This is a genomic window from Paraburkholderia atlantica (assembly GCF_009362785.1).
GTDB classification, from domain to species: Bacteria; Pseudomonadota; Gammaproteobacteria; order Burkholderiales; family Burkholderiaceae; genus Paraburkholderia; species Paraburkholderia atlantica.
Genome location: NZ_WHNQ01000039.1, coordinates 1 through 54,496 on the forward strand (window position 1 = coordinate 1; position 54,496 = coordinate 54,496).

At 65.7% G+C, this 54,496-nt stretch carries 52 protein-coding genes and 1 pseudogene; 32 read left to right on the plus strand and 21 right to left on the minus strand.

Annotated elements, in window-relative coordinates:
* Together GCT19_RS34080 and GCT19_RS34085 are read left to right on the plus strand one after the other, a co-directional pair.
* A pseudogene (locus GCT19_RS34080) lies at positions 1-449 on the plus strand (threonine ammonia-lyase, biosynthetic); the annotation flags it as partial.
* Between the two features lie 254 nt (positions 450-703).
* Complete coding sequence (locus GCT19_RS34085) at positions 704-1,894, plus strand: 4-hydroxybenzoate 3-monooxygenase (RefSeq protein WP_152854396.1); 1,191 nt, start codon at positions 704-706, stop codon at positions 1,892-1,894.
* A 35-nt stretch (positions 1,895-1,929) separates the two neighbouring features.
* On the opposite strand, the gene GCT19_RS34090 is transcribed toward GCT19_RS34085, so the two are convergent.
* On the minus strand, positions 1,930-2,820 hold the full coding sequence (locus GCT19_RS34090) for a helix-turn-helix domain-containing protein (RefSeq protein ID WP_013089583.1): 891 nt from the start codon (positions 2,818-2,820) through the stop codon (positions 1,930-1,932).
* 264 nt (positions 2,821-3,084) lie between these two features.
* Here GCT19_RS34090 and GCT19_RS34095 point away from each other — a divergent pair, with 264 nt between their 5' ends.
* Both GCT19_RS34095 and GCT19_RS34100 read left to right on the plus strand, forming a co-directional pair.
* Positions 3,085-3,654 carry an SDR family NAD(P)-dependent oxidoreductase gene (locus tag GCT19_RS34095; RefSeq protein WP_265334640.1) on the plus strand — a complete coding sequence of 190 codons (570 nt, stop codon included), beginning with the start codon at positions 3,085-3,087 and terminating at the stop codon, positions 3,652-3,654.
* 28 nt (positions 3,655-3,682) lie between these two features.
* Positions 3,683-5,065 (plus strand): MFS transporter, encoded by a 1,383-nt coding sequence (locus tag GCT19_RS34100; RefSeq protein WP_018434636.1) that lies wholly within the window; start codon positions 3,683-3,685, stop codon positions 5,063-5,065.
* A gap of 44 nt (positions 5,066-5,109) precedes the next feature.
* Here GCT19_RS34100 and GCT19_RS34105 read toward each other — a convergent pair whose 3' ends face one another.
* The 6 genes from GCT19_RS34105 to kduI all read right to left on the minus strand — a co-directional run bounded on the left by GCT19_RS34105 (position 5,110) and on the right by kduI (position 9,131).
* Positions 5,110-5,358 (minus strand): hypothetical protein, encoded by a 249-nt coding sequence (locus tag GCT19_RS34105; RefSeq protein WP_026228520.1) that lies wholly within the window; start codon positions 5,356-5,358, stop codon positions 5,110-5,112.
* Between the two features lie 75 nt (positions 5,359-5,433).
* The gene (locus GCT19_RS34110; RefSeq protein ID WP_152854398.1) at positions 5,434-5,802 is read right to left on the minus strand and encodes a hypothetical protein; all 369 of its coding nucleotides are present in this window, start codon (positions 5,800-5,802) and stop codon (positions 5,434-5,436) included.
* Positions 5,803-6,216: 414 nt separating this feature from the next.
* Positions 6,217-6,444 carry a hypothetical protein gene (locus GCT19_RS34115; protein ID WP_152854399.1) on the minus strand — a complete coding sequence of 76 codons (228 nt, stop codon included), beginning with the start codon at positions 6,442-6,444 and terminating at the stop codon, positions 6,217-6,219.
* A 74-nt stretch (positions 6,445-6,518) separates the two neighbouring features.
* Complete coding sequence (gene kdgR / locus GCT19_RS34120; protein WP_375791973.1) at positions 6,519-7,409, minus strand: DNA-binding transcriptional regulator KdgR; 891 nt, start codon at positions 7,407-7,409, stop codon at positions 6,519-6,521.
* Between the two features lie 108 nt (positions 7,410-7,517).
* A complete protein-coding gene (kduD, locus tag GCT19_RS34125) occupies positions 7,518-8,288 on the minus strand; it encodes a 2-dehydro-3-deoxy-D-gluconate 5-dehydrogenase KduD (RefSeq protein ID WP_152854400.1) in 771 nt (256 codons plus the stop codon).
* Positions 8,289-8,294: 6 nt separating this feature from the next.
* Positions 8,295-9,131 carry a 5-dehydro-4-deoxy-D-glucuronate isomerase gene (gene kduI, locus GCT19_RS34130; RefSeq protein WP_152854401.1) on the minus strand — a complete coding sequence of 279 codons (837 nt, stop codon included), beginning with the start codon at positions 9,129-9,131 and terminating at the stop codon, positions 8,295-8,297.
* Positions 9,132-9,420: 289 nt separating this feature from the next.
* Here kduI and kdgT point away from each other — a divergent pair, with 289 nt between their 5' ends.
* Positions 9,421-10,443 (plus strand): 2-keto-3-deoxygluconate transporter, encoded by a 1,023-nt coding sequence (kdgT, locus tag GCT19_RS34135; protein WP_013089575.1) that lies wholly within the window; start codon positions 9,421-9,423, stop codon positions 10,441-10,443.
* 31 nt (positions 10,444-10,474) lie between these two features.
* Here the strand turns inward: kdgT and GCT19_RS34140 are convergent, their stop codons facing one another.
* A complete protein-coding gene (locus GCT19_RS34140) occupies positions 10,475-11,095 on the minus strand; it encodes a GNAT family N-acetyltransferase (RefSeq protein ID WP_152854402.1) in 621 nt (206 codons plus the stop codon).
* 122 nt (positions 11,096-11,217) lie between these two features.
* Positions 11,218-12,663, minus strand: a complete 1,446-nt coding sequence (locus GCT19_RS34145) for an NAD-dependent succinate-semialdehyde dehydrogenase (protein ID WP_018434628.1) — start codon at positions 12,661-12,663, stop codon at positions 11,218-11,220.
* A 270-nt stretch (positions 12,664-12,933) separates the two neighbouring features.
* On the opposite strand from GCT19_RS34145, the gene GCT19_RS34150 reads away from it, so the two are divergent.
* The 6 genes from GCT19_RS34150 to GCT19_RS34170 all read left to right on the plus strand — a co-directional run bounded on the left by GCT19_RS34150 (position 12,934) and on the right by GCT19_RS34170 (position 17,783).
* Positions 12,934-13,137 carry a cold-shock protein gene (locus GCT19_RS34150; protein ID WP_008922053.1) on the plus strand — a complete coding sequence of 68 codons (204 nt, stop codon included), beginning with the start codon at positions 12,934-12,936 and terminating at the stop codon, positions 13,135-13,137.
* A 36-nt stretch (positions 13,138-13,173) separates the two neighbouring features.
* Complete coding sequence (locus GCT19_RS34155) at positions 13,174-13,584, plus strand: hypothetical protein (protein WP_013089572.1); 411 nt, start codon at positions 13,174-13,176, stop codon at positions 13,582-13,584.
* Between the two features lie 380 nt (positions 13,585-13,964).
* Positions 13,965-15,386 (plus strand): hopanoid biosynthesis associated radical SAM protein HpnJ, encoded by a 1,422-nt coding sequence (hpnJ, locus tag GCT19_RS34160; RefSeq protein ID WP_013089571.1) that lies wholly within the window; start codon positions 13,965-13,967, stop codon positions 15,384-15,386.
* Positions 15,383-16,543: a bacteriohopanetetrol glucosamine biosynthesis glycosyltransferase HpnI gene (gene hpnI, locus GCT19_RS34165; protein ID WP_184247513.1), complete on the plus strand. Its 1,161-nt coding sequence runs from the start codon at positions 15,383-15,385 to the stop codon at positions 16,541-16,543. The genes hpnJ and hpnI (GCT19_RS34165) overlap by 4 nt, the downstream gene beginning before the upstream one ends.
* A gap of 26 nt (positions 16,544-16,569) precedes the next feature.
* Entirely contained in the window at positions 16,570-16,725 is a 156-nt protein-coding gene (locus GCT19_RS42970) for a hypothetical protein (protein ID WP_193727478.1), read from the plus strand.
* The gene (locus tag GCT19_RS34170; RefSeq protein WP_152854403.1) at positions 16,722-17,783 is read left to right on the plus strand and encodes a lysylphosphatidylglycerol synthase domain-containing protein; all 1,062 of its coding nucleotides are present in this window, start codon (positions 16,722-16,724) and stop codon (positions 17,781-17,783) included. Before GCT19_RS42970 ends, GCT19_RS34170 begins: the two co-directional genes overlap by 4 nt.
* Positions 17,784-17,839: 56 nt before the next feature.
* Here GCT19_RS34170 and GCT19_RS34175 read toward each other — a convergent pair whose 3' ends face one another.
* Together GCT19_RS34175 and GCT19_RS34180 are read right to left on the minus strand one after the other, a co-directional pair.
* Positions 17,840-19,246 carry an ATP-binding protein gene (locus tag GCT19_RS34175; protein WP_018434623.1) on the minus strand — a complete coding sequence of 469 codons (1,407 nt, stop codon included), beginning with the start codon at positions 19,244-19,246 and terminating at the stop codon, positions 17,840-17,842.
* Positions 19,243-19,902 (minus strand): response regulator, encoded by a 660-nt coding sequence (locus tag GCT19_RS34180; protein WP_013089566.1) that lies wholly within the window; start codon positions 19,900-19,902, stop codon positions 19,243-19,245. The genes GCT19_RS34175 and GCT19_RS34180 overlap by 4 nt, the downstream gene beginning before the upstream one ends.
* Before the next feature lie 383 nt (positions 19,903-20,285).
* Here GCT19_RS34180 and GCT19_RS34185 point away from each other — a divergent pair, with 383 nt between their 5' ends.
* From GCT19_RS34185 to GCT19_RS34210, 6 genes are all read left to right on the plus strand, one after another.
* A complete protein-coding gene (locus GCT19_RS34185) occupies positions 20,286-20,636 on the plus strand; it encodes a hypothetical protein (protein ID WP_018434622.1) in 351 nt (116 codons plus the stop codon).
* A gap of 19 nt (positions 20,637-20,655) precedes the next feature.
* Positions 20,656-21,921, plus strand: coding sequence for a bacteriohopanetetrol glucosamine biosynthesis glycosyltransferase HpnI (hpnI, locus tag GCT19_RS34190; protein ID WP_018434621.1), 1,266 nt, complete (start codon positions 20,656-20,658; stop codon positions 21,919-21,921).
* Positions 21,918-22,751 (plus strand): hopanoid biosynthesis-associated protein HpnK, encoded by an 834-nt coding sequence (hpnK, locus tag GCT19_RS34195; protein ID WP_321576918.1) that lies wholly within the window; start codon positions 21,918-21,920, stop codon positions 22,749-22,751. The genes hpnI (GCT19_RS34190) and hpnK overlap by 4 nt, the downstream gene beginning before the upstream one ends.
* A 128-nt stretch (positions 22,752-22,879) precedes the next feature.
* The gene (locus GCT19_RS34200) at positions 22,880-23,542 is read left to right on the plus strand and encodes a response regulator (protein ID WP_018434619.1); all 663 of its coding nucleotides are present in this window, start codon (positions 22,880-22,882) and stop codon (positions 23,540-23,542) included.
* Positions 23,539-24,903, plus strand: a complete 1,365-nt coding sequence (locus tag GCT19_RS34205) for an ATP-binding protein (protein ID WP_152854404.1) — start codon at positions 23,539-23,541, stop codon at positions 24,901-24,903. Before GCT19_RS34200 ends, GCT19_RS34205 begins: the two co-directional genes overlap by 4 nt.
* Positions 24,904-24,994: 91 nt before the next feature.
* The gene (locus GCT19_RS34210; protein ID WP_152854405.1) at positions 24,995-25,894 is read left to right on the plus strand and encodes a ProQ/FinO family protein; all 900 of its coding nucleotides are present in this window, start codon (positions 24,995-24,997) and stop codon (positions 25,892-25,894) included.
* A 27-nt stretch (positions 25,895-25,921) separates the two neighbouring features.
* Here the strand turns inward: GCT19_RS34210 and GCT19_RS34215 are convergent, their stop codons facing one another.
* Positions 25,922-27,271 (minus strand): TAXI family TRAP transporter solute-binding subunit, encoded by a 1,350-nt coding sequence (locus GCT19_RS34215; protein ID WP_152854406.1) that lies wholly within the window; start codon positions 27,269-27,271, stop codon positions 25,922-25,924.
* A gap of 208 nt (positions 27,272-27,479) precedes the next feature.
* Here GCT19_RS34215 and GCT19_RS34220 point away from each other — a divergent pair, with 208 nt between their 5' ends.
* The 3 genes from GCT19_RS34220 to GCT19_RS34230 all read left to right on the plus strand — a co-directional run bounded on the left by GCT19_RS34220 (position 27,480) and on the right by GCT19_RS34230 (position 29,379).
* Positions 27,480-27,947, plus strand: a complete 468-nt coding sequence (locus GCT19_RS34220) for a DUF2946 domain-containing protein (RefSeq protein ID WP_152854407.1) — start codon at positions 27,480-27,482, stop codon at positions 27,945-27,947.
* A gap of 108 nt (positions 27,948-28,055) precedes the next feature.
* Entirely contained in the window at positions 28,056-28,988 is a 933-nt protein-coding gene (locus tag GCT19_RS34225; protein ID WP_152854408.1) for a hypothetical protein, read from the plus strand.
* Positions 28,989-29,007: 19 nt separating this feature from the next.
* Positions 29,008-29,379 (plus strand): copper resistance CopC family protein, encoded by a 372-nt coding sequence (locus tag GCT19_RS34230; protein WP_018434614.1) that lies wholly within the window; start codon positions 29,008-29,010, stop codon positions 29,377-29,379.
* A gap of 35 nt (positions 29,380-29,414) precedes the next feature.
* On the opposite strand, the gene GCT19_RS34235 is transcribed toward GCT19_RS34230, so the two are convergent.
* Both GCT19_RS34235 and GCT19_RS34240 read right to left on the minus strand, forming a co-directional pair.
* Complete coding sequence (locus GCT19_RS34235; protein WP_013089555.1) at positions 29,415-30,302, minus strand: LysR family transcriptional regulator; 888 nt, start codon at positions 30,300-30,302, stop codon at positions 29,415-29,417.
* Positions 30,303-30,432: 130 nt separating this feature from the next.
* Positions 30,433-31,317: a LysR family transcriptional regulator gene (locus GCT19_RS34240; protein ID WP_152854409.1), complete on the minus strand. Its 885-nt coding sequence runs from the start codon at positions 31,315-31,317 to the stop codon at positions 30,433-30,435.
* A gap of 720 nt (positions 31,318-32,037) precedes the next feature.
* On the opposite strand from GCT19_RS34240, the gene GCT19_RS34245 reads away from it, so the two are divergent.
* Entirely contained in the window at positions 32,038-32,784 is a 747-nt protein-coding gene (locus GCT19_RS34245) for a glucose 1-dehydrogenase (RefSeq protein WP_152854410.1), read from the plus strand.
* A 114-nt stretch (positions 32,785-32,898) separates the two neighbouring features.
* On the opposite strand, the gene GCT19_RS34250 is transcribed toward GCT19_RS34245, so the two are convergent.
* A complete protein-coding gene (locus tag GCT19_RS34250) occupies positions 32,899-33,798 on the minus strand; it encodes a LysR substrate-binding domain-containing protein (protein ID WP_026228515.1) in 900 nt (299 codons plus the stop codon).
* 116 nt (positions 33,799-33,914) lie between these two features.
* Between GCT19_RS34250 and GCT19_RS34255 the strand changes: the two genes are divergently transcribed.
* Together GCT19_RS34255 and phnX are read left to right on the plus strand one after the other, a co-directional pair.
* Positions 33,915-35,168: a 2-aminoethylphosphonate--pyruvate transaminase gene (locus GCT19_RS34255; RefSeq protein ID WP_152854411.1), complete on the plus strand. Its 1,254-nt coding sequence runs from the start codon at positions 33,915-33,917 to the stop codon at positions 35,166-35,168.
* A 48-nt stretch (positions 35,169-35,216) separates the two neighbouring features.
* Positions 35,217-36,020 (plus strand): phosphonoacetaldehyde hydrolase, encoded by an 804-nt coding sequence (phnX, locus tag GCT19_RS34260; RefSeq protein WP_013089551.1) that lies wholly within the window; start codon positions 35,217-35,219, stop codon positions 36,018-36,020.
* Positions 36,021-36,038: 18 nt separating this feature from the next.
* Here the strand turns inward: phnX and GCT19_RS34265 are convergent, their stop codons facing one another.
* Together GCT19_RS34265 and GCT19_RS34270 are read right to left on the minus strand one after the other, a co-directional pair.
* Complete coding sequence (locus GCT19_RS34265) at positions 36,039-36,968, minus strand: LysR family transcriptional regulator (RefSeq protein WP_152854412.1); 930 nt, start codon at positions 36,966-36,968, stop codon at positions 36,039-36,041.
* Positions 36,969-37,030: 62 nt separating this feature from the next.
* Positions 37,031-38,248, minus strand: a complete 1,218-nt coding sequence (locus GCT19_RS34270; RefSeq protein ID WP_152854413.1) for an amidohydrolase family protein — start codon at positions 38,246-38,248, stop codon at positions 37,031-37,033.
* A 319-nt stretch (positions 38,249-38,567) separates the two neighbouring features.
* Here GCT19_RS34270 and argG point away from each other — a divergent pair, with 319 nt between their 5' ends.
* The 6 genes from argG (at position 38,568) to GCT19_RS34300 (ending at position 46,521) form a co-directional block, all read left to right on the plus strand.
* Positions 38,568-39,902: an argininosuccinate synthase gene (argG, locus tag GCT19_RS34275; protein WP_018434607.1), complete on the plus strand. Its 1,335-nt coding sequence runs from the start codon at positions 38,568-38,570 to the stop codon at positions 39,900-39,902.
* A 179-nt stretch (positions 39,903-40,081) separates the two neighbouring features.
* Positions 40,082-41,113: a diguanylate cyclase gene (locus tag GCT19_RS34280; protein ID WP_321576919.1), complete on the plus strand. Its 1,032-nt coding sequence runs from the start codon at positions 40,082-40,084 to the stop codon at positions 41,111-41,113.
* Positions 41,114-41,272: 159 nt separating this feature from the next.
* Entirely contained in the window at positions 41,273-42,814 is a 1,542-nt protein-coding gene (locus GCT19_RS34285) for an MltF family protein (protein ID WP_152854414.1), read from the plus strand.
* Positions 42,815-42,916: 102 nt separating this feature from the next.
* Positions 42,917-43,411 carry a RidA family protein gene (locus tag GCT19_RS34290; protein WP_018434604.1) on the plus strand — a complete coding sequence of 165 codons (495 nt, stop codon included), beginning with the start codon at positions 42,917-42,919 and terminating at the stop codon, positions 43,409-43,411.
* A 251-nt stretch (positions 43,412-43,662) separates the two neighbouring features.
* The gene (locus GCT19_RS44655; RefSeq protein ID WP_321576920.1) at positions 43,663-44,190 is read left to right on the plus strand and encodes a BBE domain-containing protein; all 528 of its coding nucleotides are present in this window, start codon (positions 43,663-43,665) and stop codon (positions 44,188-44,190) included.
* A gap of 201 nt (positions 44,191-44,391) precedes the next feature.
* Positions 44,392-46,521 (plus strand): D-(-)-3-hydroxybutyrate oligomer hydrolase, encoded by a 2,130-nt coding sequence (locus GCT19_RS34300; protein WP_375791972.1) that lies wholly within the window; start codon positions 44,392-44,394, stop codon positions 46,519-46,521.
* A 78-nt stretch (positions 46,522-46,599) separates the two neighbouring features.
* Here the strand turns inward: GCT19_RS34300 and gcvA are convergent, their stop codons facing one another.
* Positions 46,600-47,490: a transcriptional regulator GcvA gene (gene gcvA / locus GCT19_RS34305; protein ID WP_152854415.1), complete on the minus strand. Its 891-nt coding sequence runs from the start codon at positions 47,488-47,490 to the stop codon at positions 46,600-46,602.
* A gap of 120 nt (positions 47,491-47,610) precedes the next feature.
* On the opposite strand from gcvA, the gene GCT19_RS34310 reads away from it, so the two are divergent.
* Together GCT19_RS34310 and GCT19_RS34315 are read left to right on the plus strand one after the other, a co-directional pair.
* Positions 47,611-48,453 carry a DMT family transporter gene (locus GCT19_RS34310; protein WP_152854416.1) on the plus strand — a complete coding sequence of 281 codons (843 nt, stop codon included), beginning with the start codon at positions 47,611-47,613 and terminating at the stop codon, positions 48,451-48,453.
* A 144-nt stretch (positions 48,454-48,597) separates the two neighbouring features.
* Positions 48,598-48,876 carry a hypothetical protein gene (locus GCT19_RS34315; RefSeq protein ID WP_018434599.1) on the plus strand — a complete coding sequence of 93 codons (279 nt, stop codon included), beginning with the start codon at positions 48,598-48,600 and terminating at the stop codon, positions 48,874-48,876.
* Here the strand turns inward: GCT19_RS34315 and GCT19_RS34320 are convergent.
* Genes GCT19_RS34320 through GCT19_RS34330 form a run of 3 tightly spaced genes read right to left on the minus strand, consistent with a single transcriptional unit; the run spans position 48,873 to position 54,204 of the window.
* Complete coding sequence (locus GCT19_RS34320) at positions 48,873-51,743, minus strand: Hsp70 family protein (RefSeq protein WP_152854417.1); 2,871 nt, start codon at positions 51,741-51,743, stop codon at positions 48,873-48,875. The genes GCT19_RS34315 and GCT19_RS34320 overlap by 4 nt on opposite strands.
* A 5-nt stretch (positions 51,744-51,748) precedes the next feature.
* On the minus strand, positions 51,749-53,608 hold the full coding sequence (locus GCT19_RS34325; RefSeq protein ID WP_018434597.1) for an Hsp70 family protein: 1,860 nt from the start codon (positions 53,606-53,608) through the stop codon (positions 51,749-51,751).
* Complete coding sequence (locus GCT19_RS34330) at positions 53,605-54,204, minus strand: DUF2760 domain-containing protein (RefSeq protein WP_018434596.1); 600 nt, start codon at positions 54,202-54,204, stop codon at positions 53,605-53,607. Before GCT19_RS34330 ends, GCT19_RS34325 begins: the two co-directional genes overlap by 4 nt.
* A 91-nt stretch (positions 54,205-54,295) precedes the next feature.
* On the opposite strand from GCT19_RS34330, the gene GCT19_RS43700 reads away from it, so the two are divergent.
* A partial coding sequence (locus tag GCT19_RS43700; RefSeq protein ID WP_227749396.1) for a hypothetical protein occupies positions 54,296-54,496 on the plus strand: 201 nt, incomplete at its 3' end.

The window sequence follows — 54,496 nt, forward strand, 5'->3', positions numbered from 1 at the left end:
CCGAATTCAACTACCGGATCGCCGACGCGAACTCGGCGCATATCTTCGTCGGCGTGCAGATCCGCAACCGCAGCGAACCGGCGCAGATCGCCGACGCATTCGAAGCGCACGGCTTCGCGACCGTCGATCTGACCTTCGACGAACTGTCGAAGCAGCACATCCGCTACATGGTCGGCGGCCGCTCGCCGCTCGCGCGCGACGAAAGACTGTTCCGTTTCGAGTTTCCCGAGCGTCCGGGCGCGCTGATGAAATTCCTGTCGTCGATGGCGCCGAACTGGAACATCAGCCTGTTCCACTACCGCAACCAGGGCGCGGACTACAGCTCGATTCTGGTCGGCATTCAGGTGCCCGAGAGCGACCATGCAGCGTTCGAGCGCTTCATCGAAACGCTCGGCTATCCGTGCTGGGAAGAAACGAAAAACCCGGTCTACCGACTGTTTCTCGGCTAGTCGAAGCTCGTTTTGCGGGTCGGGGTTTACCTGAGGGGGCGCCGCGCCGGCAAAACGAGCCGGGTGTCGCCCAAATCGCCGGAATACCCCGCCAGTCTTGCGTTTGCGGCCGATTCGGCCGCGCTGCACCCGCTCCCGCCTTACACCTTCTATCGCGCAGCGCGATACGGCCTATCCGCCATATCGCATTGCGGGATAGGTGTCACGATCGTCACACTGAGCGCAAATTTCATCACCGCATTCAGGAGACATCTATGCGCACCCAAGTTGGCATCATCGGTGCCGGGCCTGCTGGCCTGTTTCTTTCCCATCTGCTTCATCTGCGCGGTATCGACTCGGTCGTGCTCGAAACGCGCACCCGCGATCAGATCGAATCGACAATTCGCGCCGGCGTGCTCGAGCAGGGCACGATGGACCTGCTGACACAAACCGGTGTCGGCGAACGCATGAAGGCCGAAGGCGCGCTCCATCACGGCTTCGAACTCGCGTTCGAAGGCAAGCGCCGCCGCATCGATCTGACCGACCTCACCGGTCAGGCGATCACGGTTTATGCCCAGCACGAAGTGATCAAGGATCTCGTCGCGGCGCGCGTCGCCGCGGGCGCCGAACTGCGTTTCGGCGTGTCGGACACGTCGGTGCACGGCATCGATACCGATAAGCCGTCGATCCGCTATCGCCACGATGGCGCGGAGCACGAACTGCAATGTGATTTCGTGATCGGCTGCGATGGTTCGCAAGGCGTATCGCGTCAGGCGATTCCGCAAGCGCTGCGCAAGGATTTCGAGCGGGTCTATCCGTTTGGCTGGTTCGGCATTCTGTGCGAAGGCCCGCCGTCGTCGGACGAACTGATCTACGCGCGCCACGAGCGCGGCTTCGCGCTGATCAGCACGCGCTCGCCGAACGTGCAGCGTATGTACTTCCAGTGCGATCCGAAGGACTCGGTCGACAATTGGTCCGACGATCGCATCTGGGCCGAGTTGCATGCGCGCGCCGATTCGGACGAAGGTCACAAGATCATCGACGGCAAGATCTTCCAGAAGAATATCGTCGGTATGCGTAGCTTCGTGTCGACGACGATGCAGTACGGCCGCCTGTTCCTCGCTGGCGACGCCGCGCATATCGTGCCGCCGACCGGCGCGAAGGGCCTGAACCTCGCGGTCGCCGACGTGAACGTGCTCAGCAAGGCGCTCGACGCGTTCTACAAGGAAAACCGCACCGATCTGCTCGACCGTTATAGCGAAACCGCGCTCAAGCGCATCTGGCGCGCCGAGCACTTCTCGTACTGGATGACCAGCATGCTGCATCGTATCGAAGGCGCATCGCCTTTCGAGCAGCAGTTGCAGGTTGCCGAGCTCGAATACGTCACAACGTCGCGCACGGCCGCGACGGTACTGGCGGAGAACTACGTCGGCGCGGCCGGCGCGCAGATGCAGGTGAATCTGTAAACGCCACCGCAAGCACCGCGTGGTCATCGGGATCGCTAATTGATCGACAGATCCCGATGCGCGGCCGCCTGAAACTCCTTGGGCGTGACTCCGGTCTGCTTGCGGAAATAGCGGCTGAAATAGGCCGCATCTTCGAAACCGAGCGCATGCGCGATCTGTTTGATGCTCGAACCCGAGTACACCAGGTCGCGCTGCGCCTCGCGTATCAACTGGTCGTTGACGAGCGACAACGGCGAATGGCCAAGCTCCTCACGACAGATGCGGCCCAGTTGCGCCGCGGTCACCCCCAATTTTTCCGCGTAAAAATCGATTGGCAGATGCTCGCGCACGTGCGCGGCGATCAGTTCGCGTAGCCGTTTGATCTGCGCGGCGCGCCGGTCATTGACGGTCGCACCCGTGCTCGACACGGCATCGGTCAGACGGGCGACCTGCACAAAAAGTGCAATCATCAGCGACATGCCCGCGGCGATATGGCCGCGCGCGCTGCCGCGAAACTCCTGCTCAAGCAAACCGAACAACGGCATCAACGTGCGCTCGCCGATAGCGGACCGCACGGGAATCAGCGCGGGCCGTTGCAGCACTGGCACGAGGCCCGGCGACACCGCTTTCGAAATCGACTCCAACGCGCGCTGCGCGGCGGTGATCACGAGCCCGTCGATTTCCGGCGAAAACACGAAACCATGCACCGTTTGCGCCGGAAGCAGGATCAGGCATGGCGCTTCGATCGCGAGTTTTTCGCTTTCGATCAGCACGTGGCCCGAACCGCTGCGGATATAGAGAATCTGCAGCAACGCATCGTGCCGGTGCGCGGCGATATGCCAGGCGTTCGGACGACTGCGCTCGACGATCCATTCGAAATTGAAGGCGTCGTACCACGGCGGCCGCGCGGACTCTCCGTACAGATCGTAGTTAGGGATATTCCTCATGCGGTTTTGTCTCCTATGTTCGAATTGTCCTGCGATGCGCCGCCTTTGTCCAATTTCGTCCCGAAGCGCGTGGCTATACTTTTTTCCATCGAAGACGCAGCCGAATGATCCAGTTTGGGGAAGTCAATGCGCGTTCGCGGCGACCGTGAACCTGGAGATCTGGAGGGCTAAGCAAATGGATCAGCGGGAAGACTGGCGCGACGCACACGTTAACGCGCGACACTGGATCGCGATGAGCAGAGGTGCCGTGACGTCGCGCAAGCGTTGAACCCGAGCGGCGTCGAAGCGCTGACGCTGGCCTGCGATATCGGCGGCATCGAAAGCGTGCGCGGCGCGGTATCGAATGTCGAAGCGCGCCTTGGCATCGCCGATGTGCTCGTGAACGACGCGGGTCTGCTGCGGCGTGGCGGCATCGAAGAGATCGGACTCGATGCATGGAACGCGATGCTGCGCGTGAATCTGACCGGCTACATGCTGTGCTCGCAGCAATTCGGTCAACGCATGTTGAAGCGCGGCACTGGCGCGCTCGTGCATGTCGCGTCGGTGCGCCGTCAACCTCGGCTCGATTGGGGGCTTGCCGGCACTCCGCCGCGCAACGCATACGGCGCGGCCAAGACCGGGATCGTCGCGATGACGGGTTCGCTCGCCTGTGAATGCGCGCGCGACCGCATTCGTCCAAGCGCTGGAACGTCCCGAAGAAATCGCCAACGCGACCGGCTTTCTCGTTCGGACGCAGCCAGCTATATCACGGGCACGGTGCTGAGCGTCGAGGGCCCAGGCGACCAGGCAATTCGAACAACAAGAAAAACACCTCTTCATCTCAAGGAGACATAGCAATGACCAGGCAAAAAGGAGCACGCACATGAGCCGCTCCGAACGCAGTGTAGATGTGCAGGCCTTTATCGATGGACAGCGTTTCTCGCCGTTTCAATGGACGATTCTGGTGCTGTGCTTTCTGGTCGTCGCGGCCGATGGTTTCGATACCGCCGCGGTCGGCTTTATCGCGCCGTCGCTCGTGCAGCAGTGGGGCATCGCGCGCAGTGCGCTCGGCCCGGTGATGAGCGCGGCGCTGGTGGGACTCGGCATCGGCGCACTCGCGGCCGGCCCGTTCGCGGACCGGATCGGACGCAAGACGGTGCTGGTGCTGTCGGTGTTCTTCTTCGGCGTGTGGAGTTTCGCGGCGGCCCGCGCGACGTCGATCGAATCGTTGACCGTGCTGCGCTTTTTCACCGGCCTCGGTCTCGGCGCGGCGATGCCCAACGCGGTCACGCTGATGTCCGAGTACGCACCCGCGCGGATTCGCGCGGTCGCGGTCAATGCGATGTTCTGCGGTTTTTCAGGCGGGCTTGCGCTCGGTGGCTTCGCGTCCGCATGGCTGATTCCGCATTTCGGCTGGCCGAGCGTGCTGGTCGCGGGCGGCGTCGGCCCGATCGTGCTGAGCGTGCTGCTGATCCTGATGCTGCCCGAATCGGCGCAATTCCTCGCGGTGCGCAAGCGGGCAGATCAACGGATCGCGCGAATCCTGCAACGCATCGCGCCCCACGAGCGCTTCGACGGATGCCGCTTTTTCGCGGTCGACGTGCGCCGCAATGGCGGCGACGCGCGCTCGCAGTGGGCGCTCGCGATCATCCTGTCGAAGCGCTACCGCTTCGGCACGCTGATGCTGTGGCTCGCCTACTTCATGGGGCTGCTGATTTATTACCTGCTGACCAACTGGCTGCCGACGCTGTTCAAGGACACCGGCTTCTCCGGTGAAAAGGCCGCGTTGATGACGTCGCTGTTTCCGCTCGGCGGCATCCTCGGCAATCTCTGCGTCGGCTGGGTGATGGATCGCTTCGCCGGCCATCGCGTGATCGCGTTCACCTATGTCCTCGTTGGCGCGCTCGTGTTGCTGGTCGGGCGGGGCGTCGGTCATCAGGTCTGGCTCGGCACGCTGATCTTCCTGACCGGCACGGTCGCGACCAGCGCGGTCACGTCGATGTCGGCGCTCGCGGCGAGCTTCTACCCGACCCGGGCGCGCGCGACGGGCGTGGCATGGATGCTGGGAATCGGCCGGGTCGGCGGCGTGGCGGGGGCGCTCGTCGGCGCGGCGTTGATGGGGCTCGGCTGGCAGTTCGGCGCGGTGTTCAGCCTGCTCGCGGTGCCGGCCGTGATCGCGGCGGGTGGGGTGGTGCTGATGATGCGGTGCGAGCCGCTCGACCACGCATCGGTCGATGACAACGTCGGCGCCATCGCGATCGAGTGAAGTGTGGCCTCGGGCGTGCCGCAACGCTCGAACAACGCGCGACCTCAGGTCGCGCGCAGCAACGCCATTTCGTTGTGCAGCAGCGCGAGCAATTCGTCGTCGGTCGGCCGCGTGCCCCAGTGGCGCGCGCCGGCCACCGACGCGATCGCTATCCACGAATGCGGTGGGAACCATTCGCGCACCAGCGTGCCGTCCTGGCGCAGGCACAGCTGGCCGGTCAGCTCGCTGTATTCGGCGCAGATGTGCGCACCGTCGACCTGTGCGCTTACTCGTCTCGGATCATTGCGTAGCACGTCGTCGCTCCTGTCGAAGGGGTGGCGCGAATGCAAGCGCGGCATGGTGGCGCGATGGACGCCACCGGCCTTCTATCAATGGTCATGCCCGTGACCGTGCCAGCCGTTGTCGTGCCAGTCGCGATGCGGGCCGCGTGCATCGCGCCATTCGTCGTGACGACGTTCCCACTCGCGACGCTCCCAATAGCGACGACCATCGTAGTAGCGATCGCCGTACCAGCCCGGCGCGATCACGACCGCCGGCGGCGGAGGCGCATACACGGGCGCGGGCTGCACATACACCGGCGGGGGCGGCGGAGCCTCGACGATGGCGGGCGCGACGGCGATGCCCGGCACACCGATATTCACGCCGACATCGACGTGCGCGAAAGCGGCCGTTGATGCGCCGATCGCGAGACCCGCGACGACGCTCAACGATACCCAGCGGTTGCGTGAAAGACTCATGATTGTTCTCTGTTGTGTGGATGTCTGTGATGGAGTGGCGAGCCGGACGCGCACCTACTGCGCGTGATGGCCCGATCAATAGCGTCCGTAGTAGTGGTCGTGATGCGGATGATCGCCGCCAGGGACGACGATGCAGCCGCTCAACGCGCCGCCGAGCGTGGCGGCAAGAATGACCAATGCGAGGATTTTTTTCATGACGTTGCTCTCTGAAATCTGTGATGCGCGTGCCTGTCGTGTGAAGCGTTTCATCTGAACCGCTTCCGTTTGAACCGAACTCTACTGAGCGGCGCGATTACCGATGTGTTTGTGTGTAACAGGACGTGTCGACTGGAGGTCGCATCGATATGGTCATGCGAGTGCGATGAACGAGGAGGGGCCGTGCCGGGGGTTAGCTGTCGAAATGCCGGGCAATGCTCAGGCGTGCGGGCAAACCCTTGAAGGGGTTATGAAAAAAACTGCATTCGATGGCAGACGATGCATCGATGTGGAGCGAAGATTCGGCGCATCGATTGCTGAAAAAAGAAGCGAATCGAATTTCGCCTGATCCATGCCGCGCAGATACATTCGGTTGCAGACTGGGTTATCGGGCTCGCCGTGCGCTCGTGCGAGCACGATGAAAAGACGCCACACCTGTAGCGTCATCAGGCTGTCTCGAGTTGCGGTGGAGTGGGTAGAAACGCATCGCGCGCGGCGCGCGTGCGCAACTTACTGCGCGGCTACTGCGCGGCCGCGGGCTCCTGGGCGGTCGCCTCGCGATAGCCGAGCCGCGTCGAAATCGCGAGGCCGGCTTCTTTGAGCAGCGCGACGTAATGCTGCTTCGTATCGGCGCCGCAGCGCATCGTCGGAAACGAAATCGACAGACCGGCGATCACGCGGCCGAAGCGGTCGAATACCGGCACCGCGATACATTGCAGGCCTTCTTCCTGCTCCTCGTTGTCCTCGCCGTAGCCCTGCTCACGTACGTGCGGCAGGATGCTCAACACCGCTTCCGCGCAGGTCAAGGTTTTTTGCGTCGACTTGCGGAATTCGATGTGCGAGAGCACCTCCCGCGCGTCGGCCGGGTCCATCCATGCGAGCAGCACCTTGCCGATCGCCGTGCTATGCAGCGGATTGCGCCGGCCGATCCGCGACTGCATGCGCAGCCCGTAGTCGGCATCGATCTTGTGGATGTAGATGATCGCGTCGTCGTCGAATGCGCCGAGGTGCACCGCTTCGCGCGTCATCTGGCCGATGCGGCGCATGTCGACGTCGGCCTCGCGCACCAGATCGACACTCTCGAGCGCTTTCGCGCCGAGCTCGAATAGACGGATCGTCAGCCGATAGCGCTCGGTTTCGACTTCCTGGGTCACGTAGCCGAGCGCCTTCAGCGTTTGAATCACTCGATGCACGGTGGTCTTGGACATGCCGAGCCGTTGCGATAGCTCGCTGATGCCGATCTGCCCGGTCTCGCCGATCGCGCCGAGGATCGCGAACACGCGCCCGATCGACGACGCGGATTCGCCTCGCTCACCGCTGTCCGCGTCGAGCGACGCTGCGTCGGCGGGTTCCTTGCGGGCTTTGCCGCGCGTATTCCTCGCCGTGTTCCTGTCTGTTCCGGTTGCCGCCATGTCCGTCATCCCTGTCTGTGCCAAGCCGCCGCTGCCGCATCGAGCCGATGCTTACCCGGCGCGAGAGCATAGCGCGTCGCGCGCGCTCATGGCGAACTCGTGCTGTCGCTAGCGCGCGAGCCAGCCGCCATCCACCGCCAGTGTATGCCCATGCACGTAGTCCGACGCCGACGAGGCGAGGAAAACCACCGGCCCCGCGAGATCGTCGGGCACGCCCCAGCGGCCGGCCGGAATGCGCCCGAGAATTTCTTCGTTGCGCTGTGCGTCGTCACGCAACGCGGCGGTGTTCGCGGTCGCCATATAGCCGGGCGCGATCGCGTTCACGTTGATGCGCCGCGCGGCCCATTCGTTGGCGAGCAGTCGCGTGAGACCGAGCACGCCGCTTTTCGACGCGGTGTACGACGCGACGCGAATACCGCCCTGGAACGACAGCATCGACGCGACGTTGATGATCTTGCCGCCGCCTTGCTGCCGCACGAACTGACGCGCGGCGGACTGCGACAGGAAGAACAGGCTCTTCAGGTTCACGTCCATGACCGCGTCCCAGTCGTCTGCGCCGAACTCGAGCGCATCTTCGCGGCGGATGATGCCCGCGTTGTTGACGAGCACGTCGATGCGGCCGAACGCTTCCACCGCGGCTCGCACGATGTCGTCGACCGATGAGGTCGACGCGAGATCGGCGCGCACGTCGGCGAAGCGGCGTCCGAGCGCCTCGACGCGCGCGGCGGTCGTGCCCGCGTTAGCGCGACTGACGCCGACGATGTCGCAGCCGGCCGCGGCGAGCGCGACGGCCATGCCGGCGCCGAGGCCGGTGTTGCTGCCGGTCACGATAGCGACCTTGCCGGTCAGATCGAAAGTGTTCATTGTGGTCGGGCTCATGTTCGCTCAGCGCAGTTCGCGAACCGCGAGATGGTCCATGTCGCCGAACACCTGGTTCTCGCCGACCATGCCCCAGATGAACGTGTACGCGCGCGTGCCGACACCCGAATGAATCGACCAGCTCGGCGAGATCACCGCCTGCTCGTTGCGCACGACGATATGCCGTGTTTCGTGCGGCTCGCCCATCATGTGGAAGACGGCGGCGTCGTCGGCGACGTTGAAGTAGAAATACACCTCCATGCGGCGCTCGTGCGTGTGGCAGGGCATTGTGTTCCACAGGCTGCCCGGTTCGAGCTTGGTCATGCCCATCGACAGCTGGCAGGTCGGCAGCACGTCGGGGACGATGAACTTGTAGATGGTGCGGCGGTTGCTCGTGGCCGGATCGCCGAGGGTTTCGGGCGAGGCCTGGTCGAGCGAGATCGTGCGGGTTGGATAGCTGGTGTGCGCGGGCGCGCAGTTCAGATAGAACTTCGCCGGCTGGTTGGCGTCGGCGCTGCCGAACGCGACCGCTTGCGCGCCCTTGCCGATATAGATCGCCTCTTCGCGGCGCACCGTGTAACGCGTGCCGTCGACATCGACCCAGCCGTCGCCGCCGATGTTGATTGCGCCGAGTTCACGCCGCTCGAGCAGATAGTTGACGCCGATCGCCTTGCCGAGCGAGCCCGGTACTTCGACCGCCCGCTCGACCGGCCACACGCCACCGACGATGATCCGGTCGATATGGCTATACGTGAGTCTCAACGCATCGCGCTCGAAGATCTGCTCGACCAGAAACTCGCGACGCAGCCCGGTGGTGTCGAGCGTCTTCGCGTATTCGCTGTTGATGGCCTGTCTCACGTCCATTGATCGTTCTCCTGTCGGTATGCGGGGCGCGGCGCCGCCTTGTGCCCGAGACTGTAACGCAGAATCGTGATTTCGGAACACTGGTCCGAAAATTTTTCGGCGAACGATTGCTGCTGGCAACGCGTCGTGCGAACGACCGGGTAAACGATAGTCAGGTTTAAGAAATAAAACGGAACGGCGTTCCTTTCATGATGCTATATTGCGCCGGACAGGGAGAGCCCGGCGTAGACCGGGACACCAACGCGGGTCATTAACCCGATAACGGGACGTCACCGTCCATGGAGGAGGCATGAAGATCAAGAAGGCCATCGACCGCATTCCAGGCGGCCTGATGCTGGTGCCGCTGCTGCTCGGCGCCTGTGTGCACACGTTCGCGCCCGGCGCGGGCAAATATCTGGGCTCGTTTACCAACGGCCTGATAACCGGCACCGTGCCGATTCTCGCGGTATGGTTCTTCTGCATGGGCGCGACGATCGACCTGCGCGCAACCGGCACCGTGCTGCGCAAGTCGGGCACGCTGCTCGCCACCAAGATGCTGGTCGCGTGGATCGTCACGCTGATCGCCGCGCGCTTCATTCCGATCGACGGCATCAAGACCGGCCTGTTCGCGGGGCTGTCGTTGCTCGCGATCACCACCTCGATGGACATGACCAACGGCGGTCTGTACGCGGCCGTGATGCAACAGTACGGCACGAAGGAAGAGGCGGGCGCGTTCGTGCTGATGTCGGTCGAATCGGGGCCGCTGATCAGCATGATCATTCTGGGTGCCACGGGTGTCGCGTTCTTCGAGCCGCGGCTGTTCGTCGGCGCGGTGCTGCCGTTTCTGATCGGCTTTGCGCTCGGCAACTTCGATAGCGAACTGCGCGAGCTGTTCGGCCGCTGCGTGCATCCGCTGATTCCGTTTTTCGGCTTTGCGCTCGGCAACGGCATCGATCTGAACGTGATCGTCACGAGCGGCTTGCCTGGCATCGTGCTGGGGCTCGGCGTGATCGTCGTGACCGGCGTGCCGCTGATTCTGGCCGATCGCTGGATCGCCGGCGGCAATGGCGCGGCGGGGCTCGCGGCGTCGTCGACGGCGGGGGCCGCGGTCGCGAATCCGGCGATCATCGCCGACATGATTCCGAGCTTCAAACCGCTGGTGCCGGCCGCGACCGCGATGGTCGCCACCGCTTGCCTCGTGACCGCGATTCTGGTGCCGATCCTCACGGCGCTGTGGGTGCGCCGGCATCAGGCGCGCGGCACACTGCGCGAGGAGTTCGCCACCGCGACCCAGGCGGCGCCGCTCAATGAGCAGCGCGATGCGCATGTTTGAATGAGTCGGTAGCAAGAAGCCGGCGCGCCGATCAGCGCGCCAGCTTCGCTTCGAGCATCGTCTTCACGGCGGGCCATTCGTCGTCGATGATGCTAAAGCGCACCGAGTTGCGCTTGCGTCCATCGGGCATGATCCGCTCGTGCCGCACGATACCTTCCTGTTTCGCACCGATGCGCAGGATCGCCGCGCGCGATCTGTCGTTGAGCTCGTCGGTCGTGAACTGCACGCGCACGCAGTGCATCACGTCGAACGCGTGGCACAGCAGCAGATACTTCGCCTCGGTGTTCACGACCGAGCGCTGCGCCGATGCGGCAAGCCAGGTATGGCCGATTTCGAGCTTGCGGTTCGCGCGATCGATCTTCCAGAACCGCGTGCTGCCGACGATGCGGCCGGCGCCGTCATTCCTGTCATCCTCGTCACGCCGCACGATCACGAACGGCATCATCTTGCCATCCGCGCGGCCGGCGAGCGCCCTGGCAATATACGCATCGATCGTCGCCGGGCCCGGCACGACGGTCAGCTTCGTGTTCCACAGTTGCCCGTCAGCGGCGGCGTCGACGAGCGCCTGCGCGTGGTCCTCGCGCAGCGGCCGCAGCTCGACGAACGAGCCGCTCAGCGTGGGCTGCATCGATTCGGTGGAGATATCGTTCATGGCAATAAAAAAGGTCCGCGAGCGGAAAACTCGTGGACCTGGCAGATCGGTTGATCCGTGCTGTGAAACGACGCGGCCGGCAAACTCGCGGCGCCGTTCCCCGAAGCGCGTGATCAGCGCGATTAAACCGACATCACCGTGACAGCCTTGGTGACGAGGTAGGCTTCCATCGCCTCCGGGCCGCCTTCCGAGCCGTAGCCGGAATCCTTGACACCGCCGAACGGCATTTCCGGCGTCGGCGTGGCAGGCTGGTTGATCCACAGCATGCCGACTTCCATGCGCTGCGACAGCAGATGCACGTTGGCGAACGACTTCGTATACGCGTAGCCGGCGAGGCCGTACGGCAGACGGTTCGCTTCGGCGATCGCTTCTTCGAGCTTGTCGAAGCCGCGGATCGCGGCGACCGGCCCGAACGGCTCGTTGTTGAACACGTCGGCTTCGAGCGGCACGTCGGTCAGCACGGTGGCCGCGAAGAAGTTGCCTTCGGTGCCGACGCGCTCGCCGCCCGTCGCGACCTTCGCGCCGGTCTTGCGGGCATCGTCGACGACCTTGGCCATCGCGCTCAGACGGCGCGCGTTGGCGAGCGGCCCGAGCGTCGTGCCTTCGGCGAGACCGTCGCCGAGCTTCAGGCTTTCAGCATGCTTGACGAGCGCCGCGGCGAACTCTTCGCGGATGCTGTTGTGCACGAGAAAACGCGTGGGCGAGATGCAGACCTGGCCCGCGTTGCGGAACTTCGCGGCGCCGGCTGCCTTGACCGCGAGCGCGACGTCGGCGTCTTCCGCGACGATCACCGGCGCGTGGCCGCCGAGTTCCATCGTCGCGCGCTTCATGTGCGAGCCGGCCAGCGCGGCGAGCTGCTTGCCGACCGGCGTCGAGCCCGTGAACGTGACCTTGCGGATGACCGGATGCGGGATCAGGTAGCTCGAGATTTCAGCCGGATCGCCGAACACGAGGCCGACCGTGCCGGGCGGCACGCCGGCTTCGACGAACGCTTGCAGCAACGCCGCCGGCGATGCCGGGGTTTCTTCCGGTGCCTTCACGAGGAACGAGCAGCCGCAGGCGAGCGACGCCGACAGCTTGCGCACGACCTGGTTGACCGGGAAGTTCCACGGCGTGAACGCGGCGACCGGTCCGATCGGCTCCTTCAGCACCTGCGATTGCGCGGCGAGGTTGCGCGACGGCACGATGCGGCCATACACGCGGCGGCCTTCGTCCGCGAACCATTCGATGATGTCCGCGGCGGCCAGCACTTCGACACGCGCCTCGGCGAACGGCTTGCCCTGTTCCTGCGTCATCAGGCGGCCGATGTCGGAGGCGCGCTCGCGCACGAGGGCGGCGGCCTTGCGCATGATGGTGGCTCGCTCGTTGGCCGGCACCTTGCGCCAGGCTTCGAAGCCACGCTGCGCGGCTTCGAGCGCGCGGTCCAGGTCGGGGATGCCGGCATGCGCGACCTTGCCGATGGCCTGGCCGGTCGCGGGGTTGATCACGTCGAGGGTCTTGCCGCTGGCGGCGTCACACCATTCGCCGTTGATCAGAAGACGGGTATCGGTATAGCTCGAGATGGCCATGCTGGGTTCCTGTGAGAGGGAAAACAACTGGCCGCGCGGTCGTGCGGCACGAGGCGACACACCTACGCGGCCATGAATAAATTGCCGATACCAATTATCTTATCTGATTGCGGGCAATCGCACCGGCCGCGGACCGTCGGCGCTCGCACGTGGCATGCGGCTTGCTGAGGCTTGGCACCGGCGCGACTTTGCGGGTCACGCCGGGGCGCCGCGTCAGCGCTGCGTGAAACCCATTCAACCGCTACTACAGCGCATCACGAGGACATCGCCATGCCAACCGGAACAGTGAAATGGTTCAACGACGCGAAGGGCTTCGGCTTCATCACCCCCGATGATGGCGGCGAAGATCTGTTCGCCCATTTTTCGGAGATTCGCACCGAAGGTTTCAAGTCGTTGCAAGAAAATCAGAAAGTCAGCTTCGAAATCAAGCAGGGGCCGAAAGGCAAGCAGGCGGCCGATATCAAGCCGGTGTGACGCCGGCATGGCGGCTCATCCGCATGCGAGGTAACGATGGATAAGGACGCCGCGTATGCGGAGATCGAGCGTAATGGCGGCGCCACTTATGCAAAAACCTTCGCTGCGCGTTATCCCGACGAACCGCTGACACCGTTCTGTCATCGCTATCTGTTCGAGCGGGCGCAGCGCGACGAAGCGGAGCACGACGCGGCCGCGGCCACGCACGACGACGAGCGCGGTTTCGCGCTGAGGTCGCTCGCGCGCATGGAGGCGTCGTCGCATATCGCGCAGGCGGCGGCGAGCGCGTCGCGCGACGCGGCAGCCGCCGCCCACACGTCGGCCCGCGCGGCGCGCCGCTCGGCCTTCTGGACCATGATCGCCGCGCTCGCGTCGGCGACGGGCGTAGTGGTAAACGCGGCCCTCAATCTCGGCTGGCTCGAGTGGGCGAGACATCTTGCTCGATAAGCGACGCGTCGGGCCGCGCGTTGGCGCCCGTGAGTGTGATGTGAGTCGGAGACACCGGCGGGGCTAGCCCGCAAGCCACGCGACAACCTATGCATTTACCACACCGATACGACATCGATGCGACACGGTTACACGAGCGCGTCGATCGCACAAATCGACTCATCGGAGCATGCCGCGGGCGGTCTGAACGCAGTATTATTCTTCAGGTTTCCTTCAGCTTTGCTCCGTACTATTTGCGCCACTGCCCTTGGCCTTTCCGGACCGCGGCCGCCGCTACGCGCGGGTCGAGCACAGGCTTTCACGACCTGCATTCGGGCAATGGAACAGATAGATTCCTGACTGAAAACTGAAAGCGCCTATAAAGGCTTGCTGGAGCATCCATGAAAACTCTGTTCTTGCAGGCGCCGTCGTACGACGGCTTCGATGGTGGCGCGGGTTCGCGCTATCAGGCCAAGCGTGAAGTTCGCTCGTTCTGGTATCCGACGTGGCTCGCACAACCCGCCGCACTCGTCCCCGACAGCCGCGTGCTCGACGCAACGGCAGACGGACTGTCCGTCGAAGCCGCGCTCGACATCGCTTCGCAATACGAGCTGGTGGTGATTCACACCAGCACGCCATCCTTCCCGACCGACGCACTGTTCGCCCAGGACCTCAAGAAGCGCAAGCCGTCGCTGCTGATCGGCATGGTCGGCGCGAAGGTTGCGGTCGATCCGCATAATTCGCTGATCGCGACCGAGGCCATCGACTTCGTTTGCCGCGAGGAATTCGACTACACCTGCAAGGAAATCTCCGAGGGCAAGCCGTTCTCGCAGATCCTGGGCCTGAGCTATCGCGCCCCCGACGGCTCGATCGAACACAACGAAGCGCGTCCGATCCTCGAGAACATGGACGAGCTGCCGTTCGTCGCGCCGATCTACAAGCGCGATCTGACCATCAAGAACTACTTCAACGGCTACCTGAAGCATCCGTACGTGTCGCTGTACACCGGCCGCGGCTGCCGCTCGAAGTGCACGTTCTGCCTGTGGCCGCAAACGGTCGGCGGCCATCGCTATCGCGTGCGTTCGGTCGAGAACGTGCTCGAGGAAGTGAAATGGATTCGCGACAACATGCCCGAAGTCAAGGAGATCATGTTCGACGACGACACCTTCACCGATTTCAAGCCACGCGCCGAAGAAATTGCGCGCGGCATGGGCAAGCTGGGCGTCACGTGGTCGTGCAACGCGAAGGCCAACGTGCCTTACTCGACGCTGAAGATCATGAAGGAAAACGGCCTGCGCCTGCTGCTGGTCGGCTACGAGTCCGGCGACGACCAGATCCTGCTGAACGTCAAGAAGGGCCTGCGTACGGACATCGCTCGGCGCTTCGCGCAGGACTGCCGCACGCTCGGCATCAAGGTGCACGGCACCTTCATTATCGGCTTGCCGGGCGAGACGCAGGAAACCATCCAGAAGACCATCGAGTACGCGAAAGAGATCAATCCGCTGACCATCCAGGTGTCGCTCGCCGCGCCGTATCCGGGCACCCGGCTCTATAACCAGGCGGTCGAGAGCGGCTGGCTCGCGGAGAACAAGGTGATCAATCTCGTCAGCAAACAGGGCGTGCAGCTGGCGGCGATCGGCTACCCGCATCTGTCGCGCGACGAGATGTACCATCAGCTCGAGAACTTCTATAAGCGCTTTTATTTCCGGCCGTCGAAGATCTGGGAGATCCTGCGCGAAATGCTGACGAGCTGGGACATGATGAAACGGCGCCTGCGCGAAGGCGTCGAGTTTTTCCGCTTCCTGCGCGCGCACGAGGCGTGAGCGCCGTACACATCGCCGCCGTCACGCTCGCCTACGCGTGCGCGGCGGCGGCTGTTGTCGGCATCGGCTACACCGTGCTCGCGAGCGCGCTGATAGGGCGTTTCTTCGCGAGGGCGGTGGCCGTTCCCTCGAGCTTTCCGCCCATTACGGTGATCAAACCGTTGCACGGCAACGAGTGGGCGTTGCTCGGTAATCTGTCGAGCTTCTGCGCCCAGGATTATCCGGGACCCGTGCAATTCCTGTTCGGCGTGCACGACTCCGCCGACCCCGCGCTGCAAACCGTCGACGAACTGCGGCGCCTGCATCCGCAGGCGGACATCGCCGTGGTCGCCGATGCGCGTCTGTACGGACCGAACCGCAAGATCAGCAACATCCTCAACATGCTGCCGCAGGCGCGCCACGACGTGCTCGTATTCGCGGACAGCGACGTGTGCGTTAGCCCCGACTATCTGCGCAACGTGGTCGGCGAATTGCAGAAGCCGGGCGTCGGGCTCGTCACCTGCGCGTATCGCGGCCAGCCCGATCCGGGTTTCTGGCCGCGGTTGTCGGCGATCGCCACCAACTACCAGTTCCTGCCGGGCGTCGTCACCGGACTCGCGCTCGGGCTCGCGCGGCCGTGCTTCGGCCAGACCATCGCGATGCGGCGCGACACCTACGAGCGCATCGGCGGCTTCAAGCCGTTCGTGCGGCATCTGGCCGAGGACTACGAGATCGGCGCGGCGGTGCGCGCGGCGGGCGAGCAGGTCACGATTCCGCCGTTCGCGATCGCGCATGCCTGTGTCGAAGCGAGCGCCGCGCAACTGGTGACGCACGAACTGCGCTGGAGCCGCACGATCCGGCGCATCGATCCGCTCGGACACTTCGGCACCGCGCTCGTGCATCCGTTGCCGTTCGCGCTGCTGGCGCTCGCGTGCTCGGGCGGCGCGCCGTGGGCGTGGCTGCTCGCGGCAGTGGCGGTGCTCGCGCGTGTCGCGTTGAAGTGGCGCGCGGATCGGGCGTTGCGTCAGCGCTGCCGCGATCTGTGGCTACTGCCGTTATGGGATATCGTATCGTTTGCGATTTTCGTCGCGAGCTTCCGCTCGTCGCGGGTGATCTGGCGGGGCTTCAGCTTCAAGGTCGACGGCGACGGGCTGCTGTCGGCGGCACAGGACGAATGACGAACGAACGGCAGATTGGGCGGGCAATGAGCGAAGAAGTTTCGAGCGGGCGCAACAGGAGCGCCCTGGAGACGCGCGGCAGCGGCCCGGCGGCACAGGCGGCGCAAACGACAACCGATGCCGCGGCACGCGGCGTGCGGCGCATCAGATCTATCGAGATCGTGTGCGAGGTGCCCGCATGATGAAGCATCTGGGCCGCGCGGCTGCGCTCGCGGGTTTGCTGATCTCTTTGTGGCTGGTCTGGCGCGAAGATCCGCGCGCGGTGCTCAGCGCGTTGCGCGCGGCCGGTGCGGGCCTCGTGCTGGCCGCGTTGGCGCACTTGCTGCCAATGATTGCCAACGCCTGCGACTGGCGCTCGCTGATTCGCGGCGCGAACCGCCCCAGCTTCGGCAAAATGATGCATCTGGTATGGGTGCGCGAATCGGTCAACTCGATGCTGCCGGTTGCGCGAATCGGCGGCGAACTCGTGGCGTTCCGCATGTTCAAGCGCTGGGGCGTCCGGCCATCGACAGCGGTAGCCAGCACCATCGTCGACATGCAACTGACCTTGATCAGTCAGCTGATGTTCACGATGGTCGGGATCGGCTTTCTGTTCGCCAATGCGCAATCGGGTGCGCTGCGGCTCGCCGGGCAGCTCGCGTGGGGCGTGGTCGCGTTGACGCCGCTGCTATTGCTGTTCGGGCTCGTGCAGCATGCGAATCCGTTCGAGCGCCTCACGCGCGTGGCGAACCGTATGACGAGCGGCAAGCTGACCGCACTGGTCGGCCAGTCCGCGCAGATCGATCAATCTATCAAGGTGATCTGGCGACGCCGCGCGGTCGTGCTGCGTTATCTGTTCTTCTGGCAGCCGCTGCAATGCGTGCTGACTTCGCTCGAAATCTGGTTGGCGCTGTATTTTCTCGGCGCGCGGGTGACGCTCGTCGAGGCGATCGTGATCGAATCGCTGATCCAGGCGGTCAGCAGCGCCGCGTTCTTCGTGCCGGGCGGTCTCGGCGTGCAGGAGGGCGCTTTCGTGCTGATCGGCGGCGCACTCGGGCTCGATCCCGCGACCTGTCTCGCGCTCGCGGCCGCGCGGCGCATTCGCGATCTGCTGATGTTCGTGCCGGGCCTGATCGCGTGGCAGCTGTTCGAGGCGTCTGGCAGCGCGCGGCGGCAGGCCGCGCCGCACGGCGTGGGCGCCGGGCTGGCCAAGCAGCGGTCGGGCGTCGCTGACGCGAACCGCGGCGGCGATCGGCGCTGAACGATCGGCGCGCGGTTTCCCTGTTCCCGCTCGCGTCTCGAGACGCACGCACGCCGTCAGCGCGGCGCGCGATAGGCGGCCGGAAACGACACCCGCACCGCAAGCCCCTGGCCCCCGATTCCGGCGCCTAGCTGCAGACTCGCGCCGAAATGCTCGGCGATCCGCGCAACGATCGACAAACCGAGCCCGCTGCCGGTCGCCTGATTGCCGGTCGCGCGGAAAAAGCGGTTCGTGAGCCGCGCGAGGTCGTCCGGCTCGACGCCGGGGCCGTCGTCGCGCACGCTCAGCTGCACGTGCTCGTCGGCATGGCGCACCGCCACTTCGATATTGCCGCCCGTACGTCCATATTTGATCGCGTTGTCGAGCAGATTGTCGAGCAGGATGCCGATCAGCACCGGCTCCGCATCGATCTCGGCGAGCATGTCGCCGATCAGCATCACGTTGATGTGCTTCTGCTGCGCATTACGCCGGTTCGCGAGCAGCGTATCTTTGGCGATCGCCGCGGGCTTCAGCGGCTCGGTGGGCAGTTTCTCCTGCACATCGAGCCGCGCGAGCAGCAGCAACTGCTCGGCGAGCCGCGCGCTGCGATCGACGCCTTGCACGACGCGCTCCATCGCGAGCCGCTGCAGCCCGATGTCGGGCTCCGCGAGCGCGACCTGCGCCTGCACCTTGATCGCGGCGAGCGGTGTCTTCAGTTCGTGCGCGGCATCGGCGGTGAAGGCGCGCTCGAGTTCGAGCGCATGCTGCAGACGCGCCAGCATCTGGTTGATCGCATCGACAAGCGGGCGCACCTCGAGCGGCGTGCGGCCGATGCCGACCGGCTCCATGCGGTTGATGTCGCGCGAACTGAGCGCGGCCGATAGCACCTTCAGCGGCGCGAGGCTCCAGCCAATGCTGAACCACACCAGCACCGCGAGCACCGGCAGCGCGATCAGCGTGGGCCGCGCGATGCGGCTCGCGATTTCGCTCACCAGGTCGCTGCGGGTATTGGCCGGCTCGAACACACGTACGCTGTGACCGAGCGCGGTCTCGCGCAACGTGAACGAGTGATAGAGCTCGCCGACCAGCGTCACGTCTTGCGCGCCGCTCGCGGGCGGCAATGGCAAATCCCATGCGCCGAGCACGTGCAGTTGCGGGCTGCCTGCCAGCACGACGCCGTCGGCCGTGCGCACCTGGAAAAGCGCATCGCGCGGCAGCGTGTCGTCGTCATCGAAGTTGTTCGCGCCGGCTTCGCCGCTTTTCTCTTCTTCGCGCACGTCGATGCGCGCATTCGCGAGCGTCATCAGATTGGTCGCATCGAGCAGCGCGAGCATCTGCGCGAGTTCGGCGAGGCGCGCTTCCTCCCATAGGCCGACTTCGCGCGTCGCCTGCCGGTAGCTCGACACGAGCGCGCCGCCCCAGACGAGCGCGATGCTCGCGAGCACGAGCAGCACGAGGCGCCGCCGGATCGACGAACCGATCATTCTTTCTCCATCACATAGCCGATATTGCGCACGGTCTTGATCAGGTTTGCGCCGAGCTTCTTGCGCAGGTTCGACACATGCACCTCGATCGCATTGCTTTCGATTTCTTCCTGCCAGCCGTACAGGCTTTCCTCGAGCCGCGAGCGCGACTGCGGAATGCCGAGATTGGTCAGCAGTTGCAGCAGAATCGCCCATTCGCGCGATGTCAGCGGCACGCGTGCCTCGTCGATCTGCACCGTTTGCGCGGCCGGATTCACTGTCAGATTCTGGTAACGAATCAGATCGATACTGCGACCTTGTGCGCGGCGCAACAGCGCGCGGCACCGCGCCACCAGCTCGGTGAGATCGAACGGCTTGCCGAGATAGTCGTCGGCGCCCGCTTCGAGACCGCCGACCCGATCGACGACCGTGCCTTTCGCGGTCAACACCAGCACCGGCACGTCATTGCCGGCGTCGCGCATGCGTTTGAGCAGCTCGGTGCCGCTCACGCGCGGCAGGCCGAGGTCGAGTACCACCAATGCATATTGAGTCGTGTCGAGCGCGAGGCTGGCCTTGTGGCCGTCGCGTGCCCAGTCGACCGTGAAGCCGGCCTGACGAAGGCCCGCTTCGACACCGCAGCCGATGAGCTCGTCGTCTTCTACGAGGAGTAAGCGCATGAGGCAAACATTCCAATGTGGAGATTTATTGCGAAACGTCCTGCATTTTTATGCAAGCGACATTGATGCGTCTATACGAACAATCTGCAGTGTTCCGAAGTGTAACCACGCCGTTCATTAGCCGCTTTATGCCACGCGGATGCTTAAGGTTTCCTTCAGCTTGAATCGATACCATCGACGCGCTATAAAATGGTCGTCGCAGATCGTGATGCATGTGCGAGACCAGGTTGTCGTCAGCCCATCGCAACCTGATCGTAAGGACTTCGATGGAGCGACGCGCGAGGCATTCTTTATGCTGGCCAATAGCGTCAATGGACGGTATCGACGAGTCCCGCCCATGGCCAGCATCCGCTCAGGCTGCAAGGCCGCGCACGAGGCACGTTATGAAGCGAGTCACCATCGACATGCTACGAGCCCATTTGCTAGTCGCGTCTCTAACCGCCGCAGGCACCGAAGCGCTGCTGTGCATCGCGCTGCCTGTAGTGCCGGTCTCTGACGCTTTTTTCGCTTCGGCATCTTTCAGGTTGTTCGCGCTCGGGCTGATCATCGGCGGCGTGGTGATCGCGCGCGAATTTTCCGAGGTCGCCTTCGAGCTCGCGGTGCGGCGCGACTACGCGATTCGCGCTGCGCGCGGCGCACGGCCCGCCGTGATCTCAGCGAACTGTCCGCGCCGGTGGCTCGTCGTGCTTCATCTCCGGCTAACGGGGCAACCGTTCGTGCTGGCCGAGCACTGACGGATACGGACGACACACGATGGCGGCCCACGCGTTGATTGCATGTCAATGGCTTCTGTTAGCCGGCTGCGTTAGCGCTTCGATCTACACGGTAGCCGCCGCGCTCGCCATGCCGTTTTTCACCGCGCGGCATAAGTCGAACCATCATGGCGGCAGGGCAGTCAATCGCGCGCTCAGCGGTTCGCTAATGGGTTCGCCCGATGGCCCAGGCGGGCCGTTCGCCCAGGTCGGCGTCAGCGTGCTGAAGCCGCTGTGCGGCGCCGAGCCGCGTCTGTACGAAAATCTGCGGACCTTCTGCGAGCAGCGGCATCAGCATTTTCAGCTGGTGCTGGGCGTGTCGTCGCCGCACGATCCGGCCATCGCGGTGGTGCGCCGTTTGCAGGCCGCCTATCCGAAGTGCGACATCGAGCTCGCCATCGACACACGCGTACACGGCAGCAATCTGAAAGTCAGCAACCTGATCAACATGGCGGCACGCGCGCGCCACGACGTGATCGTGATCGCCGACAGCGACATCGCGGTCGACTCCGACTATCTCGACAGCGTCGCCGCGCCGCTCGCGGACCCGAGCGTCGGCGTGGTCACGTGTCTGTACGTCGCGCGCGGCGTCGGCGGCTTCTGGCCGCGCGTCGGTGCGCTGTTCATCAACGAGTGGTTCGCGCCGTCGGTGCGGGTTGCTCATGCGATGGGCTCGCGCCGCTTCGGTTTCGGCGCGACCCTCGCGTTGCGGCGCGCGACGCTGGAGCGCATCGGCGGCTTCGAAGCCCTGAAAAACTGCCTCGCCGACGACTACTGGCTCGCCGAGCACGTGCGCGAGCTCGGTCTGCAAACGGTGCTGTCGCGCGTGATGGTCGCCACCGACGTGATCGAGCCGACCTTCGCGGCGCTGTGGCAGCGCGAAACGCGCTGGCTGCGCACGATCCGCTCGGTCAATCCCCCGGGTTTCGTGTCGCTGCTGATCACCTTCCCCACACCGTGGCTGTTGACCAGCGCAGGGCTGACCGTGTCGCTCGCGACGTGTGCTCACGCACCGTTCGCGGCGGTGATCGCGAGCGCGTCGGCGACCGCGGTCTGCGTGGGCGCGCGCCTGCTGCTGCATCTGCGCGCGTCGCGCCGCGCGCGCACGTTCTGGCGCGATCTGCCGCTCGTGCCGTTGCGCGATACGCTGCTCGCGCTCCAGTGGCTCGTCAGTGCGTTCGGTTCGCACGTCGTGTGGCGTGGCGAGCGCATGCAGCTCGGCACGCCGTCCGCCGAGCGCAGCGGCCGGCTGGACAGCCTCACGTGATAGCGCGCGGCAAGCCGGCCCAGCCGCGCGGACTGATCATCACCGCCGACGATTTCGGCCTGCATCAACGCGTCAATTTCGCGGTCGAGCGCGCGCATCGCAACGGCGTGCTGCGCGCCGCGAGTCTGATGGTCGCCGCACCAGCCGCCAAAGACGCGGTCGCCCGCGCGCATACGCTGCCGGAACTACGCGTGGGCCTGCATCTGGTGCTGGCCGACGGCGCCGCGCTGGCGCCGCGCGAGCAGGTCGCCGCGCTGCTCGACGAGAACGGCCGCTTCGGCAGCAACATGGTGCGCGACGGCGTGCGCTTCTTCTTTCTGCCACACGTGCGCCGGCAACTCGCATTCGAAATCCGCGCGCAATTCGAAGCGTTCGCCGCGACCGGCCTCACGCTCGACCACGTGAACACGCACAAGCATTTTCATCTGCATCCGACGGTGCTGAGCCTGATCCTCGACATCGGCCGCGACTACGGCATGAAGGCGATGCGTCTGCCGTTCGAAGCGAACGCGCCGCTGCGGCTGCGGCCGTGGATTGCGCACGTGAAGACGCAACTCGAGCGCGCGGGGATCGCGCACAACGACTACGTGGTCGGCATCGCCGCGAGCGGACGCATGGACGAAGCGGCCTGGCTCGCCGCGCTCGCGAATCTGCCGCACGGCGTCGGCGAGATCTACTGTCATCCGGCGCTGGCCGGTGACGCGCTGAGCGAGGGCATGCACGACTACCGGCATGCCGACGAGTTGCAGGCGCTGTTGTCACCCAGGGTGGCCGCCGCGATCCGCTCGCTCGGCGCGCGAGTCGGCGGGTTCGCGGATGTGCTTGCCTAGCGCCATGCTTCGCGAAATGCATAAGGCCCGGAAAACCGCTCGATGCGGCATCAGAACCCGTAAGCGTTCGTTAAGCTGGCGCGGCCGATAATACGGAGGCCAAAACTGCACGAACGAGGGGAGAGGCCATGCGCCTGCTATTGGTCGAAGACGACGACATGATCGCGGAATCGGTGCTGGGCGCGATGCGCCGCGCCGGCTACGCGATCGACTGGGCCGAGGACGGCCGCGCGGCGGAACTGTCGCTCGACAACGGCGTATACGACCTCGTGCTGCTCGACCTCGGCCTGCCGAAAAAAGACGGCATCGACGTGCTGAACGCGTATCGCCGCAACGGCGGCGCGGCGCCGGTAATCATCCTGACCGCGCGCGACGCGATCGACGAACGCATCCGCGGTCTCGACGCCGGCGCCGACGACTACCTGATCAAGCCGTTCGATCTCGACGAACTGGCCGCCCGCATTCGCGCGCTGCTGCGCCGGCGCACCGGCCAGAAGCAGCCGGTCTACAGCCACGGCGAACTGACGCTCGACCCCGCCGCGCATGAAGTCACCAAGGACGGCGTGCCGCTGCCGCTGGTGCCGCGCGAATTCGCGTTGCTGCAGGCGCTGATCGAGGAGCCGACCCGCGTGTTCACGAAGGCCGAGCTCGAAGAAAAGCTGTACGGCTGGGGCGAGGAAGTCGGCAGCAACACGATCGAAGTGCATGTGCACAGTCTGCGGCGCAAGATCGGCGCGGACCAGGTCGTGACCGTGCGCGGGGTCGGCTACCGCCTGAAGAGGTGCGGATGACGTCGATTCGCCGCTGGCTGCTCGGCTGGCTGATCTTCGGCATGGCGGTGGCGTCGATGGTCGCCGCTTTCGCGATCTTCCATACCGCGCGGCGCGAGGCGAGCGAGCTGTTCGACTACGAACTGCGCACCGTCGCGCTGTCGCTGCCGTCGTCGCTCAGCGGTGCGGGCCTGCTCGAGCGTCGGGACCCCGACCTCGGCGATCTCGCCGACGACCGCATCGTCATCGAGATCTGGGACAAGAGCGGCACGCTCGTCTATCACTCCGCGCAGGCGCCGATGTTCGACCGTCTGGCGCCGGGCTTCCACACGGTGCCGCGCGGCGAATACCACTGGCGCATCTTCGGCGTCGCGCAGCCAGACCGCTACGTGCAGGTCGCGCAGCCGGTCTCGGTGCGCGAGGACCTCGCGTTGCATCTCGCGCTGCACACGCTGTGGCCGCTCGGCGTGCTGCTGCCGGTGACGATCGCGCTGATGCTGCTGCTGGTCGCGCGCGGGCTCGCGCCGATCGGCGGGCTGTCGCGCGCGCTCTCGACGCGTTCAATCGATTCGCTCGAACCGCTGCGGCTCGACGGCAACGTGCCGGTCGAAATCCGTCCGCTCGTCGAAGCGCTGAACGATCTGCTGCAACGGCTGCATACGGCGTCGCAGGCGCAGCGCACGTTCATCGCCGATGCCGCGCACGAGTTGCGCTCGCCGCTCGCGGCGCTGAAGCTGCAACTGCAGGCGGCGTCGCGCGACGGCTCGCTGAAGGGCGAGGGGCAGACGCTCGAGCGCGTCGCAAGCCGGGTGAACCGGATCATTCACCTTGTGCAGCAACTGCTGACGCTCGCGCGCGAAGATGCGCAGCCGGTCACGTCGACGGTGCCGGTCAGCCTGCGCCGCATTGGCGAGCAGGCGGTCAGCGATTGTTCCGTGCTCGCGGAGCTGCGCGATATCGATCTCGGCCTCGAATGCGAACAGGCGCGCACGCCGAACGACGCCTATACGGTGCTCGCCGAGCCGCACAGTATCAGCGTGTTGTTAGGCAATCTGATCAATAACGCGATTCGTCATACGCCGCGGGGCGGCCGTGTCGACGTGGTGCTTCGGCGCACGGGCGAACGGGTTGGCTTCGAGGTCGTCGATAGCGGCTCGGGGATTCCGGAGGCGGAGCTCGGGCGCGTGTTCGACCGTTTCTATCGCGGCGAGGAGTCGAAGGGCGAGGGCAGCGGGCTCGGACTCGCGATCGTCGCGCGCATCGCCGAGCGGCATCAGCTCGGGCTGTCGCTGCGCAACAATGTCGGCGCGCCCGGTTTGCGGGTGTCGGTCACAGGGCTGCGCGCGCCCGCTGCCGACGCACCCGTCGCGGCCGCGAATTGACGACCGTCACTGCGGCTAGGGGTTGTCACAAGCATATAGGCGCGCGCTGCTACAATCTCATTTTTACAGATCGACAGATTGGTTGTGCACTATGGGTTTCGAACAACTCGCTGAACTGAAGAAGCAACTGGCCGCGGCGCGTGCCGCCGCCGAGTCGGCCGGCAAGCCCGATCGCAAATCGGCCGCGCGCCCCGCTTCGAAGTCCGCTGGCAAGCCCGCTTCAAATCCTGGGGCACATCCTGGCTCTAACGCCGAGCGTGGCGCCAATCCGGGTGCGAAGCCCGGCGGCCGGCCCGGTGGTAAGCCGGCCGCGAAGGCCGGTGGTCGGCCGGACGGCAAGCCGGGCACGCGACCCGGCCGCCCGCAGCCGGCACGCCATGCCGCACCCGAGGGCGCCGCGCCCGCCAGGCCGGCGGCGGACGCCAAGCCGGTGGACCCGGTGGTGCGCTCGATCGGTCGTCTGCAAAAGCGCTTCCCGGTCGCTTTCCCGAAGAATCCGGCCCCGAAGCTGCCGCTGAAGATCGGCGTTTTCGAAGACCTCGTCGTGCATGCGAAGGAGCTGTCGCTGACCGAAGCCGAGCTGCGCGACGCGATCAAGACGTGGTGCCGTGGCGGGCGCTACTGGAAGAGCCTCGTCGAAGGCGCGGCGCGCGTCGATCTGGCGGGCGTCGAAGCTGGCAAGGTCACGGCGCAGGAAGCGGCCGGTGCGCAGCGCCTGCTCGCGCATCGCGCAGCGAAGGGCGCGCAGAAGGCCGCCACGGCGACGGCAAGCGCGCATGCGCCGACCGATGCCGGTACCCCGTCCGGGGACGCGGCCGCCGACAAGCCGCAGGCCGAAGCAGCGGCAGTCGCGGAACAGGCGGTCGCGCAAGCGGAAGCCGCTGCCGCAACGCCGGAGACCATAGCGGCGAATCCCGCCGGCAGCGCGGACACCCAGGCGCAAACCAGCGCGCAACACGAACCGCAAGCCTCCACTTCCTCCCAAGCCTAACTCTGGCATCACCCGTCGCGGCCTCGTTCACGAGGCCATGACGGGCGGCGCAGCCGTCAGCCGGCTACGCACGAATCCCACATGCTCCCGCAGCACATAAAACGCGTCCGCATACGCTAGCGGCATGCGCAAGTGGTTCAGCGCCGTCTCGATCTCGTCCAGTTGCCCCAGCAGCTGCGTGCGCTCCTCGTCGGTTGCGCCGGCGAGCGCGTGCCGCTCGATCGCGATCAGCGAACCGTAATAGCGATAGATGCGCGAGCGCACCCGCCACCGGTACAACGCCGGAATCACCCGCATCGCGGGCAACAGCAGCACGGCGACCGGCAACAGCAGGACCAGCGTGCGATCGCCGATGCTCGCGAGCCAGAACGGCAGCGTCCGATACAAAAAGCCCTTGCCGGTCCGGTAGTAGCGCTGCGCGTCCTCGCTGATCGGGTATTCGTGCTCGACCGGGGTCGGGAACTGGCCGGCGTGCTGCAACAGGCCCGCGGCGCCATGCACTTCCTGCGCCGCCTCGATCAGCAGATCCGAGATCGCTGGATGCAGCGTGCTGCGCGCGACGAGTTCGACCGTCGGACTGATCAGATGGACGGTCTCTGGCGGAATGCGCCGCTTCAGATCGAGCACGCCCGGCGGCAGGTCGATCTGATCGAGAAACGGAAACACACGCGTATAGGCGCTCGCTTCGTCAAAATTCATCACCGAAATGCCGGGTACCCGCAACAGCCGCAGCATCAGACCGCGCGTCGCCGAATCGCCGCTCAAAAGCGCCGCGTCGACCTCGCCGGCGACCAACTGCGTAGCGGCCTGCAGGCCGTCGCTTGGCACTAGCGTCGTCGCGCCGCCGGGCTCGATGCCGTTCGCCGCCAGCAGTTGCAGCGCGAGCAGCCGCGTGCCGCTGCCTTCGCGGCCTATCGCGATCCGCTTGCCTTCGAGCTGCGCCAGTTGTGTGAGGGCAGCGCCGCGATAGAACACGACGATCGGCACATAGAACACGCTGCCGAGCGACACCAGCGACGACGTATCCAGCCCTTGGGCCACGCCGCCTTGCACGAACGCGATATCGACTTGCTGCTTAGGGTCCAGCAGCCGTTGCAGGTTCTGCACGGAACCATCGGATTCGAGCACGTTCAGGCGGATGCCGTTGCGCGCGAGGATCTTGCGGTACTGGTTCGCGGTGACGACGAACGAGCTGTCGCGCGGGCCGGCGCTGATCGTGATCGTGCGCGGCGGCGCCGGATTGGCGATCCAGACGATCAGCGCGATCGCGAACGCGATCAGCAGCGCCGTGATGAAGTAGGGCAGCAGGTGCTCGCGCCATTCGGCGCGCGTGGGTTCGGCGGGAAAGTGCGGAGGACGCGGACGCTGCGCTTTCATGAAGACTCCGTGCTGAAGCCGGGAGCAGGCATTGTCGCCCGTGCTGGGGGGCTTTGCCGTTGGCGGTTCGCTCTATTGACCGGGCGCGCGGCACTCGACGGAGCCCGCCGGCCACGGCCGGAGAATAATGGCGTACATGGCATAATTTGCCGCAAATCGTGGTCTGGCAGTAGTGGACCTTCACAACTCGCGGCGTGTCGCTGGGCGCATGTTGAATCGTCGGCATCGGAAGATCGGCAGCTGGCTCGGATTGCTCGCGATCCTGCTGACGACGCTCGCACCGACGATCTCGCAGACGCTAGCCGCCCATCGCCACGCCGACGCGATGATGCGCGAGCATTGCCAGATGGCGTCGGTGGACGACATCGCGTCGATGCCGGGCATGCGAATCCAGGGCGACACGCCCGAACCCACCCAGGCCACCGCCAACCCGCCCGACAATTCCGACGACAGCGCCGACGCCGGCAATCCCACGGACAAGCACGCGCAGATGTCCGGCGATGCCTGCGGCTATTGCAGCCTGCTCGCGCATCTACCGTTGATGCCGAGCGCCGCCATGCTGTTCGTCGCCGCGGTCCGCGCGCGCCAGCACACGGCCGCGACGCGCTTTAACAGCGTGCGCCGTGTCGAACCGCTGACTTTCGCGCAGCCCCGCGCCCCGCCTTCCGTCTGCTGATCCGAATCACATACGACGCGATGCGCCGAGCCGCATCGCGCTTGCTCGCGCGCGTCCGTTCGACGGCGCGCGCCAGCCTCGTCATCACCGATCAGACAGGATGCACTCATGCACACACCAGCAATGCGCGACGGCCGTCCGCCGCGCGCGGCGCCGCTCGTCGCGGCCGCCGCCTATGTCGTCCACGCCGCTTACGCCGCGGGCGGCGTCGTAGGCCTCATCACCGCGCCGTCCACCGCGCAGGCCCATGCGATCGCGGGCAACCGCGTCTTCCCCGCGACGCTCGCCGTCGACGACCCCGGCGTCGGCGACGAAGCCAACTTCGAGTACGGCCATCAGCGCGTGCCCGGCGACAACGGCGAGCAGAGCATCAACACGTTCAGCTTCGAGTACGACAAGCTGATCACGCCGCGTCTGGCGGTGTCGATCGACGGCGCGTACGCAATGCAAAACAACCCGCGCGCGGCCGGCTTCAACAACTTCGGCGTCGGCCTCAAGTACCTGCTGTACGTGAACGAGCCGCATGAGCTGATGACGTCGATCGGCGTCACTGCGGAGCTCGGCGGCACCGGCAGCCGCGCGATCGCCGACAACTTCTCGACGATCTCGCCGACCGTCTACATCGGCAAGGGCATGGGCGATTTGCCCGATTCGCTCGCGTATCTGCGTCCGGTCGCGATCACGGCAGAGGCGGGCCCCGCGCTCACCACCGGCGCGGGTCAGCCGAACGCGTTCAATTACGGCTTTACCGTCCAATACAGCCTGCCGTATCTGCAGCAGCACGTGCACGACGCGGGTCTGCCGCAGCCGTTCGCGAACCTGATCCCGCTCGTCGAGATTCCGCTGTCACGCAGCCAGGGGCAGACGACCGGCACGGTCAATCCGGGCTTCATCTGGATCAATCGTTACGGACAGTTCGGCGTCGAGGCGCAGATTCCGATCAACCGCGCGAGCGGCTCGCACGTCGGCATCCTGGTGCAGGCGCATCTGTTCTTCGACGACATTGCGCCGAGCACGCTCGGCAAGCCGCTGTTCCCATGAGTAGCGCAGGAGAAAGAAGATGAACGACAGCTTCAAGCATCTCGCGATGCGCGTCGCGGCACTGATCGCCGGCGTGACGCTCGCGAGCGCGGCACTCGCGCATGTGTTTCCGCAGAAACAGGAGCCGGGCGCGGGCGCCTCGGTGGCCGCGCCCGCGCAGGTCAAGGTGACCTTCGACGGGCCGCTCGAACCGGCGTTCAGCTCGCTGAGCGTGACCGATGCGAGCGGCAAGCAGGTCGGCACGCAGAAGTCATCGGTGGATGCGCAGCAGCCCGCGGTGATGACCCTGCCGCTGCCGACGCTCGCGGCTGGGCACTACACCGTGCATTGGGTCGCGGTGGCGTCGGACGGGCATCGAACGCATGGGGACTATGGGTTCGATGTGAAGTAGGGCGGTACGATGCGCGGTGCTCGCGCAAGCGGCGCTCAAACCCGCTTGAACAGCTGCCGTGCGAGCGAGCACATCAGCATCGTCGCGGGCGATTCGTCCTGCAGGCGCCGGCTCATGATGATCGGCGACGCGGCGCTTGCCGACGGAATCGGCCGGTACGCGACGCCGTGCGCGCGCAAGCCCTCGACGCTCTCCGGCACCAGACACACGCCGACCTGCGCGGCGACCAGACCGAGCGCGGTCTGCAACTCGCGCACTTCGTGAATCGCTTTGGGCTCCAGCGCCTGATCATGCATCGCCGAGATCTGCTGGTCGGCATAGCTCGGCCGCGGCGTGCTCGGATAGACGATCAGCGTTTCCTCGGCGAGCGCGGCGAGCGTCAGCGGCTTCTTCTGCCGCGCGAGCGGATGGTCCTGCGGCAACGCGGCGATCATCCGTTCCTCGACCAGCACTTCGCGCGCGAGTTGCGCATCGTCGAAGCGCAGCCGGCCGAAGCCGACGTCGATGCGGCCGCCTTTGAGCGCGGCCAACTGCTCGATCGTGAACATCTCGATCAGCGATAGCTCGATATGCGGCGCGGCCTCGCGAAACGAGCGGATCACCGCGGGCAGCGCGCCATACAGCGTCGACGGCACGAAGCCGATCACGATGCGCTCCGCGAGTTGTGCGAGCCGGCGCGTGAGCGGCGCGAGTTCATCGGCTTCATCGATCAGACGTTTCGCCTGGGTGTAGAAAATGCGGCCGGCTTCGGTGAGCCGCAACGGCCGCGAGCCGCGCTCGAACAGCGGCAGGCCGACGTCTTCCTCGATCTGCTGGATCTGCCGTGACAGCGGCGGCTGTGTCATATGCAGACGATTGGCCGCCCGCGTGATGTTCATCTCTTCGGCGACCGCGATGAAGTAGCGAAGTTGGCGAAATTCCATGCATGCCTCAGACGTGTGATGCGTCGGCTATCAGGTTGGTGTTGGAATGCCGCGCGCTGAGTGTCCGTTTACTGCTTTATGCTCCCGCTGGAGCGCTCCGCGAAGGCAACGAATGATAGCAACAGCGCCGTCAAATTCCGGCCAGATGGCGCACGAGCGCCTTTTCCGCGCGCGGCAGCGCATTCAGCTCGCGCATGCAGATCAGCAGGCGGCGTGTCGCCCACGGATCGCTGAGCTCGATCGTGCGCAGACCCGATGTGCCCCGATAGCGCTTCGCCGCGGTGGCCGGCACGATGCCGATGCCCGCGCCCTGTTCGACCATGCGGCAGACGCCGTCGAAGGTGCGCACATTCGCGCGGAAGCTCATCGCCTGGCCGGCCAGCAGCGCGCGCTCGCCGAGATAGGTTTGAAACGCGCTGTCCGCGGCGAGGCCGATGAACTCGCGCTGCGTCACCTCCGCGAGCGCGATGCGCCGGCGCGCGCCGAGCGGATCGTCGCGGCTCGTGACGAGCACGAGCTTGTCGATCGCGAACGGCAGCGTCTGCAACGCGCCATGCTCGATCGCATCGGAGACGATGCCGACATCCGCCGCGCCGGTCAGCACCGCCTTGATGGTCTCGCTGCTTTGACGCTCCTTCAGATCGACCTGCACGTTCGGGTGATCGCGCAAAAACGCGCCGATCGCCGACGGCAGGAACTCGGTGAGCGCGGCCGTGTTGGTCCATAAACGGATGCGGGCCTTGCGGCCTCGTTGCAGCTCGCCGAGCTCGCCCTGCATGCTGTCGATCTGGCCGAGCACGAGCCGCGCGTGGTGCGCGAGCGTGTCGCCGGTCGGCGTCGACTCGACGCCGCGCCGCCCGCGTTCTAGCAGCGGCACGCCGAGCGCTTCTTCCATGCCGCGCAGCCGGGCGCTCGCCGATGGCAGCGACATGTTCGCGCGCGTGGCGCCGTGCGTGATGCTGCCGGTGTCGAGAATATGCAGAAAGAGCCGTAGATCGATGAGGTCGAAGCGCATCAGGATTCGGTGTCGAGTGAGGCCGCAGGGGCAAGCTCATCGGACATTGTGCCTTAGGCGCAGCCTAAGGCACGCTACGTATCTTACGCATTGTGAAGGCGAGGACGGCGCAGCAAAATCGCCGGCATCGTTTCAATGGATGCCGAGGGGCCCACGCGGCACAGGCCTGTTCGTCGTGCCGGCAGTACCCTATCTGTAGGGGCTCGACGAGTTTTAGTCGCTGGTTCTTTATCTGTCTGCTTGGCTTCGGCGTTCAATCAATGGCGCGCGTGTTCGTTTAAATGACGTCAGGGCAGCGGATAGCGGAGGAGGGAGATCATGTGGCCCATTATTCTCGATACGCTCGGTGCGCTCGCGGTGCTCGCGAGCGTGGCGGCGCAGATCGCGCTGTTGCACAGGCGGTGAATAAAAGTGCCGTGAATAAGGGCGCTTTTAGTGGACCAATGCGTCGATCAGGGTCGCGATACATCGCGTACCAGATCTGCGCGTATTGCCCGAAATTTTCGTAAGCCCCTCGTAAACAGATCCAACGAAATCCGCTTCGAATCGATTGTTCGTCGGAAGCGGCGTGTCAATTCGCCTCGAGCCGCTTTATCCGAGCTCACGCGATGCCTAAATTTACGACCTGTGACAGCGCCACTGCATTTCCAGCTTTTAGCGGCGTGGACCTCGCGACTTCTCGCGAGGCATGCCGGCGCGAACCATTGAAAGGACACGATGATGAGCAAGCTCACAGGCAAGGTAGCGGTTGTAACGGGTGCATCGAAAGGCATCGGTGCGGCGATTGCGAAGGCATTGGCGGCGCAAGGCGCGTCGGTCGTGGTGAACTATGCGTCGAGCCGCGCGGGCGCGGACAAGGTGGTCGCCGATATCACCGCGGCGGGGGGCAAGGCGGTCGCGGTTGGCGGCGACGTGTCGAAGGCCGCGGACGCGAAGGGCATCATCGATACGGCGATCGAAACCTATGGCCGGCTCGACGTTCTCGTCAACAACTCGGGTGTCTATGAATTCGCGACGCTCGAAGAGATCACCGAAGCGCATTTTCATAAGCACTTCGATGTGAACGTGCTGGGTCTGCTGCTGGTGACGCAGGCGGCGGCCAAGCATCTGGGCGAAGGCGGCAGCATCGTCAACGTAAGCTCGGTCGTGACCCGCATCACACCGGCGACCACCGCGGTCTACACGGCGACCAAGGGCGCGGTCGACGCGATCACCGGCGTGCTCGCGAAGGAACTCGGTCCGCGCAAGATCCGCGTGAATTCGGTGAATCCGGGCGTGGTCGAAACCGAAGGCGCGCACACCGCCGGCGTGATGGGCTCGGAGTTCGAAACGTGGGCGATCAGCACGACGCCGCTCGGCCGGATCGGCCAACCCGACGATATCGCCGATGTCGTCACGTTCCTGGCTTCGGACGACGCGCGCTGGTTGACGGGCGAGAGCCTAATCGCGAGCGGCGGCTCGCGTTGAGTCTGACGGGTTGCCAACGTTTCTGGCAACCCGTTCTTCAGATCGAGCGCGACAGCGGATGGCGCGGCCGGTAGCACGACGGCCGCGCCGCTTGTTGTAGCGGCGGCGCGCGAGCTACGCGCGTTGAACCTCGCCGACCGGGACCTCGGTTTCCGCTCCCGGCAATTCCACCGAAAAAAACGCGTCGAGCAGATTCGAACCCGGCCGCTCGGCGAGCCGCGTCAGCGATTCGATCATCTGCACGCGGCAATCGACCAGCGGCACCATCCGGATGCGCCGCGACTCGTTGAACTCTGCGCGCGCAATCACGCCGACCCCGATTCCCTGCGCGACCGCTTCCTCCAGCGCCTCGCGGCCATCGACGTACATGACCGGCTCGACCTGCAACGACTCGCGCACGAGCTCGATTTCCAGCAGTTGTTGGGTGACCGATTGCGGCTCGCGGAAGATCATCGGCTGTTCGACGAGTTCCGCGTAGCTGAGGCGGCGCTTCTTCGCGGCCGGATAGCTGGCCGGCACCATCGCGACCAGCGGATCGCGTCGCAACACGCGCGACTGCAAACGGCTGTGCACCTGCGGCGCGGCCGTGATCGCCGCGTCGACCACGCTCGACAGCACGCGCTGCATGCACTCGGCCGCATTGGCGATCGACAGCGTGACGACGATCCCCGGATGCCGCCGGCGAAACGCGCCGATCAGCGCGACGGCGAGATCGGGCGCGTCGGCCGCGAGCGATAGCGAACCCGACTCCAGCCCGCCCGCCGATTCGAGCAGCTGACGCGCGTCGCGCTCGCAGCTGAGCATATGCCGCGTCACGCTGAACAGGCGCAGCCCGAGTTCGGTCGTCGCCACGCCGCGCGGCCCGCGCTCGAACAGCTTGACGCCGTAGTCCTGTTCGAGCCGCCGCACATGGTCCGACACCGCCGGCTGCGTCAGCGACAACGCTTGTGCCGCTTTCGAAAAGCCGCCATGTTCGGCGACCGCATGAAATGCCCGCAATTGCGCGTATTGCACGTGTGCCTCGCCGGGATAAGTTTTTGCGATACCTTCATCGATTATATCGATTTTACCGATGGACAGCGTTTCTATATCGTGTGAGGTATCGACATAGCGATATCGGAGCACCCGACATGGAAAGCGCGATCGGCGGTTCAGCGGCGGCATTGAGCGTTGCGGCCGCGGCAACATCGGTCACCCGTGGCACCACCTCCTGCGCCTCGCCGGCTGGCGGCGAGCCTTACCTGCTGACACCGGGTCCGCTGACCACGGCACTATCGACGAAACAGGCGATGCTGCGCGACTGGGGCTCATGGGACGGCGACTTTCGCGCGATGACCGCTCAGTTGCGCGCGAACCTGCTCGAAATCGCCGGCGACACCGCCGGTGACTATGACTGCGTGCCGCTGCAGGGCAGCGGCAGCTACTGCGTCGAAGCGATGCTCGGCAGTCTGATTCCGCGCGACGGCCATGCGCTCGTGCTCGCGAACGGCGCGTACGGCAAGCGCGCGGCGACCACGCTCGGCTATCTCGGCCGCGCCTGCACGCTGCTCGACAAGGGCGACTATCTGCCGCCGCGCGGTGTCGAGGTCGAGCGCATGCTGGCCGCCGATCCGTCCATCACGCACGTGGTCGCGATCCACTGCGAAACGAGCTCCGGCATCCTCAATCCGCTCGAAGAGATTGCCGCCGCCGTCGCGAAGCACGGCCGCAAGCTGCTGATCGATTCGATGAGCGCCTTCGGCGCGGTGCCGCTCGACGTGCGGCAGATCGCGTGCGAGGCGTTCGTGTCGTCGGCGAACAAGTGCATCGAGGGCGTGCCCGGTTTTGGCTTCGTGATCGCGCGCAAGAGCGCGCTCTCCGAGGCGAAGGGCCGCAGCCATTCGCTCGCGCTCGATCTCTACGATCAATGGGACGTGATGAATCGCACGGGCCAATGGCGCTTCACGCCGCCCACGCATACGGTGGCGGCGTTCCTCGAGGCGCTGCGGCTTTTCAGGCTCGAAGGCGGCCAGCCCGCGCGGCTCGCGCGCTACGCGAACAATCGCGACGTGCTGGTGGCCGGCATGCACGCGCTCGGCTTCGAGCCGCTGCTCAGCGCGCACTGGCGCTCGCCGATCATCGTGACGTTTTTCTCGCCCGCGCATCCGTCGTTCGAATTCGCGCGCTTCTACGAGCTGATGAAGGAGCAGGGCTTCATCATCTATCCGGGCAAGCTGACGGCGGTCGACAGTTTCCGCATCGGCTGCATCGGTCTGGTCGACGAGCACGTGATGCGTCGCGTGATCGAGGCCTGCGCGCAAGCGCTGCGCGCGATGGGCGTCACGCACGGGGCGCCGCCGCCCGCCGCGCTCGACGAACGCAAGGCGCTCGCCCAGGCGGCCTGAGCCGCGACAGCAAACCCAATACTTTCGGATTCCCGGGGATTCAAGCAGATGAAATACGTGAAGGCAGTGATTTTCGATTGGGCCGGCACGGTGGTCGACTACGGTTCACGCGCGCCGATGGGCGCCTTCGTCGAGACCTTCGAGCAGTTCGGCGTGCCGATCACGATCGACGAAGCACGCGGCCCGATGGGCATGGCCAAGCGACCGCATATCGCGGCGCTGATGGCGCTGCCGCGGGTCGCGCAGGCTTGGGCCGAGCGTCACGGCCACACGCCGACCGACGCCGATATCGACGCCGTGTACGACGTGTTCGTGCCGAAGAACATCGCGGTTGCGGCGAGTTATAGCGCGGTGATCCCGGGTGTCGCCGAAGTCGCGAGCGCACTGCGTCACGACGATATCCGCATCGGCACGACGACCGGCTATACCCGCGAGATCATCGACGAAATCGTACCGGGCGCGGCCGCGCAGGGTTTCTCGCCGGACAGCATCGTGTGCACCGGTGATACGCCGGAAGGACGGCCGTCGCCGTACATGATCTACCGGACGCTGCCGCAGCTCGGCGTGTGGCGCGCGAAGGAGGCGATCAAGGTCGACGACACCGAGGTGGGCATCGAAGAAGGCATCAACGGCGGCACGTGGACGGTCGGCGTCGCGGTCAGCGGCAACGCGTTCGGCATGAGCGAGGCCGAGGTGAAGGCGTTGCCGGCCGACGAATTCGCCGCGCGCCGCAATGTCGCGACGGCCAGGCTGAAGGCGGCTGGCGCGCACTACGTGATCGACAGCGTCGCGGATCTGATGCCGGTCGTGTACGACATCGACGCGCGGCTCGCGCGCGGCGAGCGGCCTTGAAGCGTCAGCCCGATAACGTCACTTGAAGAAACCGACCGCGAGATCGATGAACTCGCGCACCTTGCGCGGCACGAACTCGCGGCTCGGGTACACCAGCGACACTGCCACGTCGCCATTGAGCACCGCATAGCGGTCGAGCACGCGCACCAGCGTGCCGGCGCGCAACTCGTCCTCGACCATTTCGAGCGGCAACAGCGCGATGCCCATCGCGCCGAGCGCGGCCTGCTTCTGCATGATCATGCTGTTGACCGTGAACGAGGCATCGATCGCGATGCTCTCGCCACTGTCGTCGCCGCCCCCGCTCGCGCTGCCGGCGTCGCCGTCCCGCTTGCGGAAAATCCACATCGGGCCGGTCGTGTCGAACGGCGCGGCGATCAGCCGATGCCCGTCAAGATCCGCTGGCGTTTGCGGATGACCGGCCTGCGCCAGATACGCGGCCGCGGCCACCGGCACCGCGTGCGAGTTGATCAGACGCCGCACCACCAGCGACTCCGAGCGGATCATATGCTCGGTCACGATGCCGACGTCGAAGCCGCCTTCGAGCAGATCGACCCGTTTTTCCGTCAGCGTGACGCGCAGGTTCACCTGCGGAAAGCGTGCCTGATATTCGGCGAACAGCGGCGTCAGCCGAAACAGCGAAAAACTGCCGAGCGCGACGATGCGCAGATCACCGGCCACCTCGCGCGACGCCGTGGTCGCGCGCGACTCCACTTCCTCCAGTTCGGCGAGCAGCACGCGGCAACCGTCCGCGTATTGCGCACCGGCCTCGGTCAGCACGACCTTGCGCGTGGTGCGTTGAAACAGCCGAATGCCGAGATGCTGTTCGAGGCTCGACACATGACGGGTAACGACCGACGTCGACACGTTCAGTTGCGCGGCGGCCTGCGCGAAGCTGCCGACATCGGCGACCTTGACGAAGGCCTGCATGGCCTGAAAAAGATTGATCATCTGAATGCAAGAAACGTCTTTGTTGTAGCGGGCGGCGGGGCCGTGTTCGCGCCCATGCCGAACTACCGCGTGAGCAGCGCGCCATCGCGCGCGACGACACGGCCGTTCGCGACCACCAGCTTGCGCACCGGCCGCGCGACGAGCGCATGCGCGAGCGTGTCGGCGTCGACCAGCACGAGATCGGCGCGCGCGCCCGGCTGCAATCCGTAAGCGTCGAATCCGCAGGCGCGCGCGGCGACGCCGCTGACGCAATCGAATGCGAGCGCGAGATCGTCGTCGCGGCGCAGGCCGTAGCGCATCGCGATCAGCATCGCCCTTTCCAGCATGTCGGGCGAGCCGTACGGCGTCCACGTGTCGCGAATCCCGTCGTTGCCGCCGAACAGCGCGACGCGGTGCGCGAGACAAGCCGTGAGCGGCGGCACCGGCACCGACGGCGGCGCGGTGGTCAACAGCGCGACGCGCAGCTCGGCGATACGCGCGAGCAGCGCATCGCGTTCGCGCTCGGGCAGCGCGCCGAGACAGAACGCGTGACTGACCACCACTTGCCCCTGCATGCCGTGCGCGGCGACGCGATCGAGCAGCAAACCGAGCGTGAACGCGCCGACCTCGCCGGGCTCGTGCAGATGAATGTCGATCGGTTTGCGGTGACGCTCGGCGAGCGCGAACGTCAGATCGAGCGACTTCACCGGATCGCCGTCGATCAGCGCGGGATCGAGCGCGCCAAGCACGTCGGCGCCCGCGGCCAGCGCGCGATCGAGCAGCGCGTCGGTGCCGGGCCGGCCGAGCAGCCCCGATTGCGGAAACGCGACGATCTGCAGGTCGAGCACGTCGCGCAGCGTGTCGCGCGTGGCCAGCACGCCGTCGAGATGGCGCAGGCCCGCGTCGGTGTCGATATCGACGTGCGTGCGCAGACGCGTCGTGCCGGCCGCCAGAAACGCGCGCGCGAGCGCGAGCGATTGCGCTCCCGCGTCGTGGCCGCTTTCGGCGCGCCAGCGGCGCTCGTTTTCGATGCGGTCGGTCAGCTTCGGCCCGACTTCGTTGCGATACCAGCGCAAGCCCCAGTTGGTCTTGTCCAGATGCGTATGCCCTTCGACGAAACCGGGTAGCAGCAGCGCGTCGCCGCCGTCCTCGACGGGCACTTCGGGCTCGCGCGGCAGAGCGTCGCCGAGCGCGGCGATCCGGCCATCGATAATCGACACCTCGACGCGCCGGCCGTCGGCGAGACGCACGTTGGTGATCAGCGAGGCGTTCGTCGTGGGGCGCGGGGCGGTCGTGGTCATGGGTGGCGGGCAAGGGGAGAGAACGGGGCGAACGGGGCGCATGGGACACGCGGCCGGTGCATTGGCGCAACCCGCGATGCTACCCTGAGACGATAGTAAATCGTTCCCCGTCAGGACAGATAAAGCGTGAATTAATCCGGGAATTCGACACACCGGAATAGCGGCGGAGGGCCGCGCCAACCGGCAAAATCCAAGGCCGGACGGCGGTTCGCGGTATACTCCCGCGTAACTTGCCTGATCGCCAGGCTTGCACGATACTCAGCTGTTACCCCCAAATCTCCCCAAATCTCCCCGTACGTCGAGTTTAACGCTACTGCTTATGAGTACAATCCTTGAAAGTCTTCCGATCGGCCAGAAGGTCGGTATCGCGTTTTCCGGCGGCCTCGACACCAGCGCCGCGCTGCACTGGATGCGCAAGAAGGGCGCCGTGCCGTACGCCTATACGGCCAACCTCGGTCAGCCCGACGAAGACGATTACGATTCGATCCCGCGTCGCGCCACGGAATATGGCGCCGAAGGCGCGCGCCTGATCGACTGCCGCGCGCAGCTGGTCGCGGAAGGCATCGCAGCGCTGCAGTGCGGCGCGTTCCATATCTCGACGGCGGGCGTCACCTACTTCAACACCACGCCGATCGGCCGCGCCGTGACGGGCACGATGCTGGTTGCCGCGATGAAGGAAGACGGCGTCAACATCTGGGGTGACGGCAGCACGTACAAGGGCAACGACATCGAGCGTTTCTACCGCTACGGTCTGCTCGTCAATCCGGACCTGCAGATCTACAAGCCGTGGCTCGACCAGCTGTTCATCGACGAACTCGGCGGCCGCGCCGAAATGTCCGAGTTCATGCGTCAATCGGGCTTCGACTACAAGATGTCGGCTGAAAAGGCCTATTCGACCGACTCGAACCTGCTCGGCGCGACGCATGAAGCGAAAGATCTCGAAAGCCTCGAGTCGGGCATCAAGATCGTCAACCCGATCATGGGCGTCGCGTTCTGGCGCGACGACGTGCAGATCGTCAGGGAAGAAGTGACGATCCGCTTCGAAGAAGGCCAGCCGGTCGCGCTGAACGGCCAGACGTTCCCGAACGCGGTCGAGCTGCTGCTCGAAGCGAACCGTATCGGCGGCCGTCATGGTCTCGGCATGAGCGACCAGATCGAGAACCGCATCATCGAGGCGAAGAGCCGCGGCATCTATGAAGCCCCGGGCCTCGCGCTGCTCAATATCGCTTACGAGCGTCTCGTCACCGGCATCCATAACGAAGACACGATCGAGCAGTTCCGCGAGAACGGCCGCCGCCTTGGCCGTCTGTTGTACCAGGGCCGCTGGTTCGATCCGCAAGCGATCATGCTGCGCGAAACCGCGCAGCGCTGGGTCGCGCGTGCTATCACCGGCGAAGTGACCGTCGAACTGCGCCGCGGCAACGACTACTCGATCCTCAGCACGAAGTCGCCGAACCTCACGTATCAGCCTGAGCGTCTGTCGATGGAGAAGGTCGCATCGACGTTCTCGCCGCGCGACCGCATCGGCCAGCTGACGATGCGCAACCTCGACATCAAGGATACGCGCGACAAGTTGCGGATTTACTCGCAGGTGGGTCTGCTGTCGTCGAACGAGACGTCGGCACTGCCGCAGGTGAAGGGCGACAAGGAGTAAAGCGGCGCGTCTGATTACCTGAACGTCGCATCGATCGATGGGCCGGCTCGCGAGAGCCGGCCCATTTTCTTTGGGGCCGGCGGATGCGCTCCGGCGCGGGCGCGCGATCCCACATTCTGTGCTCAAGTTTGGCGTGCCTATGCCGTTGACATAAGCTAATCCCATTCTGGAACCCTTCCGTGCAACTCGCTCACAGTAACGACCGCCTCGCCAGCCGGATGCCAGTCGACTCGACCGCCGGCGGCGAACCCGAGGTGGAGTCTTCGGTCATCGAGTGGCTGTTGCACGACGACCAGGTGATGCGCGAGTGCTTCACGCACGCGGCGGAGATTCTGAAGAGCGTGACCGGCGCGGCGATTACCGCGATCGTGCTGCTCGACGAGGAGTATCAGCACTATCGCGCCGAGGTCGGCATGGCGATGCCGCTCGTCACGCGTGCGCGTTCGCTCGCCGACTACGCAGTGCGCGACGCCGATCTGTTCGTGATCGAGGATGCGCACAACGACAGCCGCTTCGGCGAATGCATGCTGGTCAAGCGTCATCCGTTCGTGCGCTTTTACGCGGCGATCGCGTTGCGCGCGACGAACGGCGAGATCGTTGGCGCTCTGTGCGCGATGGACCCGGCGCCGGGCCGGCTCGACGCGGGCCAGCGTGGCGTGTTCTACCACCTGCGCGCGATGATCGAGAACGATCTGAAGATGCGCACGGCCACCGCGATCGATCCGCTCACGCAGTTGTACAACCGGCGCTTTCTGCTCGAAACCATCGCCCGACGCTGGAAGGAGGCGCGTGACGGTGACGTGATGGGCTCGGTGGTCGTCGACGTCGACTGGTTCAAGCAGTACAACGACACCTACGGTCATCAGGCCGGCGATCATTGTCTGCGGCTGGTCGCCTCGGTGATGCAGGCCGCCGCCGACAGCGAGCACTTCGTGGTCGGGCGTATGGGCGGCGAGGAGTTCGGGCTGGTGGTGCTCGACGCGCAAAGGTCGATGCTCGAAGACACGCTCGAAACGCTGCGCCAGGGCGTGGCGGACCTCGCGATCGAACATCGCGCGTCGCCGCTCGGGGTGGTGACGGTCAGCATTGGCGCATCGCTTACATGTATCAGCGACTTGTCGCGGCCCGCGCATCGGGACGGTTTCGCGAGCGCCGACCGGGCGTTGTATCGCTCGAAGCATAACGGGCGAAATCGCGTGACGATGGCGTAGTGGACGTTCGCGATGGCGCCGGTACGGCTCTATCGTCAGTCATAGCGGCAATGGCCTATAGGACCAACGTCCCATTTCCAACCGTTGCCATCGTGGCAATATCGAAGCGCGTAGTGAACGTCGACGCAGTCGCCGGGTGCGGCAGCAGGGCTTTTTACGATGCGCATCATTCAAACGTTGCTGTTCATCGCGGCGTTCTGCTCAGGCATGACCGTCGGCGCTGCGACGTGCGTCGCCGCCCAAACTGCCGCCGCGCAGCCAGCCGCCTCGTCGGCCGTTCCCGTTCCGGCAGCCCCAGCTGCCCCCGTCTCAGCTCCCGCAGCGCGCCGTATCGATCTCACCAATCAACCGTTCACGGGCGATTTCGACGCCATGCTCGACCGGCGTCTGATCCGCGTACTGGTTCCCTACAGTCGAACGCTCTATGTCAATGAGCAAGGCCACGAGCGCGGGCTGACCGCCGGCCTGATGCGGGACTTCGAGCGCTATCTGAACAGGAAATACCAGGCGACGCTCGGCAAACGTCCACTCACGCTGGTCATCATTCCGACGACCCGCGACCAGTTGCTCCCAGGGCTGATAGCAGGCCGGGGCGACATCGCCGCGGGCAATCTGACGGTCACGGAGGCCCGCCTGAAGCAGGTCGACTTCGTGGCGCCGCGTGATCGGACAGCGGTACGCGAAGTGGTCGTCACCGGGCCGAAGTCGCCAGCCCTCGCGAAGCTCGACGACCTGAGCGGCAAGACCGTCCATGTGCGACCGAGCAGCAGCTATTACGAGAGCCTGAACGCGCTGAACGCGCGATTTGGCAAGGAGGGCAAGCCCCCCGTGAAGCTGGTGCCGCTGCCCGACGCGCTCGAAGACGAGGACGCGATGGAGATGCTCAATGCCGGGCTGGTCCAGATCCTCGTCGTGGACGACTGGAAGGCAAAGGTATGGGCGCCGATACTGCCGGGAATCGTCGTGCACAACGACATTGCGGTGCGCGACGCCGGCTACATCGGCTGGGCGGTCCGCTTCAAGAGCCCCAAGCTGCAGGAGGCGATCAACGACTTCTACCTGAATTACGTGAAGACGCAGAGTGTCGCGGAAGTCCGTCTGCAGCAGGAAATGAAGCGCATCAAGCAGATCTCCAACAATACGGAGTCAGCGGAGCTGAAGCGATTCAAACAGACGGTCGGCCTTTTCGAAAAATACGGCGCGCAATACGGCTTCGATCCGCTCCTGCTTGCGGCTCAGGGCTATCAGGAATCGCAGTTGAACCAGAGTGCGCGCAGTCACGTGGGAGCCATCGGCATCATGCAGCTGATGCCAGCCACGGGGAAGGAACTTGCGGTTGGCGACATCAGGGTGGCGGAGTCCAACGTCCATGCGGGAGCGAAATATCTCGATGTGCTGATGGCCCGTTACTTTCCCGATGCTCACTTCTCGGAAAGGGACCGCTCGCTGTTCGCGTTCGCGAGCTACAACGCAGGACCCGCAAACATCGCCAGAATGCGCAAGGAGGCGGCGGCCCGGGGTCTCGATCCGAACAAGTGGTTCAACAATGTCGAAATCGTAGTCGCCGAGAAAATCGGCATCGAACCCACGACCTACGTGCGCAATGTCTTCAAATATTATGTTGCGTACCGGCTCGTCCGGGAGGCCGAGGCTGCACGGGCTCGCGCTATCGGACAGATGCGCAAGCAGGGCGGAACGTAGCGGAAGTGCTCGTCTGAAAGCGCTGTCACCGCAGCGACGCTGCTGCGTGATCATCGAGGCGCGCCCGAATAAGGCCGTTGGGCATTCACGTGGAGTCTGAACATGTCGACCATTGAAGATCGCTTGCACGCGCTTGGCTACGTCCTACCGGAGCCATTGCAGCTTCCTCCGGGGTTGGCGCTTCCGTTTCCATGGGTGCGGGTGGTTGGCAACAGGGCTTGCATCTCGGGCCATGGACCGACCAATGCGGACGGCTCGCTGGCCCAGCCACTTGGCAAGGTGGGCAGTCAGGTCTCGCAGGAGCAAGCGTTCGTGGCGGCTCGCCTCGCCGCGCTCGCTATTCTCGGCAGCCTCAAGCGCGAGCTCGGAAGTCTGGAGCGCATCGCGTGTTGGACGAGAGTGTTCGGCATGGTCAATTCGGCACCCGGGTTCAACCGGCAGCCTGCCGTGATCAACGGCTTCTCGGAACTGATACTCGCCGTCTTTGGCGAGGAGCGCGGCGCTCACGCTCGCAGCGCGGTGGGAATGGCCGAACTTCCCTTCAACATTCCCGTGGAGATCGAGGGTGAAGTCGAACTGGTTCCACCAGACGCCTAAGCGCTCGCGTCGAGCCAGGCGGTGAAGGAGCGCCATGGTGAAGCGCCGTGATCTGATCAGGTGGCTTGCGGCTGTCCCGCTGTTTCCCTCTATCTGGTCGTTGCTTCGGCTCGATGCCGCTCACGCTGCGCAGACCCCGCGACGTGTACGTCCGGGCGAACCCGGATGGCCCACGCCTTCGGACTGGGCGCGACTGAATCAGCAGGTGGATGCCCACCTGATCCGACCGGAGTCACCACTCGAGCTCTGCCGTGCATCTCCCGACAACGCCGAGTGCCCGCAGCAATGCTGATGCGCGAGCGCCAGCCCGAACTCGTCGATGCGCTGATGGGCGCTACGCGCTATTGGCCGGTCGAACTTCGTTTTCAGAAGGGGCTGGCCGGCGCCCCTGCCGATGTGATTGCCGCCGGGCTGCAAACGCCCGTCAATCCGGTCGTGGCGGAGTCGTTCGCATTGGCGATCGTCGCGAGCGAGGGGCCGCCGGCATTCGACGGACTGACAGGTCACGAGCCCGATGTTTCGAAGGCACAGCGAGATGCGAAGCTGATCGGTCTGGCCATCGACGAACTCAGGAAGCTTGCACCGGCGGACGGCGCATACGTTGCCGAGAGCAGCTATTTCCAGCAGGACTGGCAAGCCGCGTATTGGGGGCCAACTATGCGCGTCTACTGTCGATCAAGAAACGTTACGACCCGCACGGACTTTTCTTCGTTCGTCACGGTGTCGGCTCCGAAGACTGGAGCGACGACGGGTTCACCCGCATGGCCGATTCCGACTAGCCGGCCGGCTGTCTCGCGCGAATCGTGATGCTCGTCGTGTGTCGGTATGACCGTGTATTGACTCCGGCGAGAGCTCAATGCACGCTAGCGATGCATCGGCATCCGAAGCATCTCTTTCCAGCGAACCTGATGAAGCGGGGTCGGTAATAAGTTCGGTGCCGTTGCCAATACAACGTCGTATAAATGACGGAGACAGAAAAGATGACAACACCGAAAAAGATCCCGGCGGCCATGCACAACCCTTGGAGGCTCACTACTGCGGCGACCCTGATGGCGTCCGCGATCGTGCTGGCCGGCTGCGGCAGCGGCAACGACGACGGGCTGCAACCACCGCCGCCGAGCAACGTGCTGCCAGGCTTCATCAAAAGCGCGGTGACGACGAAATCTTATGACGGCAACAGCGACGATCTGCTGACCGCGGGCCTCGGTAAGACCGGCCTCGGATCGGCGACGGCGCCGGCCGTCGCGAATGCCGCGCAACCTACGGCCGCCGAATTGCGGCGCCTCGCGATCTGGTCGAACTATCGGGCGCTCGTCGACATGACGGCGAACGGCGGCTACGGACGCTTCTGGGGCCCCAACGTCGATCTGAACGGCAACGACACGCTTGGCGAAGGCAAGATCGCGGGCAAGGAATACCTCGCCTATGCCGACGACGGCAGCGGCACGCAGAACGTGAGCCTGCTCGTGCAGATTCCCACCAGCTTCAATCCGGACCAACCGTGCATCGTCACCGCGACGTCGTCCGGTTCGCGCGGCGTGTACGGCGCGATTTCGGCGGCCGGCGAGTGGGGCCTCAAGCGCGGCTGCGCGGTGGCCTACACCGACAAGGGCAGCGGCAACGGCGCGCACGAGTTGTCGACGAATCGCGTGACGCTGATCGACGGCACCTTGCAGGATGCGAGCACAGCGGGCAAGGCGAGCCTCTTCACCGCGAAGCTCGGCAGCAGCACGCTGGCAACGTTCAACGCGCAGTTCCCGAACCGCTATGCGTTCAAGCACGCGCACTCGCAACAGAACCCCGAGCAGGACTGGGGCAAGAACACGTTGCAGGCGATCCAGTTCGCATATTGGGCGCTCAACGATTCGTATGGCGCGTTGAATGGCACGACGCGCACGGTGCGCTATGCGAGCGGCAGCATCACGACGATCGCCGCGTCGGTCAGCAATGGCGGCGGCGCGTCGCTTGCGGCGGCCGAGCAGGACACGTCGGGGCTCATCACGGCAGTGGTGGTCGGCGAACCGCAGATCAACATGCGGCTCACGCCGCAGGTGTCGGTCTCGCAGGGCGGCGTGCCGGTCGGCGCGTTCGGCAAACCCCTCGCCGACTACATGACGCTCGCGAACCTGCTGGAGCCGTGCGCCGCGCTCGCGCCCGCCGCGACCGGCTCGCCGTATCTGACCGCGCTGCCGACCGCAACTACCACCGCGCTGCGCACCGCGCGATGCGCGTCGCTCGCGGCGGCCGGCGTGATCGCGGGAGCGGATACGGTCACACAGGCCACCAATGCGCTCGCGCTGCTGCATCAGAACGGCTATCAGACCGACTCGGACCTGCTGCAAGCACCGATGTGGGACTCGCAGGCAGTGCCGGCCGTCGCCGTGACCTATGCGAATGCGTATGCGCGCGCAACTGTGGCCGACAACCTGTGCGACTTCAGCTTCGGCACCACCAGCGCGACGGGCGCAGCCGGCGTGACGCCGGCAGTGTCGCCGATGCTGACGGTGTTCGGCAACGGCAACGGCGTGCCGCCGACCAATGGCATCAACCTCGTCTACAACGCGGGCACGTCGGGCGCGGTCGATCATCGGCTCGCGACCGCCGATGCTAGCTACGCAGGTGCCGCATGCCTGCGCGCGCGGTGGACGAGCGGTTCGTTGAATGCCAGCGTCGATGCGATCCGCGTGAATGCGAATCTGCATGGCAAGCCGACGATCATCGTGCAAGGACGCGCGGATGCTCTGGTGCCGATCAACCACGCATCGCGGCCGTATCTCGGCTTGAACCAGGTGGCCGAGGGTGGCGCGAGCAAGCTGGCGCTTTACGAAGTCACGAACGGTCAGCACTTTGACGCGTTCCTCGGCGTCGCCGGTTTCGATACGCGTTTCGTGCCGTTGCATTACTACAATCTTCAGGCGCTGAACCTGATGTGGGCTCATCTGAAGAACGGCACGCCACTGCCGCCGTCGCAGGTGATCCACACGATACCGCGCGGCGGCGCGCCGGGAGCCGCACCGGCGCTGACCACGGCCAACCTGCCGGCGATCGCGGCGACCCCGGGTGTCAATGCGATTTCCGCATCGAACGGTGCCGTGAACGTGCCGGATTGAGCGGCGCGTGCTGAAGCAAGGCGCGCACACAGGCGCTCGCCTGTGTGCGCGTTGCTGTGAGATGACCTGCGTCTCCGCTCAAGAACACATCCCCTCGCACTCGAGCCACGAACGGAACTGCACGACCAGTTCATCGCCAGACTTCTCATCCGCAATGTAAGTACAGTAGCTGCGAGACCGCAGACGCGGACCGTCGAATGGCGCGACCAGCCGGCCAGCGGCGAGATCGTCCGAGACCAGCGCGGTCGGTCCCATCGCGATGCCGATTCCGTCGATGGCGGCCTGCAAGGTCAGATAGAAGTGATCGAAGGTCAACGTGGCGGCCGGCCTCAGCGCGGCAAGCTGCGTGCTCGCCAGCCAGTCGGGCCAAAGCCGCGGAAGACTCGAGGTGTGCAGCAACGTGTGTTGCCGCAAGTCGCCGGGCGATCGAAGTGGCACTCGCTGCAAGAGCGCCGGACTGCAGACTGGAAGCCTCTCCTCCGACAGGAATGGCCGCATCGAATAGCCGTAGAACGTGTCCGGGCCGCCCCGGATGACGATGTCATAACTCTCTTTCAGACTCTCCAGCGGTCCGTTCGACGTCTCCACCTTGACCTCCACGTCGGGATGCTCGGCGCGGAATGTCGCCAGTCTCGGCACCAGCCAGCGCAACGTGAATGTCGCGGGCGCGTTGACGGACAGCGTCCGCGACAACGTTTCGGGCACACCGTATCGCGCGGTTGCCTGCGACAGCTGTTCGAACAGTGGGCCAATTTGCTCCAGATAGGCCTTCGCCGCCGCCGTCAGCGTTACGCGCCGATGATGCCGTTCGAACAACGAGGCGCCGAGCCATTCCTCGAGCAAACGCACCTGCTGACTCACCGCGCCGTGAGTCACGTGCAGTTCCGCGGCGGCTTCCTTGAAGCTGCCGAGCCGGCCCGCGGCCTCGAAGGCCCGTAACGCATTGAGCGGAGGCAATACCCGTTTCATTTGCAAGAGTTTTTCTAACGCAGACAGCCAATTTATCTGGTTTGAGGGGCTGCAACAAGATAGATATCCTTTCTGCTGTACCACTAATGCCATTCCCGCTCACTCTCGGCCCCACACCTCATGCTTAGTTATACCGGTGGCATCGTGCTTTTTGCCGCGATGCTTCACGCTAGCTGGAACGCGATGCTTCACGGCAATCGCGACCGGTTCCTGTCCATGACGTGGATGAGCATCGCCATCGCGGCGGTCGCCACGCTCGTCGTCCTGGTCAATCCGTTGCCAGCCAGTGCCTGCTGGCCCTACCTCGTCGCATCGGGGCTCGTGCATATCTTCTACAACGTGAGCCTCGTGCGGTCGTATCGACGCAACGACCTGGCGCTCGCGTATCCGATCGCGCGTGGCTCGTCGCCGCTGCTCGTCACGCTCGGCGCCGCGCTGTTCGCGCGTGAAGCGATCGGCCCATTGCACGCGCTCGGGATCTTGATGATCTCGGGCGGCATCATCGCGATCGCGTTGCAGGGGCGGCACGTGTCTCGCGCGGGTGTGCTGAGCGCGCTGACGACCGGTGCGACGATTGCGCTCTATACCGTGATCGACGGCATCGGCGTCAGGCTGTCCGACGGTCAGCCGCTGAGCTACACCGCATGGATGTTCATGTTCTATTGGCTGATGCCGTTGCTGTTCGTCGCAATGCGCGGCCTCACGCCGCTATGGACACCGCTACGTGCCGAGCCGCTGTCGGTGGGCTCGTCGCTCGTCGGCGGCCTGGTGTCGATCGCGGCGTATGGCATCGTGATCTGGGCGCTGCAGTCGGGCGCGATGGGTGCGGTGTCGGCGTTGCGCGAGACCAGCGTGGTGTTCGCGGTGCTGATCGGGCGGGTGTTTCTTGGGGAAACGGTCAATGGCGGGCGCTGGCTCGCCTGCCTCGTCGTTGCGGCTGGAGCGGCATGTCTGGGGCTTTGACGTGACAGAGGATGGGGGGCGTTCATCTCCGGCACCTGCCTCGATGTGACGGATGACAAGTAAGCCATGCGCCATTCGTCCGTAAGATTTCCTTAAGCTTCGGCTGATAGATAGCGGGTTCGACAATGGCAGAGAAAAATAGCGATGCCCCGTGGACCCAGCTCCGGCCGACAGGCCGACAAGAACCGTTACCGCTCGACCTATCTGCTCGAATTGGCGCGCGGCAGCTCGCATATTTCGAGCACGCTGGGCGCCGACAGCCAGCAAGCGGCGATCGCCGAAGTGCTGTGCGAATTTGGCCTCAAATACGGCAAGGACAAGCTGCCGGTGTTTCGCGCTCTGCTCGCGGAAAGCCTCGAGGATCGCGACAATCCGGACGCGGCGCGAGCGGTGCTGAGCTTCGCGCCGCGCCAAACGCTCTAGCCGCCGATCAGCTTCAACCCCACCGGCAGCGATTCGCCGAACACGCGGCCTTCGTCGGCGTTATCGAGCGCGACGACTTCGCTGACCATCGTGATCCAGGCGCGCGGCGCGCTCGCCGCTTCGAGGCGTCGCACGACGCTCGCGCGCAACTCGTCGGGCAGATCGCGCGAGCGATCGCCGGTCATGCGAGCGATCTGCACCGCGGCGAACGCGGCGGGGTCGACCTTCTTCCAGTCGAGCGCGAGGATCGCGTCGAGCCATTGCGCGGCGACGTCGGGCGGCACGACGCTGTGCGCGCTGCCGTAGAACGGCTGGCGCGCGCCGATCCGTCCGACCGCCCACCAGCTTTGATGATTTTCCGCGGGCTTTTTCAGGCGCGTGAGCACCGCCTCGCCGAGTTCGATCTTGCGTTGCGCCGGAATCCGTTCGAGCGATGCCGACAGCCGCACCATATCGGCGAAGCCGGTCTTCGCGACATTGAACGGCAGCTTGTGACGCGATTGCGCGGCCTTCTGCAGATAGTCCATCGCGTCGAGCACGCGCAGCTGCGCGTCTTCGCCGAGCCCGCCGGCCGCGCGGCGCCAAAGCGTCCACCATTCGGACCATACCTGGCTGTCGGTCACGTATTGAATGCCGTCGTCGAATAGCGTCCACAGTTGCTCGACGCGCCATTCGTCGAGCGGATAGCCGAAGCCGGGCCGCACGCAATAGCCGGCCAGATTCAGCCACAGCCGCTCGTGATCGGCCGAGCGGCGCCGGCGTCGCGCGCGTTCCCACAGCGCGCCGAACAGTTCGCGCAGCAATGCGCTATTCCAGCTATCGCGCGGGCCGAGCAGATGTTCGAGCTGCGCGCGCAGCCGTTTGATTTCCTTCGGGTCGACGTTATGCGCGCGGGCGCCGAAGCAACGGTCGATCAGTTCGATCGCGCGATCGAGCGCCGGATGGCGTTGCGGCGCGCCATCGGCGGATAGGTCCACTTGCGCGTCGCCGTGGCGCAGCTGGAATTCGAGCAGCCAGCGTTGCGACGGATCGTCGAGCTCGATGCAATGGACGTCGAGCGTGCCGACCTCCGTCAGCGACGTCGCGATGCGCACCGCGGTTTCGCGGGCGCGCTGGCCGTCGCGAGGCTGGACGATCGTCGCGATCGGCGGCAGGCGCACGAAGTCGCCGCCCGCAAGGTCGACCAGCTCGCCAGACTGATACGCAGTGTCCGCGCTCGACGACACCAGATGGAAGCGCACCGGATGCCCGAGCCGCAACGCGAACGTGCGATCCTCGATCAGAATCTCGTGACCCTCCTCGGTGCCGCGCGGCAGCAGGCAGATGCCGCGTTGCGCGGGCGAGGCGTCCGGCTCGGCGTCGTCCTTGCCGGCAGGCGTTTCGTCCAGCACCAGAAAATAGCTGCGCGGCGAACCGCCGCCGATTTTCGGCGCGAAGCCGGCGCGCGCGAGCGTATAGGCGACCGCGCCGCGCGCGACCGCGACGTCGGGGTTGTCGTTGTGCAGCACGTGGAGCGGCGCGCCGCGCCAGCCGCCGAGCGTGTCGGCGAGACGCCCCGACAGCGCGTCGGCGCGGAACACGCCGCCGTTGAGCAGCAGCGTGTCGGGAACGGGCAGCGCGGCTGTGCCGGATGCGTCCGGTGTGCTGGAATCCGCGCCAAGGGCCTTGCGCGACTGCGCGGCCAAGCGTTCGAGAAAGGCCGCGATATGCCGCGTGATCGCCGCATCGGTCGCGTACGGCAGGCCGAATTCGACGATCGCGCCGCGCGGGCGGCCCGGTCGCTGATCGGAGGCCACCCGCGGAAAGAATCCATCGACGATGATCTTCTCGACCTCGTCGCGCGTGATCTGCGTGGTGCGCGCGCCGCCGATCAGCTTCGAGCCCGCGCCGAGCAACGTAACCGGCGCCGACTCGGGCGCTTGCGCGCCAAGCAACTGCTCCTTCGCGACGCGGCAGCGCTCGACCAGCTGCGACAGGCTCGCCGCGGACAGCCGCTGCGGCGCCTGCGCACCGCCACCGGCACCACCCAACAGCCGCGCCTCGACCAGATGCGCGAGCGCGAGGTCCATATTGTCGCCGCCGAGCATCAGGTGATTGCCGACACCGACGCGCGTCAGGCGCGGCTCGCCGTCGTCGGTCAGGCCCACTTCGATCAGCGTCAGATCGGTGGTGCCGCCGCCGACGTCACAAATCAGCACGAGCCGGGTGTCCGCCAACTCGTCGGCAAGCGTGTCGCGATGCCGGAACAGCCAGTCATAGAACGCGGCCTGCGGCTCCTCGAGCAGCCGCAGCGATGGCAGCCCCGCGAGCCGCGCCGCTTCGACGGTCAATGCGCGTGCGTCTTCGTCGAACGATGCGGGCACCGTCAGCACGACGTCCTGCTGTTCGAGCGGCGCCTTCGGAAAGTGCTGGTTCCACGCGGCGCGCACGTGCGCGAGGTAGCTCGCGCTCGCGTCGAGCGGCGAAATCTTGCGGACGTCGTCGGGCGCGCCCCACGGCAGGATCGGCGCGACGCGATCGACCGACGCATGCGACAGCCAGCTTTTCGCGCTCGCGACCAGTCGCCCCGGCACCTGCGCGCCGAGCAGCCGCGCCAGCCGGCCGACCACGATCGGCTGCCCGGCGTCCTTGCCCTGGCCTGACGCTGCCCGAGCACCGGAGGACCACGGCAACTGCAGATCGGCCGCGCTCAGCTCGCCGTCCGCCGCCTGATAGTGCACCGACGGCAACAGCGGCCGCGCGGCGACCTCGCCGGGGCTCACCAACTGCTCGATCTCGAACACGCGGATCTGCTGCGATCCTGCTTCCGCGTACGCGAGCACCGTGTTGCTGGTGCCCAGATCGATGCCGACGCTGTACCGCTTCATGTCAATCACGCATTCGGGTTGCCGCGCACGTCGAATTCGACTTTCCAGCGCTCGTCGGAGCCGCGCGGGATCGCCTCGAGTTCGAGCGTGCCCGCTTCGGTCACGCGCGCGTGCAGCTTCACCGGCACGACTTCACCGGCGGTGCGGCCGGCCGCCGGCAGCGTCGCCTGAATTTCCTCGAGCTCCTGCAACTCCTCGGGGCCCCAGTATTCGAGCAGCGTGCCGACCTGATCCTGACGACGCACCGACGAGCCGAAGAAGCGGAAATGCACGGGCTCGCCGACGACCAGCCCGAACTCCTGCGCGGGCAACTCGGCGTCGGTGCCTTCTTCCATGCCGAACGGCGCGACGCACAGCGCCTGCACCGGCGGCTCGAGGCCGGGCACGGCCGGCATCGCCGATTCGATCGCGATGTAGTACGCGCGCGCGGTGCCGCCGCGAATCCGCACGCCGCGGCCGCGTCGCACGTAGCCGTAGTAGGCCGCGCCGCGCGCGACCGCCAGATCGAGGTCCGCGCCTTCGAGCAGACGCGCGCTCGCCGCGCCTTCGGCCGCGAGCCAGCCGTTCAGCGTGCTCATGATGCGCTCGACCAGCAGCGTCGACTTGAACACGCCGCCGTTGAACAGCACCGCGGTCGGATGCAGGAAGCTCGCGTTTTGCGCGGCGGCATTCGCTGCGGCTTCACCGAGCCCTTCGAGTTCGGCGAGTGCGCCGACCTGACGGCCGAGGAACGCCGCCAGATGCCGCGTGATGCCCGCGTCCTGCGCATACGGCAGGCCGAGCTGCGTCAGACCGACCCGCGCGCGGCTGACCGGACGCGCGGCGCTGTCGACCTGCGGGAAGAAGCCGTCGAGGATCGTCTGAGTCAGTTCGGCGCGCGTCAGCTCGGTGCGGATCGAGCCGCCGATCAGCTTCGAGCCGCGGCTCGGCACGACGAGCGGCACGGTGTCGGTGGCGGGGTCGCTGAGCAGTGTTTCTTTCGCCGCGCGGCAAGCGTAGGTCAGCGCGCGCAGCTGCCATGCGTCGGCCTGGGTACCCTGCGCGGCGAGCTTGCGCGCGACCACGTGCGCGAGCGCGAGGTCCATGTTGTCGCCGCCGAGCAGGATGTGATCGCCGACCGCGACGCGATGCAATTCGAGATTGCCGTCGCGCTCGATCACCGCGATCAGCGACAGGTCGGTGGTGCCGCCGCCGACGTCGACGACGAGGATGATGTCGCCGACCTTGACCTGCTTGCGCCATTGGCCGCCGCTCTTCTGGATCCAGCTATAGAGCGCCGCCTGCGGCTCTTCGAGCAGCGTCATGCGCGTGAAGCCGGCGGCTTCGGCCGCTTCGGCGGTCAGTTCGCGCGCGGCCGGGTCGAACGACGCGGGAATCGTCACCGTGACGTCCTGCTCGCCGAACGGCGCGTCCGGATGCGCGTGGTCCCACGCCTCGCGCAGGTGCGTCAGATAGCGCACCGAGCTTTCGAGCGGCGACACGCGGGACACTTCGGGCGGCGCGTCGTTCGGCAGGATGCCCGCGCGACGGTCGACGCCCGGATGGCACAACCAGCTTTTCGCGCTCGACACGAGCCGGATCGGCGTGCCGGCGCCACGATTGCGCGCGAATTCGCCGACCGCGAATTCGCGCTGGCCGGTCCACGGCAGGTACAGGTCGCCGGAGGCCAGCTCGTCGGGATGCGGCAGGTACAGGAACGAGGGCAGCAGCGGCAGGCTGTCGATGGCGCCGGGGCCCGTCAGCTGCGCGATCGACAGCACCTCCTGGGTGGTTTTCTCGCCGTCGCTCGCGTGCGTGTCCACGTAGGACAGCGCGCAGTGCGTGGTGCCGAGGTCGATGCCGATGGAATAGCGTGCGTCGCTCATAGCTCCACCTCCGCCGGTGCGATGACCTTTGCGTTATGGCCGTCCGCGAGCTTCGGCAGACGCACCTCGTCGACGCGCCAACCGCGATGGCTGATGCTGCCGCTAAACGGCGCGCTGCCGACCACGTTGCCGGTCAGGCGCACCGAACTCGCGTCGAAGCCCGCGGGCAGCGTCACGCGGCTGCCTTCGGCTTCGTCGCGCACCGGGCGGATCGTGAAGTGCTCGCGCAGCGTCGCGCGGCAGCCTTCGTGCACGAGGCGCGCGGCCGCGCCGATGTCGGCGTCGCTATAGGCCTTGATGTCTTCCTCGACGAAATCGATGAAGCGCGCGTCGCGTTGCAGCAGGCCGAGCAGTTGCAGCGCGGCGTCGGGGGTGGCCTCCTTCAGCACCGGCGCGGGTTGCGGCTTCGGTTGCGGGGCGGGTGCCGGGGTTGCCGCGGCGGCGGGGGCGGGGGCGGGCGCTGGGGCCGCGCCGACCTTTTCGCCGTTACGCAGGCGCAGCACGTCGGCGGCGAACTCGCCATTGCCGAGAATGCTGAAAAACGTGCCCACGGCCAGGGAAATCCGGCCGAGGAAGGATGGGTTCGAATCGCTCATAAAGGCTCCTGATCTGCTCTGTTGGGGACGAGCGGTCCTCGCCGCGCCGCGTGCGCCGGGCAGCGAAGCTGACGGGCCGGGCGGGGCTGTGATGTTGCGGGTCGGCGCGCGGCCGGGGGCGCGAGCGCTGGGCGATGATCATGCAACCGCCGGGCCGAAAGACGGTCTGGGACGCTTCGCGACCGGGTCGGTCGGCCGCGCGTGCGGCGCGCGCAAAACCCGTATTTTGCCTTGCGGCGCGCCCGACGCGGGCAAAGCCGGCAATTCTAGCGGGCAATGGGGTGGGATTGGC

Bases quoted from the DNA above. Each gene is read 5' to 3' on its own strand.
- GCT19_RS34085 (WP_152854396.1), top strand. From the start codon at position 704: ATGCGCACCCAAGTTGGCATCATCGGTGCCGGGCCTGCTGGCCTGTTT.
- GCT19_RS34090 (WP_013089583.1), bottom strand. From the start codon at position 2,820: ATGAGGAATATCCCTAACTACGATCTGTACGGAGAGTCCGCGCGGCCG.
- GCT19_RS34100 (WP_018434636.1), top strand. From the start codon at position 3,683: ATGAGCCGCTCCGAACGCAGTGTAGATGTGCAGGCCTTTATCGATGGA.
- GCT19_RS34110 (WP_152854398.1), bottom strand. From the start codon at position 5,802: ATGAGTCTTTCACGCAACCGCTGGGTATCGTTGAGCGTCGTCGCGGGT.
- GCT19_RS34115 (WP_152854399.1), bottom strand. From the start codon at position 6,444: ATGACGCTACAGGTGTGGCGTCTTTTCATCGTGCTCGCACGAGCGCAC.
- kdgR (WP_375791973.1), bottom strand. From the start codon at position 7,409: ATGGCGGCAACCGGAACAGACAGGAACACGGCGAGGAATACGCGCGGC.
- kduD (WP_152854400.1), bottom strand. From the start codon at position 8,288: ATGAGCCCGACCACAATGAACACTTTCGATCTGACCGGCAAGGTCGCT.
- kduI (WP_152854401.1), bottom strand. From the start codon at position 9,131: ATGGACGTGAGACAGGCCATCAACAGCGAATACGCGAAGACGCTCGAC.
- kdgT (WP_013089575.1), top strand. From the start codon at position 9,421: ATGAAGATCAAGAAGGCCATCGACCGCATTCCAGGCGGCCTGATGCTG.
- GCT19_RS34140 (WP_152854402.1), bottom strand. From the start codon at position 11,095: ATGAACGATATCTCCACCGAATCGATGCAGCCCACGCTGAGCGGCTCG.
- GCT19_RS34145 (WP_018434628.1), bottom strand. From the start codon at position 12,663: ATGGCCATCTCGAGCTATACCGATACCCGTCTTCTGATCAACGGCGAA.
- GCT19_RS34150 (WP_008922053.1), top strand. From the start codon at position 12,934: ATGCCAACCGGAACAGTGAAATGGTTCAACGACGCGAAGGGCTTCGGC.
- GCT19_RS34155 (WP_013089572.1), top strand. From the start codon at position 13,174: ATGGATAAGGACGCCGCGTATGCGGAGATCGAGCGTAATGGCGGCGCC.
- hpnJ (WP_013089571.1), top strand. From the start codon at position 13,965: ATGAAAACTCTGTTCTTGCAGGCGCCGTCGTACGACGGCTTCGATGGT.
- GCT19_RS42970 (WP_193727478.1), top strand. From the start codon at position 16,570: ATGAGCGAAGAAGTTTCGAGCGGGCGCAACAGGAGCGCCCTGGAGACG.
- GCT19_RS34170 (WP_152854403.1), top strand. From the start codon at position 16,722: ATGATGAAGCATCTGGGCCGCGCGGCTGCGCTCGCGGGTTTGCTGATC.
- GCT19_RS34175 (WP_018434623.1), bottom strand. From the start codon at position 19,246: ATGATCGGTTCGTCGATCCGGCGGCGCCTCGTGCTGCTCGTGCTCGCG.
- GCT19_RS34180 (WP_013089566.1), bottom strand. From the start codon at position 19,902: ATGCGCTTACTCCTCGTAGAAGACGACGAGCTCATCGGCTGCGGTGTC.
- GCT19_RS34185 (WP_018434622.1), top strand. From the start codon at position 20,286: ATGAAGCGAGTCACCATCGACATGCTACGAGCCCATTTGCTAGTCGCG.
- hpnI (WP_018434621.1), top strand. From the start codon at position 20,656: ATGGCGGCCCACGCGTTGATTGCATGTCAATGGCTTCTGTTAGCCGGC.
- GCT19_RS34200 (WP_018434619.1), top strand. From the start codon at position 22,880: ATGCGCCTGCTATTGGTCGAAGACGACGACATGATCGCGGAATCGGTG.
- GCT19_RS34205 (WP_152854404.1), top strand. From the start codon at position 23,539: ATGACGTCGATTCGCCGCTGGCTGCTCGGCTGGCTGATCTTCGGCATG.
- GCT19_RS34210 (WP_152854405.1), top strand. From the start codon at position 24,995: ATGGGTTTCGAACAACTCGCTGAACTGAAGAAGCAACTGGCCGCGGCG.
- GCT19_RS34215 (WP_152854406.1), bottom strand. From the start codon at position 27,271: ATGAAAGCGCAGCGTCCGCGTCCTCCGCACTTTCCCGCCGAACCCACG.
- GCT19_RS34220 (WP_152854407.1), top strand. From the start codon at position 27,480: ATGTTGAATCGTCGGCATCGGAAGATCGGCAGCTGGCTCGGATTGCTC.
- GCT19_RS34225 (WP_152854408.1), top strand. From the start codon at position 28,056: ATGCACACACCAGCAATGCGCGACGGCCGTCCGCCGCGCGCGGCGCCG.
- GCT19_RS34230 (WP_018434614.1), top strand. From the start codon at position 29,008: ATGAACGACAGCTTCAAGCATCTCGCGATGCGCGTCGCGGCACTGATC.
- GCT19_RS34235 (WP_013089555.1), bottom strand. From the start codon at position 30,302: ATGGAATTTCGCCAACTTCGCTACTTCATCGCGGTCGCCGAAGAGATG.
- GCT19_RS34240 (WP_152854409.1), bottom strand. From the start codon at position 31,317: ATGCGCTTCGACCTCATCGATCTACGGCTCTTTCTGCATATTCTCGAC.
- GCT19_RS34245 (WP_152854410.1), top strand. From the start codon at position 32,038: ATGAGCAAGCTCACAGGCAAGGTAGCGGTTGTAACGGGTGCATCGAAA.
- GCT19_RS34255 (WP_152854411.1), top strand. From the start codon at position 33,915: ATGGAAAGCGCGATCGGCGGTTCAGCGGCGGCATTGAGCGTTGCGGCC.
- phnX (WP_013089551.1), top strand. From the start codon at position 35,217: ATGAAATACGTGAAGGCAGTGATTTTCGATTGGGCCGGCACGGTGGTC.
- GCT19_RS34265 (WP_152854412.1), bottom strand. From the start codon at position 36,968: ATGATCAATCTTTTTCAGGCCATGCAGGCCTTCGTCAAGGTCGCCGAT.
- GCT19_RS34270 (WP_152854413.1), bottom strand. From the start codon at position 38,248: ATGACCACGACCGCCCCGCGCCCCACGACGAACGCCTCGCTGATCACC.
- argG (WP_018434607.1), top strand. From the start codon at position 38,568: ATGAGTACAATCCTTGAAAGTCTTCCGATCGGCCAGAAGGTCGGTATC.
- GCT19_RS34285 (WP_152854414.1), top strand. From the start codon at position 41,273: ATGCGCATCATTCAAACGTTGCTGTTCATCGCGGCGTTCTGCTCAGGC.
- GCT19_RS34290 (WP_018434604.1), top strand. From the start codon at position 42,917: ATGTCGACCATTGAAGATCGCTTGCACGCGCTTGGCTACGTCCTACCG.
- GCT19_RS34300 (WP_375791972.1), top strand. From the start codon at position 44,392: ATGACAACACCGAAAAAGATCCCGGCGGCCATGCACAACCCTTGGAGG.
- gcvA (WP_152854415.1), bottom strand. From the start codon at position 47,490: ATGAAACGGGTATTGCCTCCGCTCAATGCGTTACGGGCCTTCGAGGCC.
- GCT19_RS34310 (WP_152854416.1), top strand. From the start codon at position 47,611: ATGCTTAGTTATACCGGTGGCATCGTGCTTTTTGCCGCGATGCTTCAC.
- GCT19_RS34315 (WP_018434599.1), top strand. From the start codon at position 48,598: ATGCCCCGTGGACCCAGCTCCGGCCGACAGGCCGACAAGAACCGTTAC.
- GCT19_RS34320 (WP_152854417.1), bottom strand. From the start codon at position 51,743: ATGAAGCGGTACAGCGTCGGCATCGATCTGGGCACCAGCAACACGGTG.
- GCT19_RS34325 (WP_018434597.1), bottom strand. From the start codon at position 53,608: ATGAGCGACGCACGCTATTCCATCGGCATCGACCTCGGCACCACGCAC.
- GCT19_RS34330 (WP_018434596.1), bottom strand. From the start codon at position 54,204: ATGAGCGATTCGAACCCATCCTTCCTCGGCCGGATTTCCCTGGCCGTG.